The organism is Microbacterium sp. NPDC058021 (genome assembly GCF_042885955.1).
GTDB lineage: Bacteria > Actinomycetota > Actinomycetes > Actinomycetales > Microbacteriaceae > Microbacterium.
In genome coordinates this window covers 1-56746 of sequence record NZ_JBHVRF010000007.1, presented here as the reverse complement: position 1 = coordinate 56746, position 56746 = coordinate 1, and the positions used below count along the sequence as shown (strand labels likewise).

47 protein-coding genes and 1 tRNA gene (1 of these 48 cut by a window edge) are annotated in these 56746 nt (G+C 70.0%); 27 read left to right on the top strand and 21 right to left on the bottom strand.

What is annotated here, in order from left to right:
- Positions 1-42, top strand: a tRNA-Ser gene (locus ACFVR6_RS15015); it begins 49 nt to the left of the window's first position.
- 167 nt (positions 43-209) lie between these two features.
- On the opposite strand, the gene ACFVR6_RS15010 is transcribed toward ACFVR6_RS15015, so the two are convergent.
- Positions 210-1223 (bottom strand): trypsin-like serine peptidase, encoded by a 1014-nt coding sequence (locus ACFVR6_RS15010; RefSeq protein WP_386964464.1) that lies wholly within the window; start codon positions 1221-1223, stop codon positions 210-212.
- 236 nt (positions 1224-1459) lie between these two features.
- Positions 1460-1798 (bottom strand): hypothetical protein, encoded by a 339-nt coding sequence (locus tag ACFVR6_RS15005; protein WP_386964462.1) that lies wholly within the window; start codon positions 1796-1798, stop codon positions 1460-1462.
- Between the two features lie 105 nt (positions 1799-1903).
- Between ACFVR6_RS15005 and ACFVR6_RS15000 the strand changes: the two genes are divergently transcribed.
- The 13 genes from ACFVR6_RS15000 (at position 1904) to ACFVR6_RS14940 (ending at position 15441) form a co-directional block, all read left to right on the top strand.
- Complete coding sequence (locus ACFVR6_RS15000; RefSeq protein ID WP_386964460.1) at positions 1904-2407, top strand: LPXTG cell wall anchor domain-containing protein; 504 nt, start codon at positions 1904-1906, stop codon at positions 2405-2407.
- A 121-nt stretch (positions 2408-2528) separates the two neighbouring features.
- Positions 2529-3428, top strand: a complete 900-nt coding sequence (locus ACFVR6_RS14995; RefSeq protein ID WP_386964459.1) for a DUF808 domain-containing protein — start codon at positions 2529-2531, stop codon at positions 3426-3428.
- 208 nt (positions 3429-3636) lie between these two features.
- Entirely contained in the window at positions 3637-4872 is a 1236-nt protein-coding gene (locus ACFVR6_RS14990) for an ABC transporter substrate-binding protein (protein ID WP_386964457.1), read from the top strand.
- A 17-nt stretch (positions 4873-4889) separates the two neighbouring features.
- Complete coding sequence (locus tag ACFVR6_RS14985; RefSeq protein WP_386964456.1) at positions 4890-5765, top strand: branched-chain amino acid ABC transporter permease; 876 nt, start codon at positions 4890-4892, stop codon at positions 5763-5765.
- Complete coding sequence (locus ACFVR6_RS14980) at positions 5762-6781, top strand: branched-chain amino acid ABC transporter permease (RefSeq protein ID WP_386964454.1); 1020 nt, start codon at positions 5762-5764, stop codon at positions 6779-6781. Before ACFVR6_RS14985 ends, ACFVR6_RS14980 begins: the two co-directional genes overlap by 4 nt.
- Positions 6778-7545 carry an ABC transporter ATP-binding protein gene (locus ACFVR6_RS14975; protein ID WP_386964452.1) on the top strand — a complete coding sequence of 256 codons (768 nt, stop codon included), beginning with the start codon at positions 6778-6780 and terminating at the stop codon, positions 7543-7545. Before ACFVR6_RS14980 ends, ACFVR6_RS14975 begins: the two co-directional genes overlap by 4 nt.
- The gene (locus ACFVR6_RS14970; protein WP_386964450.1) at positions 7538-8320 is read left to right on the top strand and encodes an ABC transporter ATP-binding protein; all 783 of its coding nucleotides are present in this window, start codon (positions 7538-7540) and stop codon (positions 8318-8320) included. Before ACFVR6_RS14975 ends, ACFVR6_RS14970 begins: the two co-directional genes overlap by 8 nt.
- A gap of 94 nt (positions 8321-8414) precedes the next feature.
- Positions 8415-9887, top strand: a complete 1473-nt coding sequence (locus tag ACFVR6_RS14965; protein ID WP_386964448.1) for an aldehyde dehydrogenase — start codon at positions 8415-8417, stop codon at positions 9885-9887.
- 24 nt (positions 9888-9911) lie between these two features.
- Positions 9912-11411, top strand: coding sequence for an FAD-dependent tricarballylate dehydrogenase TcuA (tcuA, locus tag ACFVR6_RS14960; RefSeq protein WP_386964446.1), 1500 nt, complete (start codon positions 9912-9914; stop codon positions 11409-11411).
- Positions 11408-12307 (top strand): NAD(P)-dependent oxidoreductase, encoded by a 900-nt coding sequence (locus tag ACFVR6_RS14955; protein ID WP_386964445.1) that lies wholly within the window; start codon positions 11408-11410, stop codon positions 12305-12307. The genes tcuA (ACFVR6_RS14960) and ACFVR6_RS14955 overlap by 4 nt, the downstream gene beginning before the upstream one ends.
- A complete protein-coding gene (locus tag ACFVR6_RS14950) occupies positions 12307-13098 on the top strand; it encodes an N-acyl homoserine lactonase family protein (protein ID WP_386964443.1) in 792 nt (263 codons plus the stop codon). The genes ACFVR6_RS14955 and ACFVR6_RS14950 overlap by 1 nt, the downstream gene beginning before the upstream one ends.
- Positions 13095-14225, top strand: coding sequence for a PrpF domain-containing protein (locus ACFVR6_RS14945; protein ID WP_386964441.1), 1131 nt, complete (start codon positions 13095-13097; stop codon positions 14223-14225). Before ACFVR6_RS14950 ends, ACFVR6_RS14945 begins: the two co-directional genes overlap by 4 nt.
- A 4-nt stretch (positions 14226-14229) precedes the next feature.
- Positions 14230-15441 (top strand): MFS transporter, encoded by a 1212-nt coding sequence (locus ACFVR6_RS14940; protein WP_386964439.1) that lies wholly within the window; start codon positions 14230-14232, stop codon positions 15439-15441.
- On the opposite strand, the gene ACFVR6_RS14935 is transcribed toward ACFVR6_RS14940, so the two are convergent.
- The 5 genes from ACFVR6_RS14935 to ACFVR6_RS14915 form a co-directional block, all read right to left on the bottom strand.
- Positions 15413-16129, bottom strand: a complete 717-nt coding sequence (locus tag ACFVR6_RS14935) for a GntR family transcriptional regulator (RefSeq protein WP_386964438.1) — start codon at positions 16127-16129, stop codon at positions 15413-15415. The two genes, ACFVR6_RS14940 and ACFVR6_RS14935, sit on opposite strands and share 29 nt — an antisense overlap.
- A gap of 79 nt (positions 16130-16208) precedes the next feature.
- Positions 16209-17678 (bottom strand): FAD-dependent tricarballylate dehydrogenase TcuA, encoded by a 1470-nt coding sequence (tcuA, locus tag ACFVR6_RS14930; RefSeq protein WP_386964436.1) that lies wholly within the window; start codon positions 17676-17678, stop codon positions 16209-16211.
- Between the two features lie 156 nt (positions 17679-17834).
- Positions 17835-18371: a GNAT family N-acetyltransferase gene (locus ACFVR6_RS14925; RefSeq protein WP_386964434.1), complete on the bottom strand. Its 537-nt coding sequence runs from the start codon at positions 18369-18371 to the stop codon at positions 17835-17837.
- Positions 18372-18474: 103 nt separating this feature from the next.
- Entirely contained in the window at positions 18475-18924 is a 450-nt protein-coding gene (locus ACFVR6_RS14920) for a hypothetical protein (protein WP_386964432.1), read from the bottom strand.
- Positions 18925-19002: 78 nt separating this feature from the next.
- Positions 19003-20115, bottom strand: coding sequence for an ROK family transcriptional regulator (locus tag ACFVR6_RS14915; protein WP_386964430.1), 1113 nt, complete (start codon positions 20113-20115; stop codon positions 19003-19005).
- Positions 20116-20244: 129 nt separating this feature from the next.
- Between ACFVR6_RS14915 and ACFVR6_RS14910 the strand changes: the two genes are divergently transcribed.
- From ACFVR6_RS14910 to ACFVR6_RS14895, 4 genes are read left to right on the top strand one after another with little or no spacing between them, the layout of a single operon-like run.
- On the top strand, positions 20245-22413 hold the full coding sequence (locus ACFVR6_RS14910) for an alpha-galactosidase (RefSeq protein WP_386964428.1): 2169 nt from the start codon (positions 20245-20247) through the stop codon (positions 22411-22413).
- Between the two features lie 32 nt (positions 22414-22445).
- Positions 22446-23732 (top strand): ABC transporter substrate-binding protein, encoded by a 1287-nt coding sequence (locus ACFVR6_RS14905; RefSeq protein ID WP_386964427.1) that lies wholly within the window; start codon positions 22446-22448, stop codon positions 23730-23732.
- Position 23733: 1 nt separating this feature from the next.
- A complete protein-coding gene (locus ACFVR6_RS14900; protein WP_386964425.1) occupies positions 23734-24660 on the top strand; it encodes a carbohydrate ABC transporter permease in 927 nt (308 codons plus the stop codon).
- Positions 24660-25574 (top strand): carbohydrate ABC transporter permease, encoded by a 915-nt coding sequence (locus tag ACFVR6_RS14895; RefSeq protein WP_386964423.1) that lies wholly within the window; start codon positions 24660-24662, stop codon positions 25572-25574. The genes ACFVR6_RS14900 and ACFVR6_RS14895 overlap by 1 nt, the downstream gene beginning before the upstream one ends.
- On the opposite strand, the gene ACFVR6_RS14890 is transcribed toward ACFVR6_RS14895, so the two are convergent.
- Positions 25567-26172, bottom strand: coding sequence for a TetR/AcrR family transcriptional regulator (locus tag ACFVR6_RS14890; RefSeq protein ID WP_386964421.1), 606 nt, complete (start codon positions 26170-26172; stop codon positions 25567-25569). The two genes, ACFVR6_RS14895 and ACFVR6_RS14890, sit on opposite strands and share 8 nt — an antisense overlap.
- A 93-nt stretch (positions 26173-26265) precedes the next feature.
- On the opposite strand from ACFVR6_RS14890, the gene ACFVR6_RS14885 reads away from it, so the two are divergent.
- Positions 26266-26694: a DUF6069 family protein gene (locus tag ACFVR6_RS14885; RefSeq protein WP_386964419.1), complete on the top strand. Its 429-nt coding sequence runs from the start codon at positions 26266-26268 to the stop codon at positions 26692-26694.
- A gap of 126 nt (positions 26695-26820) precedes the next feature.
- Positions 26821-29112: a maltose alpha-D-glucosyltransferase gene (gene treS / locus ACFVR6_RS14880; protein WP_386964417.1), complete on the top strand. Its 2292-nt coding sequence runs from the start codon at positions 26821-26823 to the stop codon at positions 29110-29112.
- 2 nt (positions 29113-29114) lie between these two features.
- Here the strand turns inward: treS and ACFVR6_RS14875 are convergent, their stop codons facing one another.
- The 8 genes from ACFVR6_RS14875 to ACFVR6_RS14840 form a co-directional block, all read right to left on the bottom strand.
- Positions 29115-30356, bottom strand: a complete 1242-nt coding sequence (locus ACFVR6_RS14875) for a phosphotransferase (protein ID WP_386964415.1) — start codon at positions 30354-30356, stop codon at positions 29115-29117.
- A 125-nt stretch (positions 30357-30481) separates the two neighbouring features.
- Positions 30482-31879, bottom strand: coding sequence for an HNH endonuclease signature motif containing protein (locus ACFVR6_RS14870; protein WP_386964413.1), 1398 nt, complete (start codon positions 31877-31879; stop codon positions 30482-30484).
- A gap of 61 nt (positions 31880-31940) precedes the next feature.
- Positions 31941-35339: an ATP-binding protein gene (locus ACFVR6_RS14865; protein ID WP_386964411.1), complete on the bottom strand. Its 3399-nt coding sequence runs from the start codon at positions 35337-35339 to the stop codon at positions 31941-31943.
- A complete protein-coding gene (locus tag ACFVR6_RS14860; protein ID WP_386964409.1) occupies positions 35336-36070 on the bottom strand; it encodes a DUF4194 domain-containing protein in 735 nt (244 codons plus the stop codon). The genes ACFVR6_RS14865 and ACFVR6_RS14860 overlap by 4 nt, the downstream gene beginning before the upstream one ends.
- Positions 36063-37532 (bottom strand): DUF3375 domain-containing protein, encoded by a 1470-nt coding sequence (locus ACFVR6_RS14855; protein ID WP_386964407.1) that lies wholly within the window; start codon positions 37530-37532, stop codon positions 36063-36065. The genes ACFVR6_RS14860 and ACFVR6_RS14855 overlap by 8 nt, the downstream gene beginning before the upstream one ends.
- Before the next feature lie 75 nt (positions 37533-37607).
- Complete coding sequence (locus tag ACFVR6_RS14850; RefSeq protein WP_386964406.1) at positions 37608-39416, bottom strand: hypothetical protein; 1809 nt, start codon at positions 39414-39416, stop codon at positions 37608-37610.
- A gap of 139 nt (positions 39417-39555) precedes the next feature.
- Complete coding sequence (gene nagE / locus ACFVR6_RS14845) at positions 39556-41508, bottom strand: N-acetylglucosamine-specific PTS transporter subunit IIBC (protein WP_386964404.1); 1953 nt, start codon at positions 41506-41508, stop codon at positions 39556-39558.
- Between the two features lie 112 nt (positions 41509-41620).
- Positions 41621-42304, bottom strand: coding sequence for a GntR family transcriptional regulator (locus ACFVR6_RS14840; RefSeq protein ID WP_386964402.1), 684 nt, complete (start codon positions 42302-42304; stop codon positions 41621-41623).
- 157 nt (positions 42305-42461) lie between these two features.
- Here ACFVR6_RS14840 and ACFVR6_RS14835 point away from each other — a divergent pair, with 157 nt between their 5' ends.
- Together ACFVR6_RS14835 and ACFVR6_RS14830 are read left to right on the top strand one after the other, a co-directional pair.
- Positions 42462-44162 (top strand): L-lactate permease, encoded by a 1701-nt coding sequence (locus ACFVR6_RS14835; protein ID WP_386964400.1) that lies wholly within the window; start codon positions 42462-42464, stop codon positions 44160-44162.
- On the top strand, positions 44141-47026 hold the full coding sequence (locus ACFVR6_RS14830; RefSeq protein WP_386964398.1) for an FAD-binding and (Fe-S)-binding domain-containing protein: 2886 nt from the start codon (positions 44141-44143) through the stop codon (positions 47024-47026). Before ACFVR6_RS14835 ends, ACFVR6_RS14830 begins: the two co-directional genes overlap by 22 nt.
- A 5-nt stretch (positions 47027-47031) precedes the next feature.
- Here the strand turns inward: ACFVR6_RS14830 and ACFVR6_RS14825 are convergent, their stop codons facing one another.
- Together ACFVR6_RS14825 and ACFVR6_RS14820 are read right to left on the bottom strand one after the other, a co-directional pair.
- On the bottom strand, positions 47032-48105 hold the full coding sequence (locus ACFVR6_RS14825) for a DUF998 domain-containing protein (RefSeq protein WP_386964396.1): 1074 nt from the start codon (positions 48103-48105) through the stop codon (positions 47032-47034).
- 70 nt (positions 48106-48175) lie between these two features.
- Positions 48176-48646: an acyl-CoA thioesterase gene (locus tag ACFVR6_RS14820; protein WP_386964394.1), complete on the bottom strand. Its 471-nt coding sequence runs from the start codon at positions 48644-48646 to the stop codon at positions 48176-48178.
- A gap of 79 nt (positions 48647-48725) precedes the next feature.
- Here ACFVR6_RS14820 and ACFVR6_RS14815 point away from each other — a divergent pair, with 79 nt between their 5' ends.
- On the top strand, positions 48726-50360 hold the full coding sequence (locus ACFVR6_RS14815) for an MFS transporter (RefSeq protein ID WP_386964392.1): 1635 nt from the start codon (positions 48726-48728) through the stop codon (positions 50358-50360).
- On the opposite strand, the gene fucO is transcribed toward ACFVR6_RS14815, so the two are convergent.
- Positions 50354-51505: a lactaldehyde reductase gene (gene fucO, locus ACFVR6_RS14810; protein ID WP_386964390.1), complete on the bottom strand. Its 1152-nt coding sequence runs from the start codon at positions 51503-51505 to the stop codon at positions 50354-50356. The genes ACFVR6_RS14815 and fucO overlap by 7 nt on opposite strands.
- A gap of 61 nt (positions 51506-51566) precedes the next feature.
- A complete protein-coding gene (locus ACFVR6_RS14805) occupies positions 51567-52010 on the bottom strand; it encodes an NUDIX hydrolase (RefSeq protein WP_191719366.1) in 444 nt (147 codons plus the stop codon).
- On the opposite strand from ACFVR6_RS14805, the gene ACFVR6_RS14800 reads away from it, so the two are divergent.
- The 3 genes from ACFVR6_RS14800 (at position 52009) to ACFVR6_RS14790 (ending at position 54406) form a co-directional block, all read left to right on the top strand.
- The gene (locus ACFVR6_RS14800) at positions 52009-53514 is read left to right on the top strand and encodes an SDR family NAD(P)-dependent oxidoreductase (protein ID WP_386964387.1); all 1506 of its coding nucleotides are present in this window, start codon (positions 52009-52011) and stop codon (positions 53512-53514) included. The genes ACFVR6_RS14805 and ACFVR6_RS14800 overlap by 2 nt on opposite strands.
- The gene (locus ACFVR6_RS14795) at positions 53508-53720 is read left to right on the top strand and encodes a putative acetyltransferase (protein WP_386964386.1); all 213 of its coding nucleotides are present in this window, start codon (positions 53508-53510) and stop codon (positions 53718-53720) included. Before ACFVR6_RS14800 ends, ACFVR6_RS14795 begins: the two co-directional genes overlap by 7 nt.
- Before the next feature lie 179 nt (positions 53721-53899).
- A complete protein-coding gene (locus tag ACFVR6_RS14790; protein WP_386964384.1) occupies positions 53900-54406 on the top strand; it encodes a flavodoxin family protein in 507 nt (168 codons plus the stop codon).
- A gap of 24 nt (positions 54407-54430) precedes the next feature.
- Here the strand turns inward: ACFVR6_RS14790 and ACFVR6_RS14785 are convergent, their stop codons facing one another.
- Positions 54431-56128 carry an FAD-dependent oxidoreductase gene (locus ACFVR6_RS14785; protein ID WP_386964382.1) on the bottom strand — a complete coding sequence of 566 codons (1698 nt, stop codon included), beginning with the start codon at positions 56126-56128 and terminating at the stop codon, positions 54431-54433.
- A gap of 197 nt (positions 56129-56325) precedes the next feature.
- Here ACFVR6_RS14785 and ACFVR6_RS14780 point away from each other — a divergent pair, with 197 nt between their 5' ends.
- The gene (locus ACFVR6_RS14780; RefSeq protein ID WP_386964729.1) at positions 56326-56613 is read left to right on the top strand and encodes a LacI family DNA-binding transcriptional regulator; all 288 of its coding nucleotides are present in this window, start codon (positions 56326-56328) and stop codon (positions 56611-56613) included.
- Positions 56614-56746: the final 133 nt, after the last annotated feature.

Here is a 56746-nt window from a genome sequence, read left to right as displayed (position 1 = left end):
GGTAACCCCCTACCGTGGGTTCAAATCCCACCGTCACCGCCACTGAAAACCCCTGCTGCGGCGGGGGTTTTCGCTTTGGATAGCACGGGCGTGGTGCACTTCTGGTGCAGATCTGAATCTGACGTGTCGGCCGCGGTCGATCGGCACCGGCCGCTGATTCTAACGATGGTCGATTGTACGGAACGGATGCGGGAGACGATCGCGCCGCCTCAGCCCCAGTTGTCTCGGCCCCAGCGCGCGAGGGAGACCAGGCCGTTGCCGCCCGCGAACAGACTGTTCTTCGGCTCTGCGAAGTTATCCTCGCGGCCGCTCAGCACACCGGTGATCTGCCGTCCTCCGTCCCGGAAGCGTGCCCACAGTGGGCCGCCAGACTGGCCGCTCGCGATGTCGGCTTTCGTCTCGAGTTCGACAGTGTCGTACTTGTCGCTGTCGTCGTCCTCCACCTTGATGTCGTACTCCACGCTGGGATGGTCCCCGTTGGGGCTCAGGTCGTAGGGATATCCGGCGTGGGTCCAGACGGCGAGGTCCTCCCAGTCATCGTCGTACCCTCGATACCCGAAGTATCCAAGCCATTCGCCCATTGGCTGATCTAGCTGGCAAATGGCGATGTCATACCCGTCCTGGCCAACGAACTGCTCCCAAGCGGCGACGCCGACGATGTTGGCAACCCAAGAGCGCCCGAGCGTCGACGCGCCATTGAACATCGCAGGGGTGAAGGTGGGAGATCCGACAACGGGCCCCCCAGGCGACCAACTATCGCTGACCACGTGCGCCGCGGTGATCACCGTGTTGCCTCCGATCAAAGCCGCAGAGCCGCGCCCTGTACGCGTGGTGATCTGCCCGATCCGGACCCAGGGCGCGGCGTCAGGGCGATAGAGACCCCGGCTCTCCCCGTTATAGATCTGCGTGAACACTGCCGGCTCGACCGGAGTTCCATCGAACCGCCGCAACATCCGCGGCCGGACGCGGCCGATCGGGCGCGCGCCGCCGATGGGATCGAAGACGTTGTCGGGCGCCCACTCCTCGGCGGGTCGCAGATCGCGCGCTTCGAGTAGCTCTTCAGCTAACGGCACGCATCCTGCGGGGTCGATCTCCCGGGACTCGGAGCCTCGCCCGCGATTGACGTCGAACCAATGCGCCTCGCCGAGGTGCTCTTGCAAGTCGAAGTCGCTGCGCGTGTCCGCCGGATACTCGCTGCGCTCCCAGTCGTAGGTGAAAGGCATGGTGACTCCTTCAGAGTTGTTGCCATCGTCAGGTAGGAGCCCGGATGACCGCGCGCTGATACATCTCGCCAAGATGTACTCGGCTCGTGACGACCACCCACGCACGTGGTTGCGGCGCTCAACCCTCCGTCGTCCGCGGGTCGAAGTCGAGGAGTGTCCCAGGCTTGCCCGCTCCCGCGCGCGGACGATCCAGGCACTGGGTGCTCCTTTGCACCGAATGGTGCGGGGTGTGAGGATTAGCGGGTCGAGAACTCCAGGGTCACCGAGAGCGGACGAGGACGCAGTTGATGCTCCGGCCGGACGTCAGGTCCGCAGGAACGAGAGCCGAGACCGTGCATCGCGAGGTCCAGGATCAAGTGAGTCCGACTCGGCGGAGGCAGCTCGTGCGGCTTTTCTGCGGAGGTGACCTCCGCGGGGCTCCACGGGCGCAGAGTGAAGCCGAGATCGCCCTCGATCCGTCGGATGCGCGGCCGTTCGCGGATGCCGGGCGCGGACAGCACCAGTTCGCGTACATCAGACCGGTGCCCGGCTTCTTTCGGCCTCATCTGCGGTGCGATCAGATCGACGCCGACCACCAACCTTGCGGGTGTGGAGGCCACAGGCGGCACCACCCGCGGATTGCAGCTGCCGGTGTTCGCGTTCGACGCCGAGTTCGTCCAGACCTTCACCCCGGCATCGACGTGACGAAAACCGCCACCCCGACGCGCACCGTTGCCGGTGGGCAGGTCGCCTACACCTACGACGTGCGAAACACCGGCGATGTGCCGCTCGCCGATGTGGCCGACAGGATCACCGACGACACCTGTTCTCCCGTCCAGTACCTCGGCGGCGACGAGGATGGCGACGGCCTGCTCGACACCGCACGCAGCATCTTCGAGGATTCCCTCGACGAAGTCTGGCTCTTCGAATGTCGGACGGCCGTGACGGAGACGACGACGAACACGGTGATGGTGCAGGGAACGCCGACGGACCCGTTGGGTGAGCGCCTGTGTGAGGACGTCGCCGTCCTCGCCGTGACGACGTGTGATCCGACCGATCAGGATGTCGCGACGGTCACGATCGTGCTCCCACTGCCGACGACGGGCGGGCAGGTGATGTGGCCGCTGCTGGCGCTGGGCGCCCTGCTCCTGCTGATCGGGGCCATCGCTTTCACCGTGGCACGCCCGCGCCGCACCACGCGCTGACCGAACTGTCAGCCGCACGTGGCGGGGAGATCTGCGCTCGAGCGGATATTCTGCTCAAGGCGCACGGCGCTTCGTGGGTCGGCCGGTCGCCCCCACGTCCTCACGAAAGAGATGGTCACACATGTCGGTCGGACTCCTCGCCGTCGTCGACGACATTCTGACGGCCGCGCTCAAAGCGAGCGCGAAGACCGCAGGCGTCGTGATCGACGATGCCGCCGTGACGCCGCAGTACGTGCAGGGGATCACCCCCGCCCGCGAACTCCCCGTCGTGTGGAAGATCGCCCTCGGCAGCCTCGTCAACAAGTTCGTCATCATCATCCCGATCGCCCTCCTGCTCACCGCGTTCGCACCGTGGGTGCTGCCGTTCCTCCTGATCGTCGGAGGATGCTTCCTCTGTTACGAGGGGGCGGAGAAGGTCCTCGAGTGGTTCGGCAAGGAGCACGCGCACGCCGACGACGAACCGCGCGACGAGAAGAAGCTCGTGCTCGGTGCGGTGCGCACCGACCTCATCCTCAGCACCGAGATCATGCTCATCGCCCTCGCGAGCCTGGATCCCGACTTCGGCATCTGGATGACGCTCGGCGCACTGGTGGTCATCGGGCTCGCCATGACGGTCGTCGTCTACGGGGCTGTCGCGCTCCTGGTCAAGATCGACGACGTCGGGCTGCGGCTCATGAAGAGCTCGTCCCGTCGCGTGCGTCGCACCGGCGCTCGGATCGTCGCCTCCATGCCCGCCGTCTTCCGGGTCATCAGCGTCATCGGCACCGTGGCGATGCTCTGGGTCGGTGGCCACCTCGTGATCGCGAATCTCGCCGAGACCCTGTGGGCGGGACCGTATGACTTCGTGCACCTCGTGACCCACGCGATCGAGGCCGCGGGTGCGGTCGTCATCTGGGTCGTGGACACGCTGATCTCCGCTGTCTTCGGGCTCGCGCTCGGTCTGGTCATCGTTCTCGTCGTCACCGGCATCTCCCGCGTGCTGAAGCGCCCGGCGGGCGCCGACCCGCACGCCACCGCGTAGTTCGCGCCCGCCGCCGGCGCCGGTCACCACGACGGACGCACCGCGCTCAGACGCCACCGGATCCTCCCTGTTCAGCCCTCCGGCTGATTCCACGGCGGAGGCCGAGGCTTTCCCGTGCCCGATCATTGACACGGGTGCGGCCGGGTCAGTACTGTGGCGGCAGTCGTATACCGGCTGCATACAATTTCTCTCGGAGCAAGGAGGCCCCGTGAACAACACCCGAATGCTGCGGCGCACTATGGCGGTCGGCGCTGTCGCGCTGATGGCAGGCGCCGCGTTCGCCGGCTGCGCGCCCGCGAGCAGTAACACCAGCCCCGGAGCCCCCGCCGACGGCGGGGAGGGCTCCTCCGAGACCATCCGCATCGGCTACATCGGTCCGCTCACGGGGGGCTCTGCTTCGTTGGGCGTCCCGGCACAGCACGGGTTCGAGCTCGCTGTCGAGCACATCAACGCGAGCGGTGCCCTCGACCGCGAAATCGAACTCATCTCGGTCGATGACGAGGCAGACCCGACGAAGTCGGCTGCCGCGGCGCAGCGGATGATCGACGAGGAGAACGTCATCGCGGTGCTCGGCGGACCCAACTCCGGCCCCGTCCTCGCCAACAACCCCGTGATCACCGGCGCCGGCATCGTTCAACTGATCACCATCGCGCAGGCCGACGGGCTGATCGACCCGGCCAGCCCCGGTTACGATCTCACGTTCCAGGTGACGGAGAACAACACCTACAACGTGGGTGCCACCATCCAGTTCTTCCTCGAAGCGGACTACTCGACGATCTGCGCGGTCGCCGACACGACGGAGTACGGACAGAGCGGCCTCACGGCCATCCAGACGGTCTTCGCGGAGAACGGGCTGGAAGTCAGCGCAACGGCATCCCATGAGGTCAACGCCACCGACCTGACTCCGCAGGTGCTCACCCTGCGCGACGCGGGCTGCGACTCGATCTACCTCTACAGCTACGGGCAGGATGCCGCCGTCTTCATGAAGACGGTCAACCAGATCGGCTGGGACGTCGATGTCATCGGTGGGCGTGCGCTCAACCAGGCAGCCTTCCTTTCCATCGCGGGGGAAGCCGGCGACGGGCTGATCTTCCCGAGTGTCATCGATCTCGACAAGCCCGAGGCGCAGGAGTTCATCGAGGCCTACAACGCCGAGTACGGCGAGGACGACGACCCCGCGCACACGTTCTCGGCGCTCGCCTACGACAGCATCTTCCTGCTCGCCGCGGCCTTGGACGCGAGCGGCTACGAGGGCGGCCAGGCGCTTGCCGACGCGCTGTCGGAGACGACTCTCGACAACGCAGTGGCCGGACGAAGCGGTTCTTCGCTCAGCTTCACCGAGGGTGACCACCGGGCACCGAGCGACAACTTCCAGACCTTCTGGACGATCGAGAACGGCCAGTTCGCCATGTACCGCAACGACCTTCCGTCGAAGCGTCCGTAACGGCAGGGGCGACCACGATGTCCACCTTCCTTCAGCTCGCCGTCAGCGGAGTCGCGCTCGGCAGCATCTACGGGCTGATCGCGCTCGGATTCCTGGTGATCTACCACGCCACCGGCCTCGTGAACTTCGCACAGGGTCAGCTGCTCATGGTCGGCGCCATGGCCACCTACCTCCTGCTGATGCAGGTGGGGCTCGGGTATCCGCTGACGATCGCCGGTGTCATCGTGGTCGCCCTTCTCCTCGCTCTCCTCTTCCGTTATGGCCTGCATCGCCCGATGGTCTCGCGGGGAGCGCCCACCACCAACATGGTGGTGGCCACGATCGCCTTCGGGCTGGTGCTGACCGCCGCGGCCGAGCTGTTCATCGGCAACACCAAGTACGGAGTCGATCCCGTGTTCCCCGGGGCGCCGCTCGTCGTCGGCTCGGTGTCGATTCAGACCCAATCACTGCTGATCGTGGTGGTGGCCTGGGCGCTGGTGGGGGCGATCTGGTTCTTCTTCACCAAGACCCTCACCGGAGTCTCCCTCCGTGCGGTCGGCCTCAACCGCACGGCGGCCGCGGTGAGCGGCGTGCGGGTCTCCCGTCTCATCACGATCGCCTTCGTCATCAGCGTCACCGTCACGGTCATCGGCGGCATGCTTGTCGCGCCGCTCATCGGCGCCGGCCCCGAGATGGGTCTGGCGATCGCGGTGAAGGGATTCGCCGCCGCCGTCATCGGTGGCATGTCCAGCGTCTACCGAGGCATGGTCGCGGGTGTGGCGATCGGTCTCATCGAGATGCTGTCGTCGTACTACATCAGCAGCGCTTACGCGCCGGTCATCGCCTACGCCATCCTCTTCCTCGCACTCGTGCTCATGCCCGCCCGAGTTCGCCAGAGCGGAGCCCACGCATGAGCACCACCACACTGCGCACGCAGCGCGAACTGCCGCGAACGCGACTCCACGGCCGGCGGCGGCCCGGGTTCTGGGTCGAGATCGCGGCCAGCGCCCTCGTCATCCTCCTGCCCAGTTTCGTCGCGAGCCCGTATCTCATGCGACTGTTCCAGGACGTTGCGATCTGGAGCATCCTCGCCCTCAGCCTGACCCTCGTCCTCGGCTTCACCGGCCAGATCTCCCTCGGGCAGGCGGCGTTCTATGCGGTCGGGGCATACACCTCGGTGATCCTGCAGACGGCCCTCGGGGTTCCCGCACTGCTCGCGTGGGTCGTGGCGATCGTGCTCGGCATGGCCCTCGCCTATCTCATCAGCGTCCCGCTGCTGCGGATACACGGGCACTTCCTCGCACTGGGCACGCTCGCCCTCGGTCTCATCGTCGAGACCCTCCTCGTTCAGCTCGCCCCGATCACGGGCGGCCACGACGGCATCCGGATCCCCGGGGTGGAGTATCTCGGCGAGTGGATGCAGCTGCGCTTCCCCTACATCGTGCTGGGGACACTGGTCGCCGCCTACTGGCTCGTGCGCAACCTCACCCAGCACAGCATGGGACGCGCGTTCTTCGCGCTGCGGGATGATCCTGCGGGGGCTGCGGCCCTGGGGATCCCGGTCGCGCGTTACAAGACGCTGGTGTTCATGATCGGGGGCGGCCTCGCCGCCACGGCGGGGGTCCTTTACGCCCACCACACTCAGGTCGTCACGCCCGACTCGTTCGGATTCGACACGTCCATCGAGGTGCTGCTGATCGTCATCATCGGTGGCATGTCCAGTCGACTCGGCGCCGTTGTCGGGGCCGTCGTCATCGTCTTCTTCCCGGAATGGCTCGTGTTCCTCGAGAAAGCCGAGAACCTCGTGTTCGGCCTGGTCGTGCTCGCGATCCTGCTGTTCCTCCCCGGTGGCGTCGTCGGCGGCGTCCGCACGTTCTTCTCAGGGCTCGCCCGCCGACGCGAGACTCATCACCCGGAGGTGGCATCGTGAGCCTCATCGTCGAGAACGTCACGAAGCGGTTCGGTGGCAACACCGCGCTGGCAGACGTCAGTTTCGAGGTCGAAGCCGGGGCGCTGACGGCGCTGATCGGACCCAATGGCGCCGGAAAGACGACGATGTTCAACTGCATCGCGGGTCTGCACCGGCCGACCGAGGGGAAGGTGAGTCTCGATGGTCGCGACATCACCGGACTGGCACCCGCGAAGATCCTCGACGCCGGCATCGCGCGGACCTTCCAGCTGGTGCGCTCGTTCCGCGAGTTGACGGTGCTCGAGACGGTCATGGTCGCCGGCCACTGGCGATCGGGCCAGTCGTTCTGGAACTCGATCCTCGCCTCACCCGGCACACGCCGGAGCGACGAGCGACTCGAGGAGGAGGCCCGCGGCACGCTGCACGCGCTCGGGCTGGAGTCCCTCGCAGACAAACGGGTGCACGAACTGCCCTACGGACAGCAGCGGCTCATCGAGATCGCCAAGGCCCTGATGACGGGCGCGAAGACTCTGCTGCTCGACGAGCCCGCTGCGGGTCTGCACCCCGAGGAGGCGCTTGCCCTCCGCGGTCTGCTCGCGGCTCTCCGAGAGCGGGGGACCACCATCCTCCTCGTCGAGCACAACATGCCGTTCGTGCTCTCCATCGCCGACCACGTCGTGGTGCTCGAGTTCGGCCACAAGATCGCCGACGGCTCCGCCGCGGAGATCGCCAAGGACCAACGGGTCATCGACTCGTATCTGGGAAAGGAGGAGGACGTTGCTTGAGGCGACTGGCCTGCGGGCCGGCTACGGCAAGGGTCCCGATGTCGTCCTCGACGCCCGACTGCGCGTCGGCGAAGCCGAGATCGTTGCGATGACCGGTTTGAACGGAGCGGGGAAATCCACCATCGCGCGTACGCTCGCGGGGTTGCTGCCGGTGCGGGGAGGGAAGATCCTCTTCGACGGGCAGGACATCTCATCGCTGTCCCCCGACGAGCGCGCGCGGCGCGGTCTCCTGCTCGTACCCGAGGGGCGGGAACTGTGCAGCAGCATGAGCGTGCAGGAGAACCTGACGCTCGGCACCGTGCCCCTGCCGCGGAACGAGCGACGGCGCCGCGCCGCGGAGAACTTCGATCTCGTCTACCGGCTCTTCCCGATCCTTCAGGAGAAGGCGAAGCAGGATGCGGGGAGCCTGTCGGGTGGTCAGCAGCAGATGGTCGCCGTCGGTCGAGCGCTGATGGGGTCGCCGAGACTGCTCATCCTCGACGAGCCTTCGCTCGGTCTCGCACCGCTGCTCGTGCGTGAGATCTTCGCCGTGGTCGCGCAGCTCAACGTCGACGGGCTCAGCGTGCTCGTCGCAGAGCAGAACGCCGCCCTCGCCATCTCGCACAGCGCCCGCGCCTACCACATCGAGCTCGGCGAAGTCGCCGAGACCGACGGCGATGCCGAGCGTCGATCGCTGCTGAGGGGCGGTGCGCTCGGAGGCGATGACGTCGCCGTCGCGCCGCTGGATCTGCCCGATTACCGCGCCATGGGGCGACGGTCGCGCGGCTCCGGCTGAACCGATCCGCATGAGCGGCGTCTGGGGTGCCCCAGGCTGCTGCGTCGCGCCCGAAAACCGACCTTGACGACCCATGAGAAAGACGGCAACTGACATGATCCACGCGCAGATGGTGATCGGCAACGAGACCGTCGACGCATCGGGCGGACTCACCCTCGAGGCGATCAACCCGTTCGACGGCAAGGCCTGGGGGAGCGTGCCCGTTGCTTCGGCCGCCGATGTCGACGCGGCGGTGGCGGCCGCCCGCGCCGCCTTCCCCGGGTGGCGTGCCACCCCGGGCGTCGAACGGGCGCGCCTGCTCCATCGCCTCGCCGACGCGGTGGAGCAGCACGCAGACCGCTTGGCGGAGTGGGAGACCACGGACAACGGCAAAGTCATCCGCGAGACCCGCCCGCAGATGACGTTCGTCGCCCGCAACCTCCGGTTCTTCGCCGGCTACGCCGACAAGCTGTACGGGCGCACCATCCCGCTCGACAACCCGGCTGTGTTCGACTACACCGTCCGACGGCCGCGGGGGGTCTGCGCGCTCATCACCGCCTGGAACAGTCCGCTGGCGCTGCTGGCCAACAAGCTCCCGCCGGCCCTCGCCGCCGGCAACACGATCGTCGTCAAACCCAGCGAGCACGCATCGATCACCACGACCGAGCTCGCGCGGCTGGCGGTGGAGGTGGGGTTCCCGCCCGGGGTGATCAACGTCATCACGGGCGGTGCGGAGACGGGCGACCTGCTCACGCGGCATCCCGGCATCGACATGATCAGTCTCACCGGCGGTGGTGCCGTGGGGCGGCGGATCGCCGCGAACGCGGCGGAGCGGCTGATTCCGGTCAGCCTCGAACTCGGCGGCAAGTCGCCGAACATCGTCTTCGCCGACGCCGACATCAGGCGTGCCGTCCAGGGAGCCGTCGCCGGCATCTTCGGAGCGGCCGGACAGACCTGCGTGGCGGGGTCCCGGCTGCTGGTCCAGCGATCGGTGTACACCCAGGTGCGCGATGCCGTCGCCGAACGGTCCCGTCGCGTGCAGTTGGGCGACCCCCGCGATCCCGCGACGGAAATGGGGCCGGTCGCCAACCGCCCGCAGTTCGAGCGCATCCTCTCGCTGATCGACGCGGCCAAGGACTCCGGCGCGGCACTTGTCGCCGGTGGCGGCCGTGCCCACGGCGACGGGCTCGAGGCCGGCTTCTACATCCAGCCCACGGTCTTCGCAGACGTCGATCCATCGAGTGGTCTTGCGCAGGACGAGGTCTTCGGGCCGGTGCTCTCGGTGATCCCCTTCGACGACGAGGACGAGGCCGTCCGCATCGCCAACTCGACGCAGTACGGGCTCGCCGCCGGCGTGTGGACGAGCGATGTGTCGCGCACGTTCCGCATGACCGAAGCGCTCGAGGCCGGGGTCGTCTGGGTGAACACCTATCGCACCTCGGCAGCGCAGGCCCCGTTCGGCGGCACGAAACAGAGCGGCTACGGCAGAGAGCGCGGAGCTGAGGCGCTCGATGACTACACATACGTCAAGAACGTCATGGTCGACACCTCCACCGAGGACCGCGACCCGTTCGTGATCCGCACCTGACCTCATATCCAGAAGGAGCCCCCCATGGCCGAACATTTCGACGTCATCGTCGCCGGAGGCGGGAACGCCGCCCTCACCGCCGCCTTGTCCGCCCACGAAGCCGGCGCGCGCGTCCTCGTCCTCGAGGCAGCGAGCCGCGAGCTGCGGGGTGGTAACAGCCGGTTCACCGGAGCGATCTTCCGCGTCACGCACGACGGACTCGATTCGCTCAAGTCGATCCTCGACGACTCCAATGAGCAGTGGTACCCGCGCGTGTCGGTTGCGCCCTATACCGCCGAGGACTACGCCTCCGACTGGAACCGCACCTCGGAGGGCAGGCAGGACCCGGAGCTCGTCGCGACCACCATCGAGAAGTCGTTCGAGACCGTGCAATGGATGCACTCGAAGGGCGTCAAATGGGAACTGACGGCCGACAAGCTGGTCGACCCGTCGAAGGTCGACCACGCGACGACCATCACGCTCGCGCCGGGTGGGGCGCTTCGTACCCTTCACGAGGGCGTCGGTCTGATCGACGACCTCTACGCCGCCGTCGAGGCCACCGACATCACCGTCTGGTACGACTCACCGGCGCACGACCTCATCGCGGAGGGATCCGCGGTCCGTGGCATCCGGGTGCGTCGTGACCACGAGTTCATCGACGTCTACGGGACCGTCATCCTCGGATGCGGGGGATTCGAATCCAACCCGGAGATGCGACTTCGCTATCTCGGACCGGGATGGGACCTCGTGAAGGTACGCGGGACCAGATTCAACATGGGGCAGATGCACACCAAGGCCATCGCCGCCGGAGCCCAGCCGGTCGGACATTGGGGCGGGGCGCACGCGGTCCCGATCGACGCGTCCGCGCCCCCGGTGGGGGACCTCCGCATCACCGACAAGATGAGCCGGTACTCCTACCCCTACGCATTGCTGGTCAACCGTGACGGACACCGATTCATCGACGAGGGCGAAGACAACGTCTTCCTCACCTACGCGAAGACCGGCTGGGCGGTGCGTGCGCAGCCCGGCGGCATCGCCTACCAGATCTTCGATCAGAAGACCGCTCATCTGCTGGAGCCGCGCTACGCCACGGGTACCCCCGTCGTGGCGGACACGATCGAAGAACTCGCGGACGCGTTGGGCGTGAACCGACGGGGTCTGCTCGCCACGGTTCAGCAGTTCAACGCGGCCGTCGCGACCGACGCGGAGGAGCGCGTCGATCCCTTCCGCCTGGACGGTGTCTCGGCCGAGCCCGCCGGGCAGCCGGCGAAGTCCAATTGGGCGCGGACCATCGAAGACGGACCATTCGTCTGTTACCCCGTGATGTGCGGGATCACCTTCACCTACGGCGGCCTGAAGATCGACCGGGAGGCGCGGGTCATCACACAGGAGGGACACGCGATGAGCGGCCTCTATGCGACGGGGGAGATCACCGGCGGCTTCTTCTTCCACAACTACGGTGCCGGTGCGGGCCTTGTGCGAGGTGCCGTCTTCGGACGCATCGCGGGGGCCAACGCCGCCGCAGAGGCGAAGGCTGTGGGATGAGCGGGCTCCTCGAGGCGACCCGCATCGGCTTCATCGGTCTGGGGGTGATGGGGTCTGGGCAGGCGGGCAACCTCATTCGCCGTTCCGGTTTGCCGGTGCTGGTGTCGGACATGGCCGTCGACGCGGTCGCGCGGTCGGTCGCGGAAGGCGCCGAGGCCGCCGCCTCCGTCGCGGACCTCGCCGCGCAGTCGGACGTCGTCTTCCTGTCGCTCCCCGGTGGACCACAGGTCGAATCCGTGGTGCTGGGTGAGGCGGGCGTGCTCGCCCAGGTGAGGCCGGGGACGGTCATCGTCGACCTCTCGACGATCCCGGTCGACGCGGCCCAGCGCATCGGTGCCGCGGTGCGTGAGCGCGGCGCCTTCTTCATCGACGCCCCCGTCGCGCGCACCCGTCAAGCCGCCGTCGACGGCACCCTGAGCATCACCGCCGGTGGGGATGCCGCCGCCTTCGCGCACGTCGAGGCGCTACTGCGCCTGATGGCGACGGACGTGATCCATTGCGGACCGAACGGATCCGGGGCCCTCATCAAGCTCGTGAACAACATGGTGGTGTTCGAGACCGTCGTCGCGCTCGCCGAGGCGCTGACGCTCATCCGGCGCACCGGGCTCGTGGATCCCGAACTCGCGTGGAAGGCGCTCGGCCAGGGGTCCGCCGCCAGCTTCACCCTCGAGAACCACGGCCGAAAGGCCCTGCTGCCCGATGTGCACGGTGAGGGCATCTTCTCTGCGGAGTACATGCGCAAGGACGTCGGCTACGCACTCGAGCTGGCCGACGAGCTCGGGCTCACACTCCCGTCGGCGGCGCTGGCCCATCAGCTGCTCGGGCGCACGATCGAGCGCGGCTACGGTAAGGCGTACCACACAGCCGTGGTGCGGGTGATCGAGGAGGAGGCCTGATGGCCGAGGCGCCGACGGTGCACGAGATCTACGCCGTCAAGTTCGGGGAGAACCCGGGCGGCGTGCGCGGGCACTACTTCCTGGGCCCGGACGGAGACCCGCAGGACGAGCGGATGCGTCTCGACTACTTCGTGTGGGCGATCCGTTCGCCCGGGCAGGACATCGTCCTCGATGCGGGCTTCACCGCAGCGACCAATCGCACGCGCCACCGCGATCACTGGGAGGACCCCAGCGCCGCCCTCGCGAGGATCGGTGTCGACGCGGCGAGCGTGCCGATCGTCATCCTCTCCCACCTCCACTACGACCACTGCGGGGACCTCGATGCCTTCGGCGCGGCCACGTTCGTGCTGCAGGAGGACGAGATGGCCTTCTGGACCGGCCGGTTCGCCCCGCGTCGGGAGTTCTCCCGTCATATCGAGATCGCCGACATCGAGCGGGTCATCCGGCTCAACTTCGCGGGCCGCGTCCGCATGGTCGATGGACTCCACGAGGTCGCCGACGGGGTGTGGGTCGACAAGGTCGCCGGGCATACTCCGGGCATGCAGGCCACCTACGTGCGCACCGCCCAGGGCATCGTGGTGCTGGCATCCGATTCGTCCCACTTCTTCGAGAACGTGGAGCAGGACAAGCCCTTCGCCGTCCACACCGACGTCGTGGGGCTCTACCGAAGCTTCGACACCATGAAGGCGGCCGCCACCTCGGGCCTGGTGATCGCCGGGCACGACCCGCTCATCACCGAACGATTCCCCGCGGCCACCGGCCATGAGGGCCGCGTCTTCCGGATCGCATGAGCGCGCACATGCTGCGGGAGGAGGTCGCGGGCCGCATCGAGGGCCTGCCGCCATCGCTGCCGGCCGTCTACATGCGCGGCGGAACGAGCAAGGGAATGTTCTTCCATGCCGGTGATCTGCCGCCGGCCGGCGGCGACCGGGACCGGGTCCTGCTCGCCGTGATGGGGAGCCCTGATCCGCTGCAGATCGACGGCATGGGTGGCACGGTGTCGAGCACCAGCAAGGCCATCATCGTCGAGGCCGGACCCGACGACGCCGTCACCTACTGGTTCGCCCAGGTCGGCGTCGACGAGGCGCGCGTGGACTGGTCGGGCAACTGCGGCAACCTCACGACGGCCGTCGCACCCTTCGCCATCGAGGAAGGACTCGTCCCGGCCGCGCACGATGTGACGCGGGTCCGTCTCATCAACGGCAACACCGGCATCGAGATCCACGCAGAGGTCCCCACCCCCGGTGGCAGGGTCGCCACGACGGGTGGGTTGGCCATCGCGGGTGTCCCCGGGACGGGCGCCCCCGTCGTCACCCGCTACCTCGACCCCGCCGGGGGCGTACTCGGAGCGCTGATGCCGCTCGGCTCGGCCAGGTCGACGCTGGACACCCCGCACGGCGCGGTGGAGGTGTCCGTGGTCGATGCCGCACATCCGAACGTCTTCGCCCGCATCGCCGATGTCGCCCCCGACTCGGTCGGGCGATCGGTGGCCGATCTGAACGCCGATCCCGACTTCCTTGCGCGGACGGAGGCGGTGCGGGCAGCGGCAGCGGTCGCCGTCGGAGCGGCACCCGACGTCTCGGGTGCGGCGAGGGATGCCCCGGCGGTGCCGAGACTCCTGCTCGTCGGACCGGGCGATGGCGTCGCCGACATCTCGGTGCTCGCGTTCTCGATGGGGCGGGTGCATCGAGGGTTGCCGATGACCGGGGCCCTGTGTCTGGCCGCCGCCGCGTGCATACCTGGTTCGATCGTCGCCGAAGCGGCAGGCGGGACGACGGGGGTGGTCCGCGTGCGCCACCCGCTGGGCATCAGCGAAGCCGTGGCGGAGTGCGCCCCAGGCGGCGAGATCGTGTCGGTCGGGGTGGTGCGTACGGCCCGTCGCCTCATGGACGGTCGCGTCTATCCCCGCGAATACTGAATCGATGTCACCCCGGCCGCTTGCCGGCGGGTGGCTGTGGCGTCCGCTCATCGGGGCGGCGCTGAGCCAGATCGTCCTCGGGATGGCGCGGCCGACGGCGAGCTACGCCGCGCTCGTCATGGGAGCGGATGCCGCGGTCATCGGGGTCGTGACAGCCGCGTTCGCGATCCTCCCGATGATCGGGGCGCTTCCGATCGGCGCGCTGGCCGGACGCGTGCGACGCATCGGGGCAGTGCCCGCGTGGGGAGCGGCCGTTTCCGTCGCCGGCTGCCTGCTCGCCGCGGTGGCGGAATCAGTCGGCATCCTCCTCGCGGGCTGCGCGCTCATCGGGCTCGGAAACCTGGCGGTGCTGCTCGGTGCGCAGGCGTGGATCACCCGCTCTGCGCCGCCCGCCCGCTACAACGACGGCTTCGGGTGGATGACTGCCGCGATGGCCTTGGGGCAGGCGCTCGGCCCGCTCCTGGCGGGTGTGCTCATCGGCGCCGATGCCCCGACGCTCGGGGCAACCTCCGCCTCGTTCCTCGGCGCCTGCGGGGCGGCGCTGCTCATGGTGGTGGCCTTCCTCAGCATGGCGACGAGGGCGGCACCCGCAGGAGGGCGTTCGCAGGCGCGAGCCGCCGCTGTCCTGCGCACACCGGGTGTGCTTCGCTACGTGGTGATCAGCGCCGCGGTCCTCACCTCGGTGGACATCGTGACGGCCTATCTCCCCCTGATGGCGGCGGATGCCGGGATCTCACCGATCGCCGTCGGCGCCATGCTGGCGACGCGCGGTGCGGCATCCATGTCATCCCGGCTGCTGCTCGGTCCGTTGGGGCGCCTGTTCGGGCAGCCCGCTCTGCTCATCGCCAGCTGCATCGGCACCGCCGGGTGCTTGGCGGTGATGGTGCTCGTTCCGGAGCAGCCCGTGCTTTTCGCCGGGCTCGCGCTGGCGGGCTTCTTCCTCGGGATGGGCCAGCCGTTGACCATGACCGCGGTCGCGCTCGCGTTGCCCGAGGCGGCCCGTTCGAGCGGGCTGGCCGTGCGGCTCCTCGGCAACCGAGTTGCCCAGACTGCGACACCGTTGATCGCCGGAGCATTGGCGGGTGTGTTCGGGCCGGCTTCGGCGCTCGCCGTCCAGGTCGTCGGTCTGGCGCTGTCGGGCCTCTGGGAGGCGGCCGTGCGGCGGCGCAAACCCGGCGGCGGCGAGATCAGATGGGGCGCCCCACCAGGCGGCTGAGGGTCGAGGCGCGTGCGCGCGTCGCGTGCGCCGATGCCGCGCTGCCCGCCCGTTCCGGGTCGCCCTCGGCGATCGCGTCGATGATGGCGGCGTGCTCACCGAGGACCTCGGTCATCCGCTCCGGGCTCAGCGAACGCGTCCCGAAGCGTCGAATGGCCACTTCCACCGTGGCGAGCAGGCGAGAGAGGTAGGCGTTGTCGGCGGCGACCGAGAGGAGATGGTGGAACTCCACATTGGCGCGGGAGAAGGCCTCGAAGTCCGTCGCCGCGGTGGCCGCCGTCATCCGTTCGTGCAGCTGCCGGAACCGGGCGAGGTGCTCGGGTTTGCCCTGCCGGGTGGCGTACTCCGCCGCGAGCGACTCCAGGCTCGCCCGCACTTGGTACACGGCCGACATGTCCTCGAAGGAGAGGCGGGTGACCTGGGCGCCGGCGCCGGGGGTGCGTGCGACCAGGCCCTCTTCCTCGAGTCGGTTGAGCGCCTCCCGGACCGGCGTCCGGCTCACTCCCAGCGCCTCGGAGAGGGCGACTTCCCGCAGCCATGCGTCCGGGGCCAGCACGCCGTCGAGGATGGCCTCCCTGATGGCGTGGAAGGTCTCCGACACGGCGCCGCCGCGCGACGGCGATGTCGGCCGGTAGGGCGCGAGAGCCTCGGCCAGCCCGTCAGCTCCCTGCGGCGTCGGTGAGCTCATGCGTTATCCGTCCTGTCGTGGTGCCGGCCCGATTCTGCCACGGCCGGTGCGGACGCAGCATAACGGCCGGTATGCCGGTTCACGCGATGCTGCCAGCGCGGCGGCCGAACACCATGCCGGCGGCGAGCCCCGAACCGCCGGGGTAGTTGCCGCTGAACAACCCGCCGAGCATCTCACCGCACACCAGCAGCCCGTCGATCACGGAACCATCCTCGCGGAGAACGCGACCGTGCGTGTCCGACGCGAGGCCGCCGAAGGTGAAGGTGATGCCGCAGGTCACGGGGTACCCGTAGAACGGCGGCGTCGCGATCGCCGTCGCCCAGTTGCTTTTGGGCGGGGTGACATCGGCGCGGCGACCGTCCTTCGCGGTCGGGTCGAAGGGCGCCGCCGTGTCGATCGCAGCGTTGAACCGCGACACGGTGTCGATGAACGCGTCGGAAGGCACCCCGAGAGACGCGGCGAGGCCGGCGAGGTCATCGCACTGGTGCACGCCGATGCCCGGCATGTCGTACTCCTCCGAGCGCAGCATCGGTCGGAGGGTGGCGTCGAAGATCTGGTAGGCGACGGATCCGGGCTGTTCGAGGATCACGCGTCCGTACTTCGCGTAGGTGTAGTTGCGGAAGTCCGCGCCCTCGTCGAGGAAGCGTCGTCCCTCGGCGTTCACGATGATGCCGAGCGGATAGCTCTGGCGGGTCAGCCGATTGGTCAGTTCGCGATTGCTGGCGTTGTCGACCGCCTCGGCATCCCACTGGACGCTGTGCGCGGTGGACCAGTCGCCGCCCGGTGCCGCGCCGATCCTGAGGGCGGCTTCGAGCATGCGGCCCGTGTTGTGCGGGGTTCCCCGCACCACCGCGTTCTCCCAGCCGGGGCCGAGGTGTCGGCGACGCAGCTCGGCGCTGGCCTCGAAACCGCCGGCGGCGAGGATCACCGAGGTGCCGCGGACCTCGACGGTCCGCCCGTGCGTCTGCGCACGCACACCGACGACGCGGCCGGCGTCGAGAAGCAGTTCCTGCGCGTCGACCCCGTAGCGGATGTCGACTCCGAGCTGTCCGGCGACCCGAGTGTGGTCTGCGACGAGACCTTCACCTCCGCCGACGTTGCCGACATGCAGGCCGCCCCAGAAGAGGAAGGTCCCGTCCGGCCGCTCATAGGCCTGGCGCTCGTACATCAGGCGATAACGCAGGCCCAGGCCCTTCAGCCAACGCAGCGTCGGGGTGATCTCGGTGACGAGCGTCTGCGTGAGGTGTGGGTCGTTGCGCCCGTCGGTGACCTTCGCGAGGTCCGCGGCATACTCCTCGGGCGAGTACGGCGGCACGACGGTGCGCTCGTGACGGTCGTCGGGTTCGATGACGTCCCGCAGATCGTCGAGCCCGGTGTGCGTGATGCGGGTCGCGCCGGCGGTGTAGAAGCTGTTGCCGCCGTGGTCACCGAACTCTCCCCGCTCCAGGAGCACCACCCGGCGCCCTCGCTCGGCGGCAGCGTGGGCGGCGCTGAACCCCGCGTTGCCGCCCCCGACCACGATGACATCGAACTCGAGTTCCTCTGGCATACCGCTCCTTCGCGTCTGTATCCCGAGTGTATGCAATCGACGGCGACTTTGCGACTTCGTTCGCCGGTGGCATCCCGCGTCTGATGAACACCACGATCGCCCTCGTGTCGGGCCATGTCGCGCGGCTCGCGTTCCATCGGGCCGCGCGCCGACGGGCTACGCCAGAGCCTCGTCGCTCTCCTTCGCCGAGTGCGTCAGGTCGAAGGCCCACACGTTCGAGCGGATCGGATGGCCCTTCGGGTACTCGAAGTCGGCCTCGCCGCGCAGGGTGAAGCCGCTCGAACGGCAGAGGGCGTTGGATGCCGCGTTGTCGGTGCGCGGGAAGGCCAGGACGAACCGGCGGTCGCCCTGGCCTGCGGCATCCGCCAGGCACGCGGCGACGGCGCGCGCCGCGAGGCCACGGCCCTGGTGCGCCGTCGCGATGCTCCAACCCGTCTCGTAGACATCCTCACCGTCCCACTGCTTCTTCCAGTACCCGATGGAGCCGACCGGCTCGGCTGCGAGCGAGGACTCCACGGCGAACATCCGCGCTTCGCCGGTCTGCCAGAGCCGCAGGAACCGTGCGTGCCTGCGCTGGAGGGCATCGGCCGATTCCGGCCCGCCGAGGAAGGTCGTCATCTCGGGGGTGTTGCTGCGCTCCAGCACCGGCAGGTCGTCATCGCTCCAGCGCCGCAGCGTGATCGTCTCGGTCATGCCCCGAAGCTACCCCCGGTCGACGACACGACGGCGGGCGCCCGGAAGCGGCCGCGCCGCCGGTGAGAAACCACTATGCGGCTGAGACAGCTCGCATCGACGGTCAGGACGCGGGCGACTGCGCCTTCTCGGCGGGATGGTTGGGAGTCCAGCCGTACCAGCCGTCGTCCGTGGCGACAACGGACCAGTCGCCGCACGCGAACGCCCTCTCGATCTTGTAGACGTCGGGCGCGTGCTCGAGGGTGAACAGGGGTGCCGATCGGCGCTCCACCTCTGCGCACTGCGCGGGGTCAAGGTCCGCGTCGCTGAGGGTCGTGAGTGACGCTTCGTCGGTGATCGTGGATTCCCGGGTGATGATCGACTGGGCATCGGCGGGGAGCCACGGGGCCTGCTTCTTCCAGTCCTGCACGAGCTCGGCACGGGTCGCGAATTCGCCCGACGCCTGACGCTGGACGACGTCCTGGATGTCGGCGCACCCGGTGAGGGTGACGAGGACGAGTGCGGCGGCAAGGGGAACGGCGGCGGCCGTTCGGATGCGAGGTGTGGAGGGCATGCATCCATCGTCGTGAACGGGTCCGAGGGGCGCGTCAGTCTCGAGGTGCATCCCGATCAGCCGTGGGGATGATCCGCGTCAGCGCGCGGGGCGCAGTCGCTCCATGGATGCCTGGATCGCGACTGCCGCCGCGCCGCGCGCCCACGCACGGAAGCCGTCGTCGTCGACGTGGATGTCCAGGGGCATCGACCGGGGGTCGCGTCCCGCGGCCGCGGCGGCGCGGACGCGGTCCTCGACAACCCGGAACAGTCCGATGCCCTCACCGGACAGCACGATGGACGATTGCAGGCTGAGGTTCGCGGCGAGGGCGATGAACGTGCCGAGCGCGTCGCCGGCGGCGCCCACGATCGCGCGGACGGCGGGATCGGATGCCGCCAGCGCGAGGGTCTCGTCGTACCCGACGAGACGACCGAGCGCGGCGGATGCCTGCGCCGTGATCGACCCCGAGGAGAGCATCGCCTGCGCGCAGCCGCGGTGCCCCTCGGTGCAGACCGGCCCGTAGGGATCGAGGGGGATGTGCCCGCCGGTGCCGGTCGTGGCATCCGGGGTGCGCACCACCTCGCCGTCGACCACGAGACCGTAGCCGACGCCGACGCCGATCGTGATCGTGGCGAAGCCGCGCAGGCCCCGGCCGACGCCGAACCACCGCTCCGCCTCGGTCAGGGCGACCAGGTCGTTCTCGACGCTCACCGGGACCCCCAGTGCCTCGTGCAGTCGGCCGCCGACATCGACGCCGCTCCAGTCGAGGAAGGGCGCGTGCACCGCGATGCCGTCGTTGACCACACCGCCCAGGCTCACCCCGACGGCAACCAGATCGCTGAGGCCGAGTGCGGTGATGGCGTCGGCGACCACGCGCAGCACCGCGTCGGGCGAGTGGTCGGTGAGAGGGCGCTCGTCAGCGGCGATCGGCTCGGCTCGGATGTCGGTGCCCACCGCGATCACCTCGTCTCCGGTGATCTTGACGCCCGCGAAGCTGCCGAGCCCCGGGGCGATATCGAGGGGGCGCGAGGGGCGGCCGACGGAGCCGTCGGCGACCTCGCCGAGTTCGACGAGGAGCCCGCTCTCGAGGAGGGGTTTCGCGAGCCGCGTCAGGCTGGCGGCCGACAGGCCGAGTCGGGCGGTGAGGTCGCTGCGGGAGATCGGCCCGTGGATCAGCACGGCGCGCGCGAGGGCGGCTTCGCTTTCGCTCATGGCGCTGTCCTTCTCGGGAATCGGGCTCTATTGCTTTCATCCTGGCATGAATGCCGCGAGCCCGCGGCGCGTATCCCACGTTGACAGACGGTCTTGACGCCGTATTAGTTTCGCTGTAGAACTAACCCCATGCTCGACACCGATTCCACCGTCTCGCCTCCGCCCCGCGGCAGCGCCGCCCCCAACGGCGTCGTGCACCTGCGTCGGGGGGGAACGAGCGTGGTGGTCGATCTCGACGCCGAGAGCCCCGCGATCGTGCACTGGGGCGAAGACCTCGGCGACGCCCCCGCCGAGACGCTGACATCACTCGCGGTCGCGGCCCGGCTGCAGCGTGTCTCGGGCGGTCTGGATGAGACGGCACAGCTGAGCGTGCTCACGACAGCGGCATCCGGGTGGCTCGGCACGCCGACCCTCGAAGGCCACCGCGACGGGCAGAGCGTCAGCGCGCGCTTCACCCTGACCGATGTGCAGGTGAGCCCGCACGAGCTGCGCCTGCAGTTCGCGGACGAGGAGACCGAGCTCACCGCACGAGTGGACCTGGGTGTCAGCGCCGCCGGGCTCGTGCGCACGCGCATCGCCGTGCGCAACGAGGGCGACGAGCCGTACACGGTCCAGACCCTGCAGCCTGCGCTGCCCCTGCCGTGGGATGCCACGGAGATCTTCGACACGACCGGCCGCCACCTGCGGGAGCGCTCGGGCCAGCGCCGCGACCTCACGTTCGGCACCCACCTGCGCGAGAGCCGCCGCGGCCGCCCCGGCGCGGACGCGACGCTGCTGCTGGCGGCGGGTCGGCCGGGCTTCGGCTTCGAGCGAGGCGTCGTCCACGGCATCCACCTCGCTTGGAGCGGAAACCAGCGCGCGCTCGCCGAGCGCGTGCCCACCGGCGAGGCGTTCCTCAGCGCGGGCGAGCTCTACGCCCCCGGCGAGATCCGCCTCGGCCGCGGCGAGGAGATCGCTTCCCCGGAGGTGCTCGGCTCCTGGGGTGACGGCCTCGACGACCTGGCGGCCCGCTTCCACGCCGAATGGCGCGCGCGGCCGCAGCACCCGCGGCGCCCGCGGCCGATCACCCTCAACACGTGGGAGGCGGTGTACTTCGACCATTCGCTGCCCAAGCTCACCGCGCTCGCCGACGCGGCCGCCGCACTCGGAGTGGAGCGGTACGTGCTCGACGACGGCTGGTTCCGCGCGCGCCGGGACGACACCGCAGGCCTCGGGGACTGGACGGTCGACGCGGGCGTCTGGCCCGAAGGGCTGCACCCCATCGCCGACCACGTCGTGGGGCTCGGTATGGAGTTCGGCCTCTGGTTCGAGCCCGAGATGGTCAACCCCGACAGCGATCTCGCCCGCGCGCACCCCGACTGGCTGCTGCGCGGTCGCGTGCAGCTGCCGCCGTCGGCCCGCCAGCAGCAGGTGCTCAACCTCGCCCACCCCGATGCCTACGCCTACATCGCCGGCGCGATCGCCGCGATCCTCGACGAGTACCCCATCGCCTACATCAAGTGGGACCACAACCGCGACCTGGTCGACGCCGCCGCAGGTCCCGGGGGCGCCGCGCAGGTGCACGCCCATACCCTGGCCGTCTACCGGCTGATCGATGAGCTCAAGGCGACCCGGCCGGGGCTCGAGATCGAGAGCTGCGCCTCGGGCGGGGCCCGCGTCGACCTCGGCATCCTCGACCGCACCGACCGCGTCTGGACCAGCGATTGCCTGGACCCCGTGGAGCGCCTCGAGAACCAGCGCCACACCGCACTGGTCGTGCCGCCCGAGATGATGGGCATGCACCTGACCACTCCGCACGTCCACTCCACCGGCCGCACCGTCTCGCTCAGCATGAGCGGCGCCGTCGCGCTGTTCGGCCACTTCGGCATCGAGTGGGATGTGACGACTCTGAGCGAGGCGGAGGCGACGGCGGTCGCCGAATGGGTGGCGCTGGCGCGGCGCGTGCGTCCGCTCGTGGCCACCGGACGTGTGGTCAACGTCGACGTCGCCGACCCCGGCCTCGACGTCCGCGGCATCGTCGCGGCCGACCGGGCATCCGCCTTCTTCACCGTCGCCCAGACGCAGACGCTCATCTCATCGCCGGCGGGACGGGTGCGGATGCCGGGGCTCGACCCCGACCGCAGCTACCGCCTGCGCATCGTCACGCCCGGCGGCATCGTGCAGCAGCCCGCGCAGTCGCCGCTGGCCTGGGCTCACCACGACACGCTGCTCACCGGACGCCAGCTCGCCGTCGTCGGCGTGCGCCCGCCCGTGCAGAACCCCCAGCAGGCCACCGTCATCGAGATCACCGCCGCGTAGTCCGCGGCCTTTCGCGCAAGGAGGCGCCCGTCATGAGATCCAGATCACTCCGCACCGCCACCGCGGGGGCACTGCTCGTCGGGCTCACGCTCGGCGTCGGCGGCTGCGCCACCGGGGCCGGCGATGGGGTCACGACCCTCGACTTCTTCCAGTTCAAAGGGGAGGCGCTCGAGGACTTCGACGAGATCATCGCCGAGTTCGAGGCGGAGAACCCCGACATCAAGGTGGTGCAGAACCAGGTCGCCGACTCGGAGACCATCATCCGCACGCTCCTGGTGAAGGACCGCACCCCCGACGTCATCACGCTCAACGCCAACGGCAGCTTCGGCAAGCTCGCCGAAGCGGGGGTGTTCTACGACTTCTCCGACGAACCGGTGCTCGAGACCATCAACCCGGCCGTGCAGGAGATCCTCGCCGATCTCGGCACCTTCGAGGGCGAGGTCAACAGCCTCGGCTACGTCAACAACGCCGACGGCATCATCTACAACCGGGCGATCTTCGAGGAGCAGGGGCTCGAGGTCCCCGAGACGTGGGACGAGCTCATCGCGCTCTGCGACACCCTCGTCGAACGCGGCATCACACCCTTCGCCACCTCCCTCGCCGAGAACTGGACCGCCATGCCGTCGTGGAACGGCATCGGCGCGTACTACGCGCAGGACGGCTTCTTCGAGGAGATGCGGGCCGAGGGGGACAACGTCGGGCCCGACTCGCCCGTGTCCTTCCAGAAGGACTTCCCCGAGGCGATGCAGCGCCAGTTGCAGCTGTTCGACTACTCGCAGGAGGGCTACCGCGGGGCGTCGTACGACGACAGCACGGCCCTGTTCGCGAGCGGCGACGCGGCCATGATGCTGCAGGGCATCTGGGCGCTCAGCCCGGTCAAGGCGGTCAACCCCGACATCGACGCGGCGATCTTCCCCTACCCCGTCCCCGAGGACCCGGCCGAGCGCCTGCTCGTCTCGGGTGTCGACGTGACGGTCACGATGGCCCGCGACACACCCAAACGCGAAGAGGCGCTGCGCTTCATCGAGTTCCTCTTCCGCCCCGACGTGATCGAGCGCTTCGCGGCATCCCAGACCATGGTGCCCTCCGTGATCGGAGCCCAGCTGAGCGATGATCCCGCTCTGCAGTCGATCGCCCCGTACTTCGACGACGAGAAGATCACGGGTTTCATCGACCACCAAGTGCCCAGTGCGATCCCCTTGACCGGCATCGTGCAGCAGTTCCTGTACGACGGCGACGTCGACGCAGCGCTCCGCACACTCGACAACGAGTGGCGCAAGGTCGCCGCACGCACGATCTCCCCCAACGAGGAGGACTGAGATGGCCACCGTCACCGCCGCCGCGGCGAGCAAGCCGCGCTCCAGCGCCCCACCCGCCCCGCGCAAGCGCTCCAAGCTCGCGCCCCGCGCCTACTACTGGTTCGTCTGGCCGGCGGTCATCGCCTTCGCCGCGTTCCACACCCTGCCCGTCATCATCGGCGTGTTCTTCAGCTTCACCAACTACGCCGGGTACGGCACGTGGGACTTCATCGGCATCGGGAACTACATCAACATCTTCCGCGACGACCGCGTGCTGCAGGCGTACATGTTCTCGTTCCTGTTCGCGATCGTGGCCACGGTGCTCACCAACGCCATTTCGCTCACGATCGCGATGGGGCTCAATGCCAAGATCAAGGCGCGCAACTTCTGGCGCGGCGTCTACTTCGTGCCGTACATCCTCGCGGTCCTGGTGGTCGGCTACGTCTTCCAGTACCTGTTCTCGAACTCGCTGCCGAAGATCCTGTCGGGCATTCCGCTGTTCCGTGACAACATCCTCACCAACCCCGACTGGGCGTGGACGGCGATCGTCGTGCTCGCGGTCTGGCAGGCGTGCGCATTCTCGATCATCATCTACCTCGCGGGTCTGCAGACGATCCCCGCCGACATCTACGAAGCGGCATCCATCGACGGCGCCTCCGCCGGTCGACAGTTCCGCTCGATCACCTTCCCCCTCATCAGCGCCTTCTTCACGATCAACGTCGTGCTGAGCCTGAAGGGCTTCCTGCAGGTGTTCGACCCCATCATCGCCCTCACGAACGGCGGACCGGGCACCTCCACCGAATCGGTGACGATGCTGATCTTCCGCGGCGGGTTCACCGGCGGTGAGTTCGCGTACCAGACGGCCAACGCGGTGATCTTCTTCATCGTCATCACCGTCGTCTCCCTCCTCCAATTCCGGGTCCTTCAGCGCAGAGAGGCCGACTTCTGATGTCCAGCTCCGTCACCGTTCCCATCGAGGCCGAACTCGCCAAGGACGCGGTCACCCCGCGTCGTCGTCGCGCGCGCGGCGGCGACCCCTCAGACACCCGCCGCACCAACTGGTGGGCAACCGCCCTCATCGCGGTCTGCTCGCTCACGGTCATCATCCCGCTCTACCTCGCGGTCTCCGTGGCGCTGAAGACCCCCGACCAACTGGTGTCCGGCACCGGCTTCGAGCTGCCCTGGCCGCTGAACTGGAACAACTTCGCCGTCGCGTGGGAGCGCACCGACTTCCCGCGGGTGCTCCTGAACACGGCGATCATCACCGTCGGCTCGGTGGTGTTCACGCTGCTGACGAGTTCGCTGGTCGCCTACGCGCTGGCGCGCAACATGCACCGACCATTCTTCAAGGGCGTCTTCTACTATCTGCTGGCGGCGCTGTTCATCCCGTTCCCGATCATCATGCTGCCGTTGGTGAAGCAGACCGCCCTCCTCGGGCTCGACAACCCGGCGGGCATGATCATCCTGTACACGATCTACGGGCTGAGCCTGAACATCTTCATCTACACCGCGTTCATCCGCTCGATCCCGATCGAGCTCGAGGAGGCGGCCCGCATGGACGGTGCGTCGACCTGGCGGGTGTTCCGGCAGATCGTGTTCCCGCTGCTCATGCCGATGAACGCGACCGTCGGCATCCTCACCTGCGTGTGGGCGTGGAACGACTTCATCATGCCGCTCGTGGTGCTCACCTCGCCCGCGGATCGCACGCTTTCGCTCGCGCAGTACGTGTTCCAGGGGCAGTACAACACCGACTACACCGTCGCGTTCGCCTCGTACCTGATGGCAATGGCGCCGCTGCTCATCGTCTACATCTTCTCCCAGCGCTGGGTCATCTCCGGCGTCATGCGGGGGTCGATCAAGTAGCCGCCGGCGCCGCGGTGAGGGCGGGAAGCAGGACCCGGTCCACGAGCTCCCGCACCGTCGCCGGGTCGAGAGCCTGCCGCTGGATGGACACGCGGCCGAAGGCGACGGAGGGGACGATGCTCGCGATCAGCGCGACCGGGGCCGAGGGGGCCACCGTGCCGCGCTCGATCCCGCGCTCGATCACCGCGACGATCGCCGCGAACGGCGGCCCTCCGATCGCCTCGCGCGCGGCCTCGTAGAGAGTCGGATTGCGGCCGAACTCGGTGAGCAGGCTCGCCAGCACGCGGGCGAGGCGCTCGTCCGCGCGGGCGTAGTGCATCGCCGCCGTCATCAGGTCGTCGCGAAGCGACCCCGTGTCCGGCACCTCGGCCGGCGAGGCGAGCGCGCGCACGGCCGCGACGGCGAGGTCGATCTTGCCCGGCCACCGGCGGTAGATCGCCGCCTTGCTGCTGCCGGCCGCTCGGGCCACGCCGGCGACGGTCATGCCGCTGTAGCCCTCGTCGACCAGCAGATCCTGCGCGGCGCTGAGAATGCTGCGATCCACATCGGGGTCACGGGGCCGTCCCGTGCGCCGGGGCTCTTCTGCGAGTGCGACCATGTGGGCATTGTATCTTTCGATACTCACCGGTACCGTAATCAGATCCGAGACCAACCGGACTCGTAAGAATGGCCCGTCACCGATCGGAGAATCATGTCCTCCACCGCATCCGCGCCCGTCGGCATCCGCAGTTCCACCGCTCGGGCGGCGTTCATCCTCACCGCCGCCGTGGCGCTGGCGATCGCCGTGAACGCGCTCGTGGCCGCCATCGCCGTCGCGCTCGGCGCGCCCGCGACCTTCGGCCCGCTGACGTTTCCGGCCTACGCCCTGTTCACCGCGATCGGGGTGACGGCCGGCTGGTTCGGCTGGGTCCTGGTGAGCCGCCGAGCGCGCAATCCCCGGCGGACGCTGGCGATCCTCGTGCCCGTGGTGGTGCTTGTCTCCTTCGTGCCCGACGTGCTGCTGCTCGTGTTCCGGTTCATTCCGGAAACCACGACGGTCGCGGCGCTCTCGCTCATGCTCATGCACCTCGTGGTCGCCGCCGTCGCGGTGCCGGCGTATCGCATGGCATCGCGCGGGTGACGCCGCGCGTCGTGGCCGACGCACGCACGACCTCGCCGCGCGACGTCGTGCGAATCGCCTCATAGTTGCTTTCGCCGCCGGGCACCAGTCCTCGCTCCGGAAAGCCCGGTCCCTTAGCGTTGAGCGATGCCGAGCGACGACTTTCGGCCGGAGGACCTCTACACCGGCCCCATCGACCTGACCGGAGCGAGCGCTGTGGGTGAGGAGCCCGACGCCGAGAAGGTCGAGATCAGCTACGACGAGCAGCGCTACCCCGCGCGCCCGAAGCGGCTGCGCCCGCGGGACCAGTTCCGGGGCGGGAGCGTGCGTCGCATCAAGACCGACCCGCGCACGGCCAACGGCACCAACCCGTCGTATGTCGAGTGGCTCGTGCGCCAGTCGATGCTGAAGGATGCCGATGTGCTGGCGCGCCAGCTGGCAGGGCAGCCGGCGATGTGGCGCAATCCGTACGCGCGGCCGGACGCGCGGCGGGCGATCAGCATGAGCGATGTGTGGTTCACGGCCTACCCGATCTCGCTCATCACCCGCCCCGGGCAGTCGTTCCTGGCCGCGCTCGGCGACGAGGAGCTGTGGTCGGCGTTCGAACGCGTCGGCATCACCGCGATCCACACGGGGCCGGTCAAGCGCGCGGGCGGCATCGCCGGCTGGGGCGAGACGCCGAGCGTCGACGGGCACTTCGATCGCATCAGCACCGAGATCGATCCGGCGTTCGGCACCGAGGAGCAGTTCCGGGCGCTGTGCGACGTCGCCGACAGCCACGGCGGCAGCGTCATCGACGACATCGTGCCCGGGCACACGGGCAAAGGCGCCGACTTCCGCCTCGCCGAGATGGGGTTCAAGGACTATCCCGGCATCTACCACATGGTCGAGATCCTCCCCGAGGACTGGGGGCTGCTCCCCGACGTCCCCGAGAGCATGGACAGCGTCAACCTGGACCCGGCCACCGAGCAGGAGCTCGAAGGCCGCGGCTACATCATCGGCGCCCTGCAGCGGGTCATCTTCTACACGCCCGGAGTGAAGGAGACGAACTGGAGCGCGACGGCTCCGGTGATCGGCCCCGACGGCATCACGCGCCGCTGGGTGTACCTGCACTACTTCAAGCAGGGGCAGCCGTCGATCAACTGGCTCGACCCCACCTTCGCCGGCATGCGGCTGGTCATCGGCGATGCCCTGCACTCCCTCGGCGAGCTCGGCACGAGCGCCCTGCGACTGGATGCCAACGGGTTCCTCGGCGTGGAGAAGAGCGCCGGCGGTCCCGCCTGGTCCGAGGGTCACCCCCTCTCGCACGCCGCGAACCACATCATCGCCGGGATGGTGCGCAAGGTCGGCGGCTTCACCTTCCAAGAGCTCAATCTCACGATCGAGGACATCCGCGACACCGGTGCGGTGGGAGCCGATCTCTCGTACGACTTCATCGGGCGCCCCGGCTACCATCACGCCCTCGCGACGGGGCAGACCGAGTTCCTGCGGCTCGCGCTCACGACATCGCTCGACCTGGGGGTGCAGCCGGTGCAGCTCGTGCACGGGCTGCAGAACCACGACGAGCTGACCTATGAGCTCGTGCACTGGGCGACCCGGCACGGAGACGACCTCTACCGCTTCCGCGGCGGCGAGATGTCCGGCGGCGAGCTCGCCGAGGTGGTGCGTGCGGAGCTGACGGAGAGCCTCACGGGGACGGCGGACTACAACCGTGTCTTCACCCAGAACGGCATCGCCTGCACGACGACCTCCCTCATAGCCGCGACGCGGGGGATCGCCCGGCTCGACGACATCGATGAGGATGACATCCCGGCCATCCGCGACGCGCACCTGTTGCTGTGCGCCTACAACGCGTGGCAGCCCGGGGTGTTCGCGCTGTCCGGCTGGGACCTCGTGGGCATGCTCACCATCCCGAGCGAGGAGGTGGCCGACCTCCTCGCCGCCGGTGACACGCGGTGGATCGAGCGCGGTGCGCACGACCTGCTCGACGTCGACCCGCAGGCGACGCGCTCGGCGGCCGGGATGCCGCGCGGGCGTGCCCTGTACGGGTCACTGCCGGCGCAGCTCGATGACCCGGACTCGTTCGCGTCGCGCCTGGCCGCCATCCTGGATCTCCGGCGGCACTCCGGCATCGCGACGGCCTCGCAGGTCGACATCCCCGAGGTCGCACACGCGGGCATGCTCGTGCTCGTGCACCGTCTCGACGAGGGGGATGCCGAGGCGGAGGCGCCGCTGCAGGTGACGGTGCTGAACTTCGCCGCCGAGCCGACCGAGGGCACGGTGCGCTCGGAGCGGCTGGTGCCGGGTAGCGCCGTGGTGGACGCGGCCACCGGGGAGACGGTCGGGCGCGTCGACGACCTGTGCAGCTTCTCGGTCGCGCTGCCGGCCTACGGGGCGATGTTCCTCATGCTGCAGCCGGACGACTCCGCGGCCGACTGACCTCAGGCGAGGACGCTGTCGATGCCGGCCAGCGGCACGGGGAGCCAGTCGGGCCGGTTGCGGGCTTCGTAGATGGACTCGTAGACCGCCTTGTCGAGCACGAGTGCCTTGAGCAGCTGCGCATCCAGCGGCACCGATCCCTCGGCGCCGGCATACGCATCGACGAATGCGTCGCGGCAGTCCGCCGCCCAGTCTCCGGAGTCGGGCCCGCCGGCGACGGCGCTGGCGTAGTCGAACGACCTGAGCATGCCCGCGACATCGCGGGGAGGCAGATCGGGGATCGCCCGCTCCTGCATGGGACGCAGCGGCTCGCCTTCGAAGTCGACCACGCGCCACCCGCCCGTGGGCACGGCGAGCACCTGGCCGAGGTGCAGGTCGCCGTGGATGCGCTGCAGGCGCGGCCATGCCCGCGCGAGGGCGGCCTGGTAGACCGCGTCGATCGCGGCCCGCCGCGCGGCGACCGCGGGCACCTCGGCCGCCGCGACCGCGAGGCGCTGTCGCCAGGTGGCCCCCACGGCCGCGACCTGTTCAGGGCCGGCATCCACCGTCTCGAGCTCCGCGCCCAGCGCCCCGTGCACTGCGGCGAGGGCGATGCCCAGCTCCCGCGCGGCGTGGGTGAAGTCGCGTCGGTCGCGGGCGGCCTCGAGGGCGACGTCCCACCCGTCGCGCACCCCGGGGAGGAAGTCCTGCGCGAAGCCCAGGGTGCCGCGGGCGACCCCGGACTCACGCCCGCTGTCGGGCCACTCCGCCTCGACGCTGCCGCGGAAGGCGGGGACGTAGGGCGAGCCGGCGGCACTCAGTACGCGCTGCACCGTCACGTCGGGGTTCTCGCCGTGATGGAGCGTGCGGAAGAGCTTGAGGATGATCGTCGGCTCGCCGTCCTCCTCGAACACGATCGAGGTGTTGGATTGTTCGGCCGACAGCACACGTGAGCCGGTCACCCGGCCCACGTCGACCCCCATTGCGGCGAGCATCCCGATGGCGAAATCCGGGTGCCGCGTCGCATCGACGACGTACCCGTCTGCGGTGTCGCAGACCACGGCATCCGCCGTCGGGGGCGTCGCGACCAGCGCGAGGGGCACGTGGTAGAGCGCAGGCACGGACCCCGCGTCGTCCATGAGCAGGTAGCGGCGGGCGCCGGGGACCGGCTGGGCGTCGAGGATGCGCAGCCGCGGCGCGTGGCTCTTGCCCGCATACCACCGCTGGCGCGTCACCCAGGTTCTGAGAACTTCCGTGTCATCCACGCTTCACCCTGACGCGGATCCGCCGCCCCGCGAAAGGGGTGGACGGCGGGCACGGATGCGTAGTACCGCGCATGGCCTCCGCTCGGGCGGCATCCCCGCGCGCGCAGCCCATCGTGTCCGGCGAGTCAGAACGGCGCCGGGTCGAACGCGGCCGGGTAGGGGGCGGGCCCGGGTTCGGCGGGGAAGGTGGCGAAGATGACCTCGCTGACGGGGCGGTCGATGTACACCCGCCCGGTGGGGGAGGTCCATTCGAGTATCCCTCGGGCGAGCTGGCGCACGCGCCATGGGGAGTGATGCTTGGTCGTGTGATGTCGTCGGCAGAAGTGGGAGAGGTGGCGGGCGTCGGTGGGGCCGCCGTGGGCATAGTCGATGTTGTGGTCGATGTCGCAGCGGCGGGCGGGCACGCGGCAGGCGGGGAACCGGCAGTGCTGATCGCGGGCCCGCAGATGGCGGCGCATCTGCTCGCTGGGTCGGTAGCGGTCCACGGCCAGGATGCTCCCGGTGATCGGGTGGGTGAGGATGCGGTCCCAGCCGGCGGCGTCGGCGGCGAGGGCTGCGGCGGTGGCGGCGTCGATGGGGCCGTGCCCGGCGAGCATGGTCGCGTCGAAGGGATCGGCTGCGGCCTCGCCGATGAGGGTGAGGACAGGTACGGTGACCTGGACCGTCGCGTGGATGGCATGCAGGCCGCCGTCGGGCACCGTCGCTGACGAGGGCAGCCCCGTCAGCAGCAGGTCGGCCAGCACGTCGGCGCGTACCTCGCCCAGCGTGCGCGTATCGTCGCCTCCCGGCCGTTGCGCTCCGTCCACGGAGAACTGCGGGTCGCCGTCGGGGAAGAGGGACTCGTCGCAGGCGGCGGGCGTGGTCTGGGCGAGGCGGGCGATCTGAGAGATGCGGTCGTACGCGCCGTGGGCCAGCGTCGCGGGGAGCAGGGCGATCAGCTCGGCCATGCCATCGTCGAGATCGTTCACCGAGACCGTGCGCCGCTGCCGAGCCAGCTGGTGCCGCTGGTCGAGTGTGACGTCGGCGTACCACTCGGCGCGACGGCGGCAGATCGGGGCGAGGCGGGTCGCGGCTTCGGTCTCGGCATAGGGCAGCACCGCGTTCTCGTAGTCCGCCCGCAGTTCGCGCTGGGTGATGATCGCCCCGTTGCCGACGATCACCCGCACGTGGGCCAGTGAGATGCGGCCGGCTTCGAGCGAGGCCAGCGTGGCGGGATAGTCGGTCACCAGGGTCGCCGCCTCGCCGATCTGGCGCTGCACCGTTCGGTCGCTGACCCGCCAGGCCGCGGCGATCTCGGTTGCGGCGATGCGATGGGGCATCTCGGCCTCGGAGTGCCGCTGCAGGCCGGCCTCGCCCACCCAGTCCGCCACGATCCCGTCAGCCCGGGCCAGCAGTCGCGCCTCGAGTGCCTGCAGTCGGGCAACCTGTTGCCGGACGCCGATGAGGTCGGGCAGCACCTCGCCGAGACGGTCTATCGCTCGCGCGGCCGCCTCGTCGGGAGGAATGTAGCTGCTGTGTTCCATGCCCCCATTCTCTCGCTGCCCTCGGACATCCGTTCGAATCAGCGGCGGAGTTGTGGATAACTCATTCGAGTATGGGTTCCCTGCTCATTCGAGTCGGCGTCCGGCCAGCCGACGCCGGAAGGCCCACCTTCGGCTTCGCCCACGAACGGCCGTGGGTGTCCTTGAGGATGTCGTACTCGACGTCGACGTGCGGCTCGATGGCGCTGTACTTGTCGTTGGGCGCACCGATGATGAGCTGGAAGCCGAGACCCCGCCAGGCGCCGATCGCGCGCTTGGTGAAGTGCGCGTCAGCCTTGATGAGAGCCTCGTCGAGGAACACCGGCGCGTAGCGGGGGCGCTCCGCTCCGGCATCCCCGAGCTGGTAACGCAGCGCCGCGCCGACGATGAAGGCGATGAGCTCCTGCGACTCGCCGCCCGACTTCTCGCCGATGTGGTCGTAGAGGGCGACGTGCTGCTTCGTCACGGCGTGGATGCGCTCCGCGCTCACGCGCACGTGGTTGCGCACATCCACGAGCTCCGCGAAGTCGGGTGCGGTACGGCGGAGGCGGTTGATGAGGCGGGACATGCGCTGGTAGACGCGCTCGCGGTCCTCGTCGCTCGCGGCCGTCTCGATGAGGCCCCGCACGTCGCGCAGCTCCTTGCGGAAGCGGCGGCGCACCTCGGACTGGGTCTCGCGCGGCGAGATCTGCAGGCGGTGGTCGTCGTCGTAGAACGGCAGGTCCTGCATGATCAGGTTGATCGGCTCGATGCGATCGCGGATCTCGCGCAGCGACCGGCTGAGCGTCGAGTCCAGGTTCGTCAGGTCGTTGCCCGAGAGCTTGAGCAGGCTGTCGCGCCACTCCGCTTCGAGCTCGTGCAGGCCGCTGGTCTCGAGGTCCGCGAGGATGCGCTCGAAGTCGCCGAGCGACTGGTCGGGGTCGGCCAGCAGGTTGGGGTTTGGCCAGCGGTCGAGGAACCCGGTGAGGGTGCGCCGCAGGCTGTCGCGCTGATCGCCGACCGCCTCCTGCGCGGCCCGCTGGTCTTCGATGAAGCGTCGGGATGCCGAGTCGAGCGCGGCGTCGAACCGGGTGAGGTCCTGCATGCGCGTGGCCGCGCCGGTGCCCTCGGGCATGAGGAACTGGCCGTCGAGGTAGGCGGTCTGATCGGCGGTCAGCGCGCGGCCGGCATCCTCGGCCGAATCGACCGCCGCCTGGGCGAGATCGACCTCGTCGGTGGTGGTGGCCCAGGCATCGGCGAGGCGCTGCTGCTCGGCCTTCGCGCGGCCGATGTCCTCGCGCAGCTGTGCCGCCTCGGCACGTTTCGCGGCGATCTGATCCTGGATGCCGGCGATGGTGGGGTTCTCCGCCGTCACCTCGTCGATGATCGCCGTCCAGCGCTCGCGCTCCTGCTCGAGGGAGGCGACGTCGACCTGGTCCCACGTCAGATCCTGGATCTTCTCGTACGCGGCGCGGCGGGCATCGAGCGCGTCGAGTTCGGCGGCGGCGTCATCGGTGGCCGACTGCGCGGCCTGCAGCTCGGCGCGGGCCGCCCCGAGCTGCGCGTCGAGCTCGCCGACGCGGCGGTGGGTCGAGAACCCCAGCACGTTGCGACGGCCGTGGCCGCCGTGCGCGCCGCGGGCGCCGTGCGACGTCTGCCCCGCGAGGGTCAGCGCCATCCGGTGCTCCGAGAGCTCGGCCGACGTGTCGACGCAGACGTAGCCGAAGCGGCGGGAGAGCTCTTCCTGCAGCCAGCCGGTGAACGGCGTGCTCTTGTAGTCCAGCCGCCCGGGGAGCGTCTGCGGGTCGCCGGCCGCGGCTTCGGGGAGCCCGGTGTGCACGCCCTCGTAGCGCAGGCGCTCGGGGGTGCGGACGGCGTCGATGGCGGCGCGGAACGCCGGCAGGTGCGCCGCGTCGATGAGGAGCGTGGTGGCGAACCCGCCGAGCGCGAGGTTGAACGCCTCGCGCCACGGCTCGAATTCGGTGCGCACCTCGACGAGCTCGCCGACGAACGGCAGCTGGTCGGTGCCGAGCCCGGCGGCGCGGGCGAGAAGTTCCCGCGATTCGCGCAGGCGCGCGGGGATGTTGTCGTGGCGGTCCGCGGCTTCGCGGCGCTCGGCCTCGAGCTCGCCCACGCGTGCCGCGAGGGTGTTGCGCTTGCCGATGGCCTCACCGTAGGCCTCGCGGAGGGTGGCCTTCGCGTCGGGGTCGGCCAGCGCCCGGCGGGCGCGGTCGGCGAGCGTGTCGAACTCGCGTGCCGTGGTCACCTGGACCTCCAGGGTGGCCAGTGCGGCGTCCAGCCGCTCCCGCTCCCGGGTGACGTCGCCCAGGCGCCGCTCCAGGGCGCGCAGCTCCCGGTGGGCGGTCTCGAGCCGGTCGCCGCCGGCGGCGCGCAGCACCTCGCCGAGACCTTCCCGTTCGATGTCGGCGGCGTCGGCGAGGGCCTGGTTCTCGCGCACCTTGGCATCGGCGGCGTGCTTGGCCGCCTGCAGCTCGGTCTCGACGTCGCGGAGGAGATCGAGTCGGCGCGAGGCACGCCAGAGCGTCGCGAGGGAATCGGGCTCGGTGAAGCGGCCGATCTCGTCGATGAGGCGCAGCCGCTCCGCCGCCTCTTCGATGCGGGCGCGTGCGGTGCGGATCGGCTCGAGCGCGCGCACCTGCTGCTGGGCGGTGAGCATGCGGCTGCGCGTGCTCTCGAGACCGTCGAAGTGCGCGACGACCGCGTCGGCGGTGGCCATGGTCTCGGGTTCCTCCAGCACCATCCGCTTGTAGAGGTCGTCGACGGTCGTGATCTGCTGACCGGCCTGGATGCGGGCGAGGAGACTCATCGCCTTCGCTCCGGCCCCCGCGGCACCGATGCCGAGCACGGCATGCAGTCGCGCCGAGAACTCGCGATCGGTGGCCACGGTCTCCAGCCCCGCGGCCTTGACCGCGGCATCCGTCAGGCGCTGCGCCGCGGCGGTTTCGAGCGAGCTGAGGTCGAAGGGGCCCGTGACCGTCGCCCGCACGCGCACGGTGTCTTCGAGCAGGCGCGCGGTCGCCGGGACGTACCAGGCGCGCACGGCGGTGAAGCGCGAGCCGTCGTGGTCGAGCCACGTCATCGAGATGGCGGTCCACGTGTCGGTGCCGTCGCCGCGCAGCACCGTGAGCTTCGTGCCGTCGTCGGTCCGGGTCTCGTCGATCTTGCCGCGTCCGTAGGAGAGGATGTTGCGCTGCTCCTGGCCCCGCGGCCGCCCCACGACCGCGCCGTTGGAGGCGCCGTTGAACGGGGTCGTGTGCGGCATCATGAGCGCGACGTAGGCGTCCATGAGCGTCGACTTGCCCGACCCCGACCCGCCGCACAGCAACGTCGCGGTGGGGGCGAACCGCACGCGGTGCGCGCCGTCGTAGCCGCCCCAGTTCACCAGCTGCAGTTCGTCGGCCACCCACTGCTGACCGCGGGAGGCGGCGGGGATGAGCCCGAAGAGCGTGTCGAGCATGGTCATCGTGCCGCCTCCGTGACGCTGTCGGCATCCACGCCGTCGGTGTCGTCCGCCGTGTCGTCGAGGTCGATCGCCGCCGAGTGCGTCGACCGGTCCGCGAGCCAGTCGCGCAGTTCCCGCAGGCGCTCAGAGGAGAGCAGGATCTCCACGAGCGGGCTGATGCGGTAGCGCCCCTCGGACTCCTCCTCGATGACCCCGTCCTGGCGCAGCCGCGCGACGGCCGCGCGGATCGCCTTCTGCCGGCGCGCGGTGCTGCCGTCGGCCTCGGCGAAGTAGGTGAGCACGGTCTGCTCGATGTCCTCGATGTCGACGCGCGCCGAGGGCTCCCCGGCGGTGCTCTCGCGCTGGTAGACGGTGCGCAGGTGCACGAGCACGAGCGTCTCGGCTCGGGAGTACGCCTCGTCGCGGAGCAGGATCGGGATCTCGAGTTCGTCCGAGCGCACCTGCTCCTTGTAGGCGACGCCGCGGTCGTGGTCGACGACGAGCCGCACGAACAGGTCGTTGAGCCGCGACTCGATCGCGTGCCGGTGATCCATCAGCACGGTCCACTCGCCGCGGTTGCGATCGGCCAGCAGGAAGCGCCGCTGCAGCAGACGCACGAGCACGCGCCGGGCCTCGGGGTCGAGGACGCCCCGGTCCCCGGCGAACAGCTCGTCGGGGTCGTGCTCCATCGCGACAGGCGCGATGAACGGCTCCTCGGTCGTGGTTTCGGTCGCGGGGGCGGTGTCAGTCATGCGGGAGTTCTTTCACGGTGCTCGCGGTCACGGTGCCGAAGGCGAAGCGGCGGCTGGTGCCGTCGGGGCGGCGGGCTTCGGCGATGGAGATGTCGCCGGTCTCGGTCATGCCGTTGCGATGGGCGATCTCCAAGAGGCCCAGGAGGTCGACGGGTCGGCGGGTGTCGTCGGCGGCGCCCTCGAATGCTTCGGCGAGATCGAAACGGTCGCCCAGCGTCGCGACGTACGCCTCGAGTTCGGCGTAGCGGGGGCCGCCCCACGCGCGCGTGTCGGCATCCACGAACTCGACGTCCTCGGCTGCCGGCAGCGGCGCCGGTGCTCCGGGCGGGTGCAGGTCGCTGAGCGACTGCCGCAGGTGCCCGATGTCGGCGACGGGGAAGGTGTGCAGCGGCTCGACGCGGTCGCCGGCCTTGGAGTCCTGCATCCAGACCTGCAGCCCCGACATGACGCCGCGCAGCAGCTCGTCGACCTGCCGGTCGCGCACCGGGTCGTGGGTGCGCACCTGTGCGGTGATGACCTGGGAGGCTCGTCGCTGGGCGGTCAGCACCTCCTGCACGCCCTGCTCCACCTGCCGCCCGATGGCGTCGAGGTCGGCGCGCTGGGCGGGCGCCATCAGGCGGGAGAACGGCTGGGTGAGCAGCGTGTGCAGCTGGTCGGTGAGGCGGTCGATGTGCTCGGGGTCGCCGATGAGGCGCAGCGCCCCCTCGAACGCGCGGCCCTCGGGGGTGGCCTGCATGACGTGCCGGCCCCGCTGCAGGTACTCGCGGAGGATCTCGCCGGTGGGGCGCACGTCACGCCGCAGGTCGGCGACGACATCGCGCTGCATGGCCTTGATCGACTCGGCGACGCGGGAGAAGTCCGCGGGCAGCTCGCGGGCCAGGTGCAGCACGTTCTCGGCCTCTTCGAACAGCTGCTCGTCGTCGATGGGCTCGGCTTCGTCGTTGCGCAGCCGGGTGATCTCGGCGTCGAGGGCGTCGCGCTCGGCGAGCAGCATCGCGATGCGCTGTTCGGGGTCGGTCTCGGCGTCGCGCGCCAGTCGCTCGACGGCTTCGAGGAGGGTCCGCACGCGCGAGCGCGACACCCGGGCGCGCCCGCCGCCCGCGCGACCGGCGATGTCGAGGGCGCCGACGGCGTGGGCCGAGAGCCGGTACACCTCGACGTCATCCTCGATCTGCGGTGCCAGCCACCCCACGCGCACCCAGTGCCGGCAGATCTCGCGGGCGGTGCCTGCGGGCAGGCGCCGGTCGTCTTCGTCGTATCCGGCGGCGCGCAGTTCCTCGAGCGCCTCGCCGATCTCGGCGTGTGCGTCGGAGACGGCGACGGCGGGCCGATCGGCGGTGAACACGATCGACAGCACGGCGACCACGAACGGCGCGTGGCGAGCGTGCAGCAGATCGAGCGTCGGGTTTCGGAACGCGGCCACCGAGCGCTGATACGCGACTTCAGCGCGAGTGTTCGACATCGCAGACAAGACTAATCGACGGTCCTGACCCTGCTCGGACACGCGCGGGTGGCGCGCCCGAGCAGGGCCTCTCGGCTAGAGGCCGGATGCCGCCGGTCGCGACCGCCGGCGCAGCAGCGGAGCGCCCACGAAGGCGATGAGGCCGAGAAGGAGCAGCGTGATGCCGAGGCCCAGCGCCGGTCCCATCTCCCCGCCCGTCGCCGCCAGCTCGCCCCGCCGCAGCTCGACAGCACTGATGACGGTCACGCCGCTGTCGGCGAAGTCGAGGATGAGGTGGTGGCTGCCGTCGGGCACCGCGCTCAGGTCGAACCCGCCCCTCACGGCACCGCGATTCCACTGCACCGTCCCGATGCCGACGGGCTCCGATCGCATGTTCCCGATGATGCTCGAGCGGGATTCCTGCATCTTCTTGACGAAGTTCGTCATGGTGTCGAACGCCTCGTTGCGCTTGTTCGACAGCGACTGCAACCGGAGCATGTCCATTTGCTGGCTGTTGCCGATCGAGTCGATCATGCCTTTCAGGCGGGTGGCCAGCACCGTCGCGGCGGGGCCGGCGGTGGCGGCGGAGGCGTCGAGGAAGGGATCGGTCGTCACCCCTGCCGCGCGCACCGCCACCACGGCCGCGTCGAAGCGGGCGGTGTCGGGCGCGTTGCGGTACGCCTCGACCGCGCTGAGGGCGGCGTTGAGCTTTCCGATCTGGTCATTGCGCGCCTGGACCTCCTGGATCTGGGAGGCCAGCTGCTGGTCGAGGAGGGTGGCGCGCTGAGACTGGACCATCATCAGGGCGGTCTCGAGGTCCATGCCCACCAGCGAGATGCCGGTGGGCGAGATGCCGGTCATCCCGCCGGTCACCGGAGCGATCATGGCCTGCACCGCCGGCTGGGCGCCTGGCGCCGGCTGGCTCATCATTCCCAGCACCTGCCCGGCGCCGTTGAGGACCGGCACGGTGTTGCCGGGGCCGGCCTGGCGCACGGCGCCGAGGAGGCCGCTGAACTGGGCCGGGGACATCGAGTCGAGCGCCCGCTGGAACGTCGCGATGCCCGGGAAGACGTAGGCAGGGGCGCCCGCCGCGGGGGGCGGCGTGGGAGCGACGGTCGGCGTCGGCGTAGGACTGGGCGTAGGACTGGGCGTGGGCGTCGGAGTCGGAGTCGGAGTCGGAGTCGGAGTGGGGCTCGGTGTCACGGCCGGCTGAACGGCGAACACGCGGCGCGGCAGCAGGTCGAAGGCGCCAACTCCTGCCGGCAGCGAGAACGCTGGGTTGTCGGCGGTTTGCGGTTCGGTCAACACGTAGCCCGGAGGTGGGAGGAAGGCCAACCGGTACTGGGCGTCGGGCAGGGCGAGCGCGGGGCCGAACGCGAAAGAGCCGTCACCGCCGAGCGAAACGCGCTGCAGCTCGGTCTCGCCGAGCATGAGGACCGCGTTTCCCGCGGACAGATCGGGGATATCCTCCACGCCGTCGATCGCGGTGATGCCGCCCGTGATGTGACGGGCAGGGAGGGGCGCAACGAGCTGCACGACGTCGGTTGTGTCGGCGCGGAACTCCCGCTTCGGGAACGAGCCCTCGCCCGGGGAGATACCGTGCCACGTCGCCTCGGCCGAGAACTGGGTGGCGGCCGCCGGGTCGATGCCGAGGCTGACGACACCGTCGGCCGCGGTCAGGCCCGAGGCCACCACGACGCCCTTCGGTTCCGTGCGCACTGTGACGACCGCGCCCGGCAGCGCCTCGCTGAGCGTGTCGTCGCCGACACGGACCTCGATCGTCACGGTGTCCATCGGCGGGACAGCGGCGGCGACCAGGGGGACCGCGGTGAGGGTCAGGCCGAGCGTCGCAAGCACGGCACCCGCCGTGCGGATCCAAGCGACCAACGGGGTGGCGCGCAACATCGGCGTCATTCGGGCTCAACTCTCGGCGCTGGGGGAGCGGAAACGACGTCGGTGACGCCGAAGGCCCAACATTAGCAGTCTCTAATGTTGGGCCTTCGGCTGACCTGATCCCCTGATCAGGCGTGATCGCGCGCCCGGGTCACCGGAATTCGATCGTGGCCTTCGCGTTGTTGAGGACGACCACCGGGGTGATGGCGGGGTGACCCGCAGCGGCGATCTTCGCCCGATCGAAGCGCAGCAGCGGCGTGCCCTCGGTGACGGTCTGGCCCTTCTCGACGAGCGTTTCGAAGCCGTCGCCCTTCATCGCGACCGTGTCGATGCCCACGTGGATGAGCAGTTCCGTGCCGTCGCCGAGCACGAGCGCGATCGCGTGGCTGCTGTCGAATGTGGCACCGACCGTCGCATCGGCAGGGGCGATCACGGTGTCGCCGGTGGGTTCGATCGCCAGGCCCGGTCCCATGATCGCGTCGGCGAAGGTGGCATCGGGCACCTCGGTGAGGGGCACGACGCGGCCTTGGACGGGCTGGCGCATGCGGATGGTGGTCGGCGGAGCATCCGTGAGGACCGCCGCACCTCCCGCATCCAGTGATGCACTCGGCGCCGTGGACGCGCGCTCGGGGGCGGCGCCGGCGGGCACCTGCACCTTGCCCTCGATGATGTCCTCCATGGCATCCTTCACGAACTGCACGTTCAGCCCGTAGACGACCTGCACCGATTTGCCGCCGGGCTTCATGGTTCCCGCGGCACCGGCGCGCTTGAGCGCGGTGTCGTCGACCTTGCTGACGTCGGCGACCTCCATGCGCAACCGGGTCGCGCAGTTGTCGAGGTCGACGATGTTGTCCTTTCCGCCGAGGGCGTCGAGGAAGCGGGAGGCGGTGACGAGGTAGGCGTCGTCCTTGCTGCGGGCGTCGTACTCGGTGTCGTCCGCGAGGATGTCGTCGTCTTCGCGTCCCGGCGTCTTCAGGTTGAACCGCTTGATGAAGAAGTAGAAGACCGCGAAGTAGATGAGGAACCAGAACACGCCCATCACCGGGATGAGCCAGGGATTCTGAGCCATCGGGTTGGTCCAGCCGAGCACCAGGTCGATGAACCCGCCCGAGAACCCGAAGCCCATCCGCACCGGCAGGATCGCACTGATGGCCATCGAGATGCCCATGAACACCGCGTGCACGAGGTAGAGCACCGGAGCCAGGAACATGAACGCGAACTCGAGCGGTTCGGTGACGCCGACGAAGAACGACGAGACGGCGCCGGAGAGCAGGATGCCGTAGGCGAGCTTCTTGCGGCGGGTCTTGGCGGTGAGGTACATCGCCAGCGCGGCTCCCGGAAGGCCGAACATCATCACGGGGAAGAAGCCCGTCATGTACTGGCCGGTGACGCCGTAGGTGCCTTCGCCGGCGAGGAAGTTGTTGAGGTCGTTGATGCCGGCCACGTCGAACCAGAAGACCGAGTTCAGGGCGTGGTGCAGGCCGACCGGGATGAGGAGGCGGTTGAGGAATCCGTAGATGCCGGTGCCGACCGGCCCCAGGGTCACGATCCACTCCCCGAAGAGGACCAGCCCGGTGTAGACGAACGGCCAGATGAAGAACAGCGCGATGGCGACGATGAGCGAGAAGCCGGCGGTCACGATGGCGACGGAGCGCTTGCCCGAGAAGAACGACAGGGCGTCGGGCAGCTTGGTGTCCTTGAACCGGTCGTAGCACCACGCGCCGATGAGGCCGCAGATGATGCCCACGAAGACGTTCTGCAGGCGCAGGAACGCCGGATCGACCTCGTTGACATCGCCGACCCCGGTGAACAGTGCGACGGTCTCCGGCTTGAGCAGTGTCGTGACCACGAGCCACGACACGAGGCCCGCGAGCGCGGCGGTACCGTCGGATTTGCTCGCCATCCCCAGCGCGATGCCCACCGCGAACAGCAGCGGCATGTTGTCCAGGAGCGCGCCGCCGGCCGCGCTCAGGAACGTCGAGACGAGGTTGGCGCCCGCCGCCGACGTGATCCAGTACCCGACGCCGGAGAGGATCGCGGCCACCGGCAGCACGGCCACCGGGAGCATGATCGATCGGCCGAGCCGCTGCAAGAACTTCATCATCTGCCTCCAGTGCGAGGGTGATCCTGTCGACCTGCGTCGTGGCAGCCGCCACGCCGCTCATCCAACCGCATGAGTCGCTGCGACTTCAATGGCGGATTCCGCAGGCGACGGGTCAGAGGGTCGAGGGTGTTGTGGCCTCGGGGCCGGCGACGCCCCCCAGCCGCTCGGCCAGGCGCTCGCGCGCGCGGCCGACGTGGACGGTGAGCAAGTCGGCCGCGGCATCGCCATCGCCGGCCTCGATGAGCTCGAGAATCCGCTCGTGCTCGGCGGCGATCAGCTCGGTCGGCAGCAGCGACGCCCCCTGCACCTGCGACATGCAGAAGACGACCTCGGAGGCGAGGGAGTCGTAGATGCCGCTCGTGCGGGAGCTGCCCAGCGCGTCGACGAGGCTGCGGTGGAAGCGCATGTCGGGGTCGACGATGTCGCGCGGCGAAGCGTCGACCAGCGCGGCGATCTCGCGGTTGGCCTGGCGGGCAGCAGGGGGCACGCGTCGTTCGGCGGCGAGCAGGCGCAGCACCTGCGCCTCGATCACGGCGCGCGTGCGATAGACGTCTCGGGCATCGTCGGGGGTGAGCCGCACGACGCGCGCCGTCTTGTGGGCGCGGCGCTCGAGCAGGCGTTCGCGCACGAGGTTCTCGATCGCCGCCTTGGCGGTCGGTCGCGCGACGTCGTAGGTCTCGGCGATCTCCACTTCGCCCAGCGCGGTGTCCGGGGTGAGCTCACCCGACAGAACGCGACGGCGGAGGTCTTCGGTCACGGCGTCGATGACCGAGACGATGGCGATGCGGGCGACCATGCTTCTCCTGCCTCCGATTCCCCGGCGATGCGGTGGAAATCCAGCATATCTACCTCGTCTGACATAGGTACTTGACTAACCTGTCTACTTGTCTAACAATGTAATTCTGACTCGCGCAATGGGCTGCGCGCCACAACCGACTCGAAGGGGAGTCCACGTGTTCCAGCAGATCCTTGATCCGGTATTCGGGTCGCTCGCGCTCTCGGCGCTCGTCGCCGTCATCCCGCTCGCCACCCTGTTCGTGCTGCTCGGCGTCTTCCGCGTGAAGGCGTGGAAGGCGGCCCTGGTCGGGCTCGTCCTGTCGATCGTCCTGGCGGTGCTGGTGTGGCGGATGCCGCCGCTGCAGACGCTCAGCGCGACGGCCGAGGGGGCTCTGTACGGCATCGTCCCGATCCTGTGGATCCTCGTGAACGCGCTGTGGGTCTACCGGCTCACCGTCGTCACCGGCTGGTTCGAGGTGCTGGGCGACCGCATCCGCGCGATCAGCGACGACCAGCGCATCCTCGCGATCCTCATCGCCTTCTGCTTCGGCGCGCTGCTGGAATCGCTCGCCGGCTTCGGTGCACCCGTCGCGATCTCGATCGCCATGCTGGTGGCGGCGGGCATGAAGCCGCTCAAGGCCGCGATCGTCTCGCTCCTGGCCAACACCGCGCCCGTGGCGTTCGGGGCGATGGCGGCCCCCATCATCGCGCTGTCGGGCGTGACCGGCATCGACGTGCACCTGCTGTCGCAGATGGCCGGTCGTCAGACGCCGTTCCTCGCCGTCTTCGTGCCGCTGATCCTGGTGTTCATCGTCGACGGCGTGCGCGGCGTCCGACAGACCTGGCCGGTCGCCGTGGTCGCCGGCATCGCGTTCGCGGCGTCGCAGTTCGTCACCGCCAACTTCATCGCCGTCGAGATCACGGACGTCGTGGCCTCCGTCGTCACCGTCATCGCGGTGCTGGTGATGCTGCGGTTCTGGAAGCCGTCGAGCACCCTCGTCTTCGACGCCGAGGACCGGGAGGCGGGAGCCGCATCCGCCTCGCGTGCGGCGGCCACCGGCCCGACGCGCACCGGGTCCGGAACGGGCCTGCAGGTCACCGAGGCGGTGAAGGTGGACACCACCACCCGCACCCGCGGCAACCTCACCTGGAACGCCGTCCTGCCCTACGTCGTGATCATCGTGGTGTTCTCCATCGCGCAGATCCCCGTGGTCAAGCAGTTCCTGGCCAGCGCCGTCACCCTCGTCTTCCCCTGGCCGGGCCTCGAGATCGTCAACGCCGCGGGCGACCCGGTGGCGACCACCTTCTCGCTCAACGTGATCGGCACCGGCGGCACGCTGCTGCTGCTGTCGGGCGTCATCGTCGCGCTCGCCTATCGCATCCGCCCGAAGGACGCCCTGGTCGCCTACGGCCACACGCTGCACCAGCTGCGCTTCACGATCGTCACCGTCGTGGCGGTGCTCGCCCTGGCCTACGTCATGAACCTCTCCGGTCAGACCCAGAGCCTCGGCGCCGCGCTCGCGGCGACCGGCGGGTTCTTCGCCCTGCTGTCCCCGGCGATCGGCTGGCTCGGGGTCGCCATCACCGGCTCCGACACGTCGTCCAACGCGCTGTTCGGACTGCTCCAGGTGACCGCCGCGGAGAAGGCCGGGCTCGACCCCATCCTCATGGCCGCCACCAACTCCTCGGCGGGCGTCCTCGGCAAGATGCTCTCCCCGCAGAACCTCGCCGTCGCCGCGGCCGCCGCCGGGATGGCGGGCAAGGAGGGCGACCTGTTCCGCAAGCTCATCTGGTGGAGCCTGGGGCTGCTGGTGGTCTTCACCGGCTTCATCTACCTGCAGTCCACCGTGCTGGCGTGGATGGTGCCGACACCGTGAGCACCATCACCCCCGGCACTCGCACCCCCGGCATCGCCCTCGAAGGCCGCGTCCCCGACGCCGTCGCCGCGGCGGTGGGCGAGGCATCCCGCATCAAGACCCGGGCGATCGACCGGGTGGCCTACGCCAGCGACGCCTCGCACTTCCTGCTCACCCCCCACGCGGTCGTCGTGGCCGAGGACGCCGCCGAGGTGGCGCGGGTGCTGCGCGCCGCGAGCGCGGCAGGCTCCCGGGTGACCTTCCGCTCGGGCGGCACGAGCCTGTCGGGACAGTCGTCGGGCGACGACCTGCTCGTCGACACGCGCCAGGGCTTCCGCCGCATCGAGGTGCTCGACGGCGGTCTGCGTGTGCGCGTGCAGCCGGGAGCGACCGTGCGACAGGTGAACATGCGGCTGCTGCGCCACGGGCGCCGGCTCGGGCCCGACCCCGCGAGCGAGGCGGCCTGCACGATCGGCGGCGTCGTGGCGAACAACTCCAGCGGCATGGCCTGCGGCATCACCGAGAACACCTACCGCACGCTGGAGTCGCTCGTGTTCGTGCTGCCGTCGGGCACGACCGTCGACTCCGCCGCGCCCGACGCCGACGCGCGCCTCAGGGCGAGCGAGCCCGAGCTGTTCTCGGGCCTCGTGCGACTGCAGCGTCGCGTGCGCGAGAACCCGCAGTCGGTCGCGATCATCGCCCGCCAGTTCTCGATGAAGAACACGATGGGCTACGGCGTCAACGCGTTCTGCGACTTCGACTCACCGGTGCAGGTGCTCACGCATCTGCTGATCGGCAGCGAGGGCACCCTCGCGTTCATCGCCGAGGCCACCTACCGCACCGTGCCGATCCAGCCCAAGGCGACCACGGCGCTCGCCGTCTTCGCGACGCTCGACGACGCCACCCGCGCCCTGCCCGACCTCGTCGCGACTGGGGCGGCGACCCTCGAGCTGATGGATGCCACCAGCATCCGGGTCGGGCAGTCGTTCGCCGATGCGCCGGCGCAGATCCTCGGGTTCGACGTCGCCGCCGAGGCCGCGCTGCTGGTGGAGTACCAGGGCGCCACCGATGAGCAGGTGGCCGCCCTCACCGCGCAGGGAGCGCGGGTGCTGGGGGATGCGCCGTTGCGCGCCCCCGCGGCGTTCTCGTCGGACCCGGTCGCCCGCGCCACGGCGTGGAAGCTGCGCAAGGGCCTCTACACGTCGGTGGCCGGCGCCCGGCCCACCGGTACGACGGCGCTTCTGGAGGACGTCGTCGTGCCGGTGCCCGCGCTCGCCACCACCTGCGAGGCGCTGCAGGAGCTGTTCGAGCGGTACGGCTACCGCGACAGCGTGATCTTCGGGCACGCGAAGGACGGCAACATCCACTTCATGCTCACCGACCGCTTCGAGGGCGACGCGGCGATGGGGCGCTTCGTCGGCTTCACCGACGAGATGGTCGATCTCGTGCTGGATGCCGGCGGCAACCTGAAAGCCGAGCACGGCACCGGGCGCGTCATGGCGCCGTATGTCCGGCGTCAGTACGGCGATGAGCTGTACGACGTCATGCGCGAGCTGAAGCGGCTCTGCGACCCCACCGGCATCCTCAACCCCGGCGTCATCATCGACGACGGCACCGATGCGCACCTGCGGGACATCAAGCTGCCCGAGCCGGTCGAAGTGGAGGTCGACCGCTGCGTCGAGTGCGGCTACTGCGAGCCGGTGTGCCCCTCGAAGGACCTCACCCTCACCCCCCGGCAGCGCATCGTGGTGCGCCGCGGGATGGCGCGGGCCGAGGCCGCCGGCGACACCGCGCTCGCCGCGGCGCTGGAGCGCGACTACGACTACGACGGCGTGCAGACCTGCGCCGTCGACGGCATGTGCGTCACCGCCTGCCCCGTGCTCATCAACACGGGCACGCTCGTCAAGCGACTGCGCCGCGAGCAGCAGAACCCCGTGCTCGCCGCCGGCTGGAAGACCGCGGCGCGGGCCTGGGGGCCGGTGACGCGGGCCGGGTCCCTCGCGCTGAGTGCGGCCGACGTCGTGCCGGCCGGGCTCGTCGGCGCCGTCACGACGGTGGCGCGGGCGGTGCTCGGCACCGACACGATGCCCGGCTACACCGCGGACCTGCCCGGCGGCGGGGCGAAGCGACGGTCGAAGGTCGGCTGTCTCGGCGGCGGCGACGAGGCACCGCTGGCGGTGTACCTGCCGGCGTGCGTCAACAGCATGTTCGGGCCCGCGGGCGACGGCATCGGGGTGACCGAGGCGTTCACCCGGCTCGTGGAGCGGGCGGGCGTGCGCGTGATCGTCCCCGAGGGCATCGAGGCGCTGTGCTGCTCGACGCCCTGGACCTCCAAGGGCTACACCGGCGGCCGCGACGTCATGGCCCGGCGCGTCGTCGACGCCGTACGGGACGCCTCCGACCACGGCGAGCTGGTCATCGTCAGCGACGGGGCGAGCTGCACGGAGGGCTTCGCGCACATCTTCTCCGATGCCGGGCTCGCCTACCGCACCGAGGATGCCGTCGACTTCGTCGCCCGCGTCGTGCTGCCCCGGCTCGGCGAGGTGGCGCCGATCGTGGCGTCGCTCGTGCTGCATCCCACATGCTCGTCCACGCAGATGGGGCTGAACCCCGCGCTGCAGACGGTCGGCGCCGCCGTCGCCTCGACCGTGACGGTGCCGGACGCGTGGGGCTGCTGCGGCTTCGCCGGTGACCGGGGCATGCTGCACCCCGAGCTGACCGCGTCGGCCACGGCCGCGGAGGCCGCGGAGGTGCGGGCTCTCGACGCCGAGGCCCACGCCTCGTGCAACCGCACGTGCGAGATCGGAATGACGCGCGCCACGGGCAAGGAGTACCGGCACGTGCTGGAGCTGCTGGAGGAGGCGACGCGCCCGCGCGGCACGTGAGGCCGTCAGGACGGGCTGGTGACCCCCAGGAACCGGATGAACACCGCGATCCAGCCGAAGACCAGCGCGAAGACGATGATCTCGAACGCGGTCAGCGAGAAGTACCCCACGACGAACAGCGCCAGTGAGGCCAGCGTCGCGCCCGCGTACACCCACGACACGACGAAATAGGTGCGCGGCATCCCGCGCAGCAGGCTCGGACCGCTGAACAGCAGCACGAGGTACATCGCCGCCATGCCGGAGGCGGACACGTTGTGCAGCACCGGGTTGGTGTGGAACGGGAAGATCCCGACGCCGGCGAGCATGATGCCCATGACGACGAAGAGCGTCGAGACCACCCGAGGCGCCCGCGTCTTGGTGAGCACGCCGCGCTGCACCAGCTCGGACATGTCGTGGGAGATGTAGACGGCGAAGGTCGTCACGAGCAGTCCGCCGGCGATGAGCGTGCCGTTGAAGATCTGGCTCGATGGGTCGGCGAACGTGCCGAGGTGGCTGAAATGCACCCGCCACCACTGCGGGTCGGGTGAGGTGACCATCGAAGTCAGCACGCCGATCACGACGAAGGCCATGAGCAGCGTCGACATGCGCTGGGTGCCCATGTGCGCCGCCGAGAGATAGGTGATGTACACCGTCACCCCCAGCGTCACCGCCATCAGCACGACCGCCCAGAACGGGATCACGGGCAGCCCGATGAACCCCGCCGCCAGCACGCGGTACAGCGCGAAGGTGGCCAGGAACGCCAGCACCGCATGCACGATCACCACCGAGACGGTGTTGACGATGTACTTCCACGGCGGCAGCTCGCGCCGCCACTCCTGCCCCGGCCGGTCGCGCGCGCGCCAGTAGCCCAGCGTCGACGCGACCGCGGCGACGATCGCGCTGCCGACGGCGGCGAACGGTGCGAACGGCGCGTCGCCGCCCAGTCCGAGCGCCGGGACCAGCAGGGCCACGAGCAGGCCGTAGAGGCCGCCGATCGCTCCCGCGCCGAGGGACAGATACACCGCGTCGGACTCGGCGCGCCGCGTGGTCAGCGTCGCGCCGGCCACGGGCAGTGCGGCGGCTTCACGGGAACGCGTCATGCGGAGATTCTGGACCTCCGGCCTCCCGGGCGTGGTCACCCGTCCCGGGTGATCTCGCCGGCTCCCGGTGTCAGGCCGTGGGCAGCTTCACCGTGCCGGTGCCCGGGTGCTCGCGCGGCATCCGGTCGCGGTCGTAGGTGATGTCGGTGAAGCCGTGGGGCTTGGGCTTGCCCTCGTCGTCGAGACTGACGAACACGATCTTCTCGATCGTGAGGATGCGCTGGCGCGTGATCATGTTGCGCACGACGGCCCGCATGGTCAGCGACGTGCGGCCGAAGTGCGTGGCCGTCAGCCCCATCTCGACCAGGTCGCCCTGCAGGGCGGAGGCTTCGAAGTTGATCTCCGAGATGAACTTCGTCACCACGCGGTAGTTGCCCAGCTGCAGGATCGCGTAGATCGCCGCTTCCTCGTCGATCCAGCGCAGCAGGCTCCCGCCGAACAGTGTGCCGTTCGCGTTGAGATCCTCCGGGCGCACCCATTTGCGGGTGTGGAAGTTCACGCCCTCCTCGGACCAGTACCAGGAACCTTCAGCCTTGCTCATCCTGCAACGCTACCCGCGCCGCCTGAGTCCTCACTGGGGCAGGGCCGTATCGCGGTGCGCAGGAGTAGTGTGACCCGACGTGAACCAGGACACCGAGCGTTACCACCGCCTCCGCTGGTGGGGTCTGGCGGCCATCTCCGTCGCCGTCGCACTCATCATCATGGACTCCACGATCGTCTCGGTCGCGGTGCCCAGCATCGTCGAGTCGCTCGATCTGACCACCACCCAGATCCAGTGGGTGCAGGAGGTCTACACCCTCGTCTTCGCCGCGCTGCTGATGGTGTGGGGCACGACGAGTGACCGTCTCGGTCGCCGCCGGCTGCTCGTCATCGGCGTCGTGGTGTTCGTCGCCTCGAGCATCCTCTGCGCCTTCGCCCCCGACGGCACGTGGCTCATCGCCGCCCGCGCCCTGCAGGGCGTCGGCGGCTCGATGATCCTGCCGACGACGCTTGCTCTGCTGAACGCCACGTTCCGCGGCAAGGAGCGCGGCATCGCGTTCGCGGTATGGGGAGCCACGATCGGATCGATGGCCGCGGTGGGACCCGTGCTCGGCGGCTGGCTCACGAGCGCGTTCTCGTGGCACTGGGCCTTCTGGATCAACCTGCCCTTCGGTGTCGCCGTCATCATCGGCGTCATGCTCTGCGTTCCCGAGTCCCGCCAGCGCGACGCCGGCCGTTTCAGCGACTGGATCGCCGTGGGCACGTCGGTCCTCGGGTTCGGCCTGCTCGTGTTCGCCCTCATCGAGGGGCGCGCCTACGGGTGGTGGGAGGCCACGGATTCGGCGCCGTTCAGCCTCGGCGGGTTCAGCGTGATCCCGGTGATCTTCGTGCTGTCGATCCTGGTGCTCGCGGCCCTGGTGTGGCGGGAGCGCCGCCGGGTGGCCGCTCAGAAGTCGGTGCTCATCGACGTGTCGCTGTTCCGCATCGGCACCTTCGCGAACGGCAACATCACCGCCCTGACCGTCTCGCTCGGTGAGTTCGGGCTCATCCTCTCGCTGCCGCTGTGGTTCCAGTACGCCCGGGACATGAACGCCCTGGAGGCCGGGCTCGCGCTGCTGCCGCTCGCGGTCGGCTCGTTCCTCGCGAGCGGGTCGATCCAGTCGCTGTCCAAGCGGCTGTCGCCGGTGCAGATGGTGCGTCTGGGCGTCATCCTCGAGATCGTCTCGCTCGCCGCCCTCGCCCTGCTCATCCGCCCCGACTCCACCCTGTGGGTCACCGGCGTTCCCCTGTTCTTCTACGGCATGGGGGTGGGCTTCGCCACGGCGCAGCTGACCCAGCTCATCCTCGTCGACGTGCCGGTGGAGAAGTCGGGCCAGGCCTCTTCGGTGCAGTCCACCTCGCGCCAGGTGGGTTCCGCCCTCGGTATCGCCGTGCTCGGCACCGCGCTGTTCACGACCCTGCGCCTCGGCACCGAAGCGCGCCTGAGCGACGAGATCGCGGCGGATCCGAAGGTGGGGGAGCTCGTGGATGCCGTCTCCACCTCCGCCGGCGCCCTCATCGGAAAGCTGAGCGAGAACCCGGCCACCGAGCCCATCGCCACGGCCGCCCGCGACGCGCTGACGCAGGGCGTCTCGGTGGCGGCCTGGGTCGCGGTGGGCGCGCTCGTCTTGGGCCTGCTCACGACCATCCCCCTCGGGCGGCGTGCCCGGGAGGAGGCCGTCGCAGCTCCGCCTGCGCCGGCGGCGTCCCCGGCGGTCGACGGCAGCGGTCAGTAGATCGACGCGTAGAGCTGCTCGATCTGCTCGACCGTGACCTCGCGGGGGTTCCCGCCGCGGCAGACGTCGTCGTACGCGGCCTGGGCGAGCGCCGGCAGGTCCTCCTCCTTCGCGCCCACGTCGCGCAGCGACGTGGGGTTCCCGAGCTCGTGGATCAGGTGCACGACGGCATCCACGGCCGCTGTGCGCGCCCGGTCGATCGACATGCCCGCGGCATCCGTCACGCCGAACGCCTGCGCGATCGCCCGGAACTTCTCGCCCGTGGCCTGCGCGTTGAACGCCATGACCGGCGCCAGCAGGATGCCGTTGGCCACCCCGTGCGGGGCGGCGTAGAACCCGCCGAGCGGGTGCGCCATGGCGTGCACGAGACCGAGGCCGACGTTGGAGTAGCCCATGCCGGCGATGTACTGGGCGAGCGCCATCTGCTCGGCCGCCTGCGGATCGCCGTCCACGCTCGCGCGCAGCGACGAGGCGATCAGCTCGATGGCCTTCAGGTGGAACATGTCCGACAGTTCCCATGCGGCGCCGGTGGTGTAGCCCTCGATCGCGTGCGTCAGCGCGTCGAGCCCGGTGGCGACCTTCAGCGCTCGGGGCGCGTCGGCCATCATCTCGGCATCCACGATCGCCAGGACCGGGATGTCGTGCGGGTCGACGCAGACGAACTTGCGGCGGCGCTCGGGGTCGGTGATGACGTAGTTGATCGTCGTCTCCGACGCGGTGCCTGCGGTCGTGGGGATCGCGATGATCGGGACGGACGGGTGCTTCGTGGGCGCGACGCCCTCGAGGGAGCGCACGTCGGCGAACTCGGGATTGCGGGTGATGATGCCGATCGCCTTGCAGGTGTCCTGCGGTGAGCCGCCGCCGATCGCGATGAGCACGTCGGCACCCACCTCGGCGAACGCCGCGACGCCGTCGGTGACGTTCTGGATCGTCGGATTCGGCACGACGTCGGGGTACAGCTCGTACGGGAACCCGGCTTCATCGAGCAGGGTGAGCACGCGCTGCACGATGCCGGCCTCGACGAGCACCGGATCGGTGACGATGAACGCCTTCGTGAAGCCGCGTCGGCCGAGCTCCTCGGGGATCACGCCGATCGCGCCGGCACCGAAGTACGCCATCTGATTCCACACCATGCGATTGACCATGCTTCAGCGTAGCGCTGTGGTCAGACCACGCGCAGGAGGGGTGGCCGTGTTTACCCGGCGCTCACGCGGGCAGGAAGTACTCGCGGGCGAGCGGGGCGATCTCGAGGTGCTCGGCGTCGGCGCGTGTGATCCACCGCAGCTCCGCGATCTCCGCGGCGGCCTCGGGCTGCTGCGCGCCGATGTCGGCGGCGAAGACGTCGGCCACCACCTCGAACCCGGGCTCGTTGGCTGCGGGCGCGGCGAACGCGCCGAGCGAGCGCAGCCGATCGGGCGCGACGCGGATGCCGATCTCCTCGGCAAGCTCCCGGCTGAGGGTCTCGGCCGGCGTCTCTCCGGGCTCCGGCTTGCCGCCCGGCTGCATGAACGCCGTCGTCCCGGTCTTGCGCACCACGAGCAGCCGGCCGGCGTCGTCGAGGATGACCGCGGCCGACACGTGGATGCGGCGGACGGCGGCGTGATCGGCGGGGGTGGGGGTCACCGTGGCACGGTAACAGGTTTCCCCCATGCGGCCCGACGTAGAATCCCTTGTGCCCCCTGCGACTTCCTCCGTGTCCACCCTGCCCTCCAGTGGCATCGATCCCGCGGAGCTGGAGATCACCCTCCGGGTGCTCGCGAGCATGGATCAGGTCGATCAGAGCCACCCCGACTACGTCGCCGTGCGCCAGGCCACCGCCGCGATGTTCAAAGCCGTCAAGAAGGTGCGCCGCCGCGAGATCCGCGACGCGATCGCCGAGGCCGACCGTGCCGTGGTGGCCGCCACCGCGACCGGCGCCCCCGATCGCATCGACGACGAGACGCGCGGCATCCCCATCTCCACCGCGACGACGGCCCCGACCGCCGGGACCCTGCTGAAGGCGCGCGGCTGCTACATCTGCAAGCAGCCGTACACGGTGGTCGACGCGTTCTACCACCAGCTGTGCCCGACCTGCGCGGCCATGAGCCACGCCAAGCGCGACGCGCGCACCGACCTCACCGGCCGACGCGCGCTGCTCACCGGTGGGCGCGCGAAGATCGGCATGTACATCGCGCTGCGGCTGCTGCGCGACGGCGCGCACACCACCATCACGACCCGCTTCCCGCGCGACGCGGTGCGCCGGTTCAGCAGCCTGCCGGATGCCGCCGAGTGGCTCCACCGCCTGAAGATCGTCGGCATCGACCTGCGCGATCCCGCCCAGGTGATCGGGCTGGCCGACGACGTGGCCGCCGCGGGGCCGCTGGACATCCTCATCAACAACGCCACCCAGACGGTGCGCCGCTCGCCCGGCGCCTACCAGCCGCTGGTGGATGCCGAGCTCGCACCGCTGCCCGACGGACCGCTGCCGGAACTCATCACGTTCGGTCACACCAACGACCGGCATCCGCAGGCTCTGGAGCGCTCGGTGAGCGCGCACCCCATCCTCGCGGCGGCCGCATCGCGGGCGGACGAGCTGACCGAGCAGGCGATGGCGGCGGGGTCGAGCTCGCTCGAGCGCCTCGCCGCCGGCACCGCGATCGACGCCGGTGGGCTCATCCCCGACCTCGAGGGCATCAACTCCTGGACCCAGCGCGTGGAGCAGGTCGACCCGCTCGAGATGCTCGAGGTGCAGCTGGCGAACACGACGGCGCCCTTCCTGCTGGTGTCCAAGCTGCGCCCGTCGCTCGCGGCGAGCGAGGCGCGGCGCACCTACATCGTCAACGTCAGCGCCATGGAGGGCGTCTTCGGTCGCGGGTACAAGGGCCCCGGGCATCCACACACGAACATGGCCAAGGCCGCCGTGAACATGCTCACCCGCACCAGCGCCCGCGAGATGTTCGAGAACGACGGCATCCTCATGACGAGCGTCGACACCGGCTGGATCACCGACGAGCGCCCGCACCCCACCAAGGTGCGCCTCGCGGAGGAGGGCTTCCACGCCCCCCTCGACCTCGTCGACGGCGCCGCGCGCGTGTACGACCCGATCGTGCGCGGCGAAGCGGGCGAGGACCTCTTCGGCGTGTTCCTGAAGGACTACGCGCCCGGCTCATGGTGAGACTGCCCGCCCCCGGTCGCCGCGTCGTGGTGCGCTACCTGCTGTCGAGCGGCCAGGCCACCGACGCGCTGGGCGAGCTGCTGAGCGCGGATGCCACGACGGTCGTCGTCGACGGCAAGCGGGGGATCGAGCGCATCGCGGTGGCCGACATCGTGGCCGCGAAGGAAGTGCCGCCGCCGCCCGCACCGCGCCCGCGCGCGCAGTAGCCGGTCACCGGGCGCCCGCGCCCGCCGCGCACAACGTCGCCATTCCGCCCCGTTTTCGGTGCTGCGGGGGCGGTTCGGGGGATCCCGGCGCCGGATCGGCGACACGGTGCGTGCGCGAGGCGGGTGCCCCGGCGGCCGATGCGGCGTAGCGTGGGGTCAGCGGGTGTGCGGGAGGAATCATGCAAGCGCTGGTGGTCTATGAGTCGCTGTGGGGCAACACCGAGGCGGTCGCGCGGGCGATCAGCCACCGCTTCTCCTCGACGATGGCGGTGGAGCTCGTCGTTTCGGATGCCGCGCCGCCGGACTTCACGGACGTGGATCTGCTGGTGGTCGGGGGGCCGACCCACGCGTTCTCGATGACCCGCGCCACGACCCGCCAGGACGCGGTTGCGAACCAGGGCGCACCGCGCGCACCGGTGCGCGGCATCCGCGAGTGGCTCGCTGACCTGGACCGACCGGCGACCCCGACGCGTGCGGCGACCTTCGACACGCGCACCGACAAGCCGCGCCTGCCGGGCTCGGCCGCGCGCGCGGCGGCGAAGCGGTTGAGCAGGCTGGGTTTCGACCTGATCGGCGAGCCGATGTCGTTCCGCGTGAGCGGGTACGGCGGGCCGCTGCTCGACGGCGAACTCGAGCGCGCCGCCGCGTGGGCGACGCAGCTCACGACGGAGCTGCCGCCGCACTGACGCGCCGCACGGCGGCGTGCAGAGTCAGGCCGAGGCCGGCTCGCCCACCCGCTCGGTCGCGTGCGTGCCGGCCTGCCACGTGAGGTAGCCGCCGTCGAGGTTGCGCACCCGGCGCCCGCACTGGGCCAGGATGCGCGCGGCGGTGTGACCGCGCTGCCCGACCTGGCAGTGCACGATGAGGTCGCCGTCCGGCAGCGCGTCGACGCCGTCGCGGAGCGTGTCGAGGGGGATGTTGACGCTCCCGGGGATGGCGCCGCCCTCGTACTCCTGGGGCGAGCGCACATCGATCAGGGTGGCCCCCGCCGCCATCGCGGCCGGCAGTTCGTGCCACTGGAGGGTGTCCGTCACGCCGCTGGCGAGGTTGTCGGCGATGTAGCCGACCATGTTCAGCGGGTCCTTCGCGGAGGCGTACTGCGGAGCGTAGGCCAGCTCCAGCTGCGCGAGCTCGACGGCGGGGAGCCTGGCATGCATCGCGGTCGCGATCACGTCGATGCGCTTGTCGACGCCGCGGCCGCCGACGATCTGCGCTCCGAGGATGAGACCCGTGTCGGGGTCGACCATGACCTTCATCGCCATGCGCTCGGCGCCCGGGTAGTACCCGGCGTGGTCGGTGGGGTGGGTGTGGATCACGCGGTGCGCGCGCCCCGCGGCGGTGAGCCGCTGCTCGCTCCATCCGACGAGGGCGATCGTGAGGTCGAACAGCCCGACGATCGCGGTGCCGAGAGCGGGGGATGCCGCGGCCGGCGGGGCGTCGAGGTGACCGGTCTCCCAGCCGATGACGTCGGCGGCGGCGCGACCGTGACGGTTCGCCAGGCCCGCCATCGTGACGAGGGTGGGTTCGGACGAGACGGCATCCGTCTTCTCCGCCGCGTCGCCGACGGCGAAGACGCGGGGGTCGTCGGTGCGGTGGTGGCCGTCGACCGCGATGCCGCCCGAGGGGCCCAGACGCAGGCCCGCGGCGGTCGCGAGGTGTGCCGCCGGGCCGATGCCGCGCGCGTCGATCACGAGCTGTGCGGTGATGTCGGCACCGTCGGACAGGGTGACGCCCGTCGGGGTGAGCCCGGTGACGGTCGTGCCGGTGCGCAGGTCCACGCCGTGGCGGGCGAGTTCGTCGGCGACGGGGGAGGCCATCTCGGGGTCGAGTGGGCTGAGCGGGTGGGCTCCGCGCTGCACGAGCGTGACGGCGAGGCCGCGGCGCACGAGGTTCTCGGTGGCCTCCAGCCCGATGAATCCGGCGCCCATGACCACGGCGCGCGCCGCGGTGGCGGCGGGGAGCGAGGCGAGCACGTCGGTGACGCGATCGACGTCCTCGATCGAGCGCAGCGTGACGACCGGCGGGGCGTCGCCGGCGGCCGGCGTCGTCTGCAGCGGGGTGCCGCCCATCGCGAGGATCAGGTAGTCGTACGCCTCGGTGAGCGTGGTGCCGGTGCGGGAATCACGGGCGGTCACGGTGCGCGCCTCGCGGTCGATGGCCGTGACGTCCTGCTCGGTGCGGACGTCGAGAGCGAATCGCGACCGCAGCGACTGCGGTGTCTGCAGCAGCAGGGAGGAGCGCTCCTCGATCACGCCGCCCACGTGGTAGGGCAGGCCGCAGTTGGCGAAGCTGACGTGCCGGCCACGCTCGAACACGACGATCTCTGCCGACTCGTCGAGGCGACGCAGGCGCGTGGCCGCTGACATACCGGCGGCGACGCCGCCGACGATGATGATCCGCGTGGCCATGTCAGCGGTCCCCGAGTCGGCGTGCGGGCAGGCCCGCACGCTTCTGGACGCTATGACGCTGGGTCCTCGGTCGACGCATTCCGGTTCTCCGTTCCTCGAAGGGGAATAATACCCCCAGGGGTATCCTCATCCAGGTGGCGCGGTGATGCAAATCGAGTGGACTGATCAGAGGGTGCGCGCAGGGAGTTCCGGCGGTGATGTCGAGTCGGCCGCGCCTCGTTCGACGTGAGAGTGCGGGCGTGCCGTGCGCTCGGCGGGAGGCGGCCATGGACCAGGGGCGAACACCGACCATCGAAGACGTCGCTGCGGCGGCCGGAGTCTCGAGATCGACCGTGTCGCGCGTCATCAACGACGACGAGAGGGTGAGTGCGCGGGTGCGGACCCAGGTGCGGCGTGCGATCTCCGACCTCGCGTATTCGCCGAACCCGGCGGCGCAGGCACTCGCGCGGGGCGGGCGACGGGGCGGTGCTGCGGGGGTCGCGTGAGGGTCGCGAGATTCCATGGCCTCCTCCCCAGTGGGGTATTTTGCGGGTTGTCCACAACGTGGGTTGATCTGGGTTTTCCGGGCTCTCAATGTCGGTGGGGGTCGGCAGGATGGGGGTATGAACAGTTCCCCGA

What these genes read in the sequence shown, in the direction of transcription:
- ACFVR6_RS14935 (WP_386964438.1), bottom strand. Translation starts at nt 16,129, where the DNA reads ATGAGCTCACCGACGCCGCAGGGAGCTGACGGGCTGGCCGAGGCTCTC.
- ACFVR6_RS14885 (WP_386964419.1), top strand. Translation starts at nt 26,266, where the DNA reads ATGTCCTCCACCGCATCCGCGCCCGTCGGCATCCGCAGTTCCACCGCT.
- ACFVR6_RS14860 (WP_386964409.1), bottom strand. Translation starts at nt 36,070, where the DNA reads ATGACTGACACCGCCCCCGCGACCGAAACCACGACCGAGGAGCCGTTC.
- ACFVR6_RS14870 (WP_386964413.1), bottom strand. Translation starts at nt 31,879, where the DNA reads ATGGAACACAGCAGCTACATTCCTCCCGACGAGGCGGCCGCGCGAGCG.
- ACFVR6_RS14900 (WP_386964425.1), top strand. Translation starts at nt 23,734, where the DNA reads ATGGCCACCGTCACCGCCGCCGCGGCGAGCAAGCCGCGCTCCAGCGCC.
- ACFVR6_RS14805 (WP_191719366.1), bottom strand. Translation starts at nt 52,010, where the DNA reads ATGGGGGAAACCTGTTACCGTGCCACGGTGACCCCCACCCCCGCCGAT.
- ACFVR6_RS14925 (WP_386964434.1), bottom strand. Translation starts at nt 18,371, where the DNA reads ATGACCGAGACGATCACGCTGCGGCGCTGGAGCGATGACGACCTGCCG.
- ACFVR6_RS14915 (WP_386964430.1), bottom strand. Translation starts at nt 20,115, where the DNA reads ATGAGCGAAAGCGAAGCCGCCCTCGCGCGCGCCGTGCTGATCCACGGG.
- tcuA (WP_386964436.1), bottom strand. Translation starts at nt 17,678, where the DNA reads ATGCCAGAGGAACTCGAGTTCGATGTCATCGTGGTCGGGGGCGGCAAC.
- ACFVR6_RS14895 (WP_386964423.1), top strand. Translation starts at nt 24,660, where the DNA reads ATGTCCAGCTCCGTCACCGTTCCCATCGAGGCCGAACTCGCCAAGGAC.
- ACFVR6_RS14840 (WP_386964402.1), bottom strand. Translation starts at nt 42,304, where the DNA reads ATGGTCGCCCGCATCGCCATCGTCTCGGTCATCGACGCCGTGACCGAA.
- ACFVR6_RS14890 (WP_386964421.1), bottom strand. Translation starts at nt 26,172, where the DNA reads ATGGTCGCACTCGCAGAAGAGCCCCGGCGCACGGGACGGCCCCGTGAC.
- ACFVR6_RS14940 (WP_386964439.1), top strand. Translation starts at nt 14,230, where the DNA reads ATGTCACCCCGGCCGCTTGCCGGCGGGTGGCTGTGGCGTCCGCTCATC.
- ACFVR6_RS14825 (WP_386964396.1), bottom strand. Translation starts at nt 48,105, where the DNA reads ATGACGCGTTCCCGTGAAGCCGCCGCACTGCCCGTGGCCGGCGCGACG.
- ACFVR6_RS14945 (WP_386964441.1), top strand. Translation starts at nt 13,095, where the DNA reads ATGAGCGCGCACATGCTGCGGGAGGAGGTCGCGGGCCGCATCGAGGGC.
- ACFVR6_RS14950 (WP_386964443.1), top strand. Translation starts at nt 12,307, where the DNA reads ATGGCCGAGGCGCCGACGGTGCACGAGATCTACGCCGTCAAGTTCGGG.
- ACFVR6_RS14820 (WP_386964394.1), bottom strand. Translation starts at nt 48,646, where the DNA reads ATGAGCAAGGCTGAAGGTTCCTGGTACTGGTCCGAGGAGGGCGTGAAC.
- ACFVR6_RS14850 (WP_386964406.1), bottom strand. Translation starts at nt 39,416, where the DNA reads ATGTTGCGCGCCACCCCGTTGGTCGCTTGGATCCGCACGGCGGGTGCC.
- ACFVR6_RS14780 (WP_386964729.1), top strand. Translation starts at nt 56,326, where the DNA reads ATGTCGAGTCGGCCGCGCCTCGTTCGACGTGAGAGTGCGGGCGTGCCG.
- ACFVR6_RS14855 (WP_386964407.1), bottom strand. Translation starts at nt 37,532, where the DNA reads ATGTCGAACACTCGCGCTGAAGTCGCGTATCAGCGCTCGGTGGCCGCG.
- ACFVR6_RS15010 (WP_386964464.1), bottom strand. Translation starts at nt 1,223, where the DNA reads ATGCCTTTCACCTACGACTGGGAGCGCAGCGAGTATCCGGCGGACACG.
- ACFVR6_RS14955 (WP_386964445.1), top strand. Translation starts at nt 11,408, where the DNA reads ATGAGCGGGCTCCTCGAGGCGACCCGCATCGGCTTCATCGGTCTGGGG.
- nagE (WP_386964404.1), bottom strand. Translation starts at nt 41,508, where the DNA reads ATGATGAAGTTCTTGCAGCGGCTCGGCCGATCGATCATGCTCCCGGTG.
- ACFVR6_RS14965 (WP_386964448.1), top strand. Translation starts at nt 8,415, where the DNA reads ATGATCCACGCGCAGATGGTGATCGGCAACGAGACCGTCGACGCATCG.
- ACFVR6_RS14995 (WP_386964459.1), top strand. Translation starts at nt 2,529, where the DNA reads ATGTCGGTCGGACTCCTCGCCGTCGTCGACGACATTCTGACGGCCGCG.
- ACFVR6_RS14785 (WP_386964382.1), bottom strand. Translation starts at nt 56,128, where the DNA reads ATGGCCACGCGGATCATCATCGTCGGCGGCGTCGCCGCCGGTATGTCA.
- treS (WP_386964417.1), top strand. Translation starts at nt 26,821, where the DNA reads ATGCCGAGCGACGACTTTCGGCCGGAGGACCTCTACACCGGCCCCATC.
- ACFVR6_RS14980 (WP_386964454.1), top strand. Translation starts at nt 5,762, where the DNA reads ATGAGCACCACCACACTGCGCACGCAGCGCGAACTGCCGCGAACGCGA.
- ACFVR6_RS14795 (WP_386964386.1), top strand. Translation starts at nt 53,508, where the DNA reads ATGGTGAGACTGCCCGCCCCCGGTCGCCGCGTCGTGGTGCGCTACCTG.
- ACFVR6_RS14920 (WP_386964432.1), bottom strand. Translation starts at nt 18,924, where the DNA reads ATGCCCTCCACACCTCGCATCCGAACGGCCGCCGCCGTTCCCCTTGCC.
- ACFVR6_RS14905 (WP_386964427.1), top strand. Translation starts at nt 22,446, where the DNA reads ATGAGATCCAGATCACTCCGCACCGCCACCGCGGGGGCACTGCTCGTC.
- fucO (WP_386964390.1), bottom strand. Translation starts at nt 51,505, where the DNA reads ATGGTCAATCGCATGGTGTGGAATCAGATGGCGTACTTCGGTGCCGGC.
- ACFVR6_RS14985 (WP_386964456.1), top strand. Translation starts at nt 4,890, where the DNA reads ATGTCCACCTTCCTTCAGCTCGCCGTCAGCGGAGTCGCGCTCGGCAGC.
- ACFVR6_RS14800 (WP_386964387.1), top strand. Translation starts at nt 52,009, where the DNA reads ATGCGGCCCGACGTAGAATCCCTTGTGCCCCCTGCGACTTCCTCCGTG.
- ACFVR6_RS14865 (WP_386964411.1), bottom strand. Translation starts at nt 35,339, where the DNA reads ATGACCATGCTCGACACGCTCTTCGGGCTCATCCCCGCCGCCTCCCGC.
- ACFVR6_RS14910 (WP_386964428.1), top strand. Translation starts at nt 20,245, where the DNA reads ATGCTCGACACCGATTCCACCGTCTCGCCTCCGCCCCGCGGCAGCGCC.
- tcuA (WP_386964446.1), top strand. Translation starts at nt 9,912, where the DNA reads ATGGCCGAACATTTCGACGTCATCGTCGCCGGAGGCGGGAACGCCGCC.
- ACFVR6_RS14790 (WP_386964384.1), top strand. Translation starts at nt 53,900, where the DNA reads ATGCAAGCGCTGGTGGTCTATGAGTCGCTGTGGGGCAACACCGAGGCG.